This window comes from Paenibacillus sp. MCAF9, assembly GCF_052114265.1.
Classification (GTDB): domain Bacteria; phylum Bacillota; class Bacilli; order Paenibacillales; family Paenibacillaceae; genus Pristimantibacillus.
In genome coordinates, this window is the sequence record NZ_JBFREL010000003.1 from 288358 (window position 1) to 346028 (window position 57671).

The 57671-nt window shown below is 44.8% G+C and carries 47 protein-coding genes (1 of these 47 running past the window's edge); 12 read left to right on the plus strand and 35 right to left on the minus strand.

Features of this window, described 5'->3' with window-relative positions; translation table 11 throughout:
- On the plus strand, positions 1-466 hold the 3' end of the coding sequence (locus tag AB4Z45_RS06805; RefSeq protein ID WP_441908432.1) for an NAD-dependent malic enzyme. It extends 950 nt beyond the left edge of the window; the window shows 466 of its 1416 coding nt (coding positions 951-1416); its start codon lies off the left edge, out of view; it ends in the stop codon at positions 464-466.
- 398 nt (positions 467-864) lie between these two features.
- Positions 865-1509 carry a YqaA family protein gene (locus AB4Z45_RS06810; RefSeq protein WP_441908433.1) on the plus strand — a complete coding sequence of 215 codons (645 nt, stop codon included), beginning with the start codon at positions 865-867 and terminating at the stop codon, positions 1507-1509.
- Between the two features lie 61 nt (positions 1510-1570).
- Here AB4Z45_RS06810 and AB4Z45_RS06815 read toward each other — a convergent pair whose 3' ends face one another.
- The 3 genes from AB4Z45_RS06815 to AB4Z45_RS06825 form a co-directional block, all read right to left on the minus strand.
- A complete protein-coding gene (locus AB4Z45_RS06815; protein ID WP_441908434.1) occupies positions 1571-2599 on the minus strand; it encodes a C40 family peptidase in 1029 nt (342 codons plus the stop codon).
- Between the two features lie 337 nt (positions 2600-2936).
- Entirely contained in the window at positions 2937-3842 is a 906-nt protein-coding gene (locus AB4Z45_RS06820; RefSeq protein WP_441908608.1) for a cation diffusion facilitator family transporter, read from the minus strand.
- A gap of 239 nt (positions 3843-4081) precedes the next feature.
- Positions 4082-5080, minus strand: a complete 999-nt coding sequence (locus tag AB4Z45_RS06825; RefSeq protein WP_441908435.1) for an ABC transporter substrate-binding protein — start codon at positions 5078-5080, stop codon at positions 4082-4084.
- 197 nt (positions 5081-5277) lie between these two features.
- On the opposite strand from AB4Z45_RS06825, the gene AB4Z45_RS06830 reads away from it, so the two are divergent.
- Genes AB4Z45_RS06830 through AB4Z45_RS06840 form a run of 3 tightly spaced genes read left to right on the plus strand, consistent with a single transcriptional unit; the run spans position 5278 to position 8200 of the window.
- Positions 5278-6285, plus strand: a complete 1008-nt coding sequence (locus AB4Z45_RS06830) for a FecCD family ABC transporter permease (protein WP_441908436.1) — start codon at positions 5278-5280, stop codon at positions 6283-6285.
- 1 nt (position 6286) lies between these two features.
- On the plus strand, positions 6287-7333 hold the full coding sequence (locus AB4Z45_RS06835; RefSeq protein WP_441908437.1) for a FecCD family ABC transporter permease: 1047 nt from the start codon (positions 6287-6289) through the stop codon (positions 7331-7333).
- 51 nt (positions 7334-7384) lie between these two features.
- Positions 7385-8200, plus strand: coding sequence for an ABC transporter ATP-binding protein (locus AB4Z45_RS06840; protein WP_441908438.1), 816 nt, complete (start codon positions 7385-7387; stop codon positions 8198-8200).
- Between the two features lie 76 nt (positions 8201-8276).
- Here the strand turns inward: AB4Z45_RS06840 and AB4Z45_RS06845 are convergent, their stop codons facing one another.
- From AB4Z45_RS06845 to AB4Z45_RS06880, 8 genes are all read right to left on the minus strand, one after another.
- On the minus strand, positions 8277-9932 hold the full coding sequence (locus tag AB4Z45_RS06845) for a glycoside hydrolase family 13 protein (RefSeq protein WP_441908609.1): 1656 nt from the start codon (positions 9930-9932) through the stop codon (positions 8277-8279).
- Between the two features lie 90 nt (positions 9933-10022).
- A complete protein-coding gene (locus tag AB4Z45_RS06850) occupies positions 10023-11114 on the minus strand; it encodes a carbohydrate ABC transporter permease (protein WP_441908439.1) in 1092 nt (363 codons plus the stop codon).
- A 1-nt stretch (position 11115) separates the two neighbouring features.
- On the minus strand, positions 11116-12198 hold the full coding sequence (locus AB4Z45_RS06855) for a carbohydrate ABC transporter permease (protein WP_441908440.1): 1083 nt from the start codon (positions 12196-12198) through the stop codon (positions 11116-11118).
- A 164-nt stretch (positions 12199-12362) separates the two neighbouring features.
- Positions 12363-13754 carry an ABC transporter substrate-binding protein gene (locus tag AB4Z45_RS06860; RefSeq protein ID WP_441908441.1) on the minus strand — a complete coding sequence of 464 codons (1392 nt, stop codon included), beginning with the start codon at positions 13752-13754 and terminating at the stop codon, positions 12363-12365.
- Between the two features lie 294 nt (positions 13755-14048).
- Entirely contained in the window at positions 14049-15059 is a 1011-nt protein-coding gene (locus AB4Z45_RS06865) for a LacI family DNA-binding transcriptional regulator (protein WP_441908442.1), read from the minus strand.
- Positions 15060-15470: 411 nt separating this feature from the next.
- Positions 15471-17090: an ABC-F family ATP-binding cassette domain-containing protein gene (locus AB4Z45_RS06870; protein ID WP_441908443.1), complete on the minus strand. Its 1620-nt coding sequence runs from the start codon at positions 17088-17090 to the stop codon at positions 15471-15473.
- A 249-nt stretch (positions 17091-17339) separates the two neighbouring features.
- Positions 17340-18407, minus strand: a complete 1068-nt coding sequence (locus AB4Z45_RS06875; RefSeq protein WP_441908444.1) for a Gfo/Idh/MocA family protein — start codon at positions 18405-18407, stop codon at positions 17340-17342.
- A gap of 169 nt (positions 18408-18576) precedes the next feature.
- Positions 18577-19626, minus strand: coding sequence for an MBL fold metallo-hydrolase (locus tag AB4Z45_RS06880; protein WP_441908610.1), 1050 nt, complete (start codon positions 19624-19626; stop codon positions 18577-18579).
- A 339-nt stretch (positions 19627-19965) separates the two neighbouring features.
- Between AB4Z45_RS06880 and AB4Z45_RS06885 the strand changes: the two genes are divergently transcribed.
- Complete coding sequence (locus tag AB4Z45_RS06885; RefSeq protein ID WP_441908445.1) at positions 19966-21120, plus strand: virulence factor; 1155 nt, start codon at positions 19966-19968, stop codon at positions 21118-21120.
- 90 nt (positions 21121-21210) lie between these two features.
- Here AB4Z45_RS06885 and AB4Z45_RS06890 read toward each other — a convergent pair whose 3' ends face one another.
- The 5 genes from AB4Z45_RS06890 to AB4Z45_RS06910 form a co-directional block, all read right to left on the minus strand.
- On the minus strand, positions 21211-22395 hold the full coding sequence (locus tag AB4Z45_RS06890; protein WP_441908446.1) for a transglutaminase domain-containing protein: 1185 nt from the start codon (positions 22393-22395) through the stop codon (positions 21211-21213).
- 180 nt (positions 22396-22575) lie between these two features.
- Positions 22576-23553 carry an alpha/beta hydrolase gene (locus AB4Z45_RS06895; RefSeq protein ID WP_441908447.1) on the minus strand — a complete coding sequence of 326 codons (978 nt, stop codon included), beginning with the start codon at positions 23551-23553 and terminating at the stop codon, positions 22576-22578.
- 17 nt (positions 23554-23570) lie between these two features.
- The gene (locus AB4Z45_RS06900) at positions 23571-24203 is read right to left on the minus strand and encodes a bifunctional 4-hydroxy-2-oxoglutarate aldolase/2-dehydro-3-deoxy-phosphogluconate aldolase (protein WP_441908448.1); all 633 of its coding nucleotides are present in this window, start codon (positions 24201-24203) and stop codon (positions 23571-23573) included.
- Positions 24204-24230: 27 nt separating this feature from the next.
- Positions 24231-25472 carry an A/G-specific adenine glycosylase gene (gene mutY, locus AB4Z45_RS06905; protein ID WP_441908449.1) on the minus strand — a complete coding sequence of 414 codons (1242 nt, stop codon included), beginning with the start codon at positions 25470-25472 and terminating at the stop codon, positions 24231-24233.
- A complete protein-coding gene (locus tag AB4Z45_RS06910; protein ID WP_441908450.1) occupies positions 25472-26350 on the minus strand; it encodes an AraC family transcriptional regulator in 879 nt (292 codons plus the stop codon). Before AB4Z45_RS06910 ends, mutY begins: the two co-directional genes overlap by 1 nt.
- A 169-nt stretch (positions 26351-26519) precedes the next feature.
- On the opposite strand from AB4Z45_RS06910, the gene AB4Z45_RS06915 reads away from it, so the two are divergent.
- A complete protein-coding gene (locus AB4Z45_RS06915) occupies positions 26520-26867 on the plus strand; it encodes a c-type cytochrome (protein WP_441908451.1) in 348 nt (115 codons plus the stop codon).
- Positions 26868-26944: 77 nt separating this feature from the next.
- Here AB4Z45_RS06915 and AB4Z45_RS06920 read toward each other — a convergent pair whose 3' ends face one another.
- From AB4Z45_RS06920 to AB4Z45_RS06940, 5 genes are all read right to left on the minus strand, one after another.
- Entirely contained in the window at positions 26945-27172 is a 228-nt protein-coding gene (locus tag AB4Z45_RS06920; RefSeq protein ID WP_076268946.1) for a hypothetical protein, read from the minus strand.
- Between the two features lie 61 nt (positions 27173-27233).
- Positions 27234-27632 carry a holo-ACP synthase gene (acpS, locus tag AB4Z45_RS06925; RefSeq protein ID WP_441908452.1) on the minus strand — a complete coding sequence of 133 codons (399 nt, stop codon included), beginning with the start codon at positions 27630-27632 and terminating at the stop codon, positions 27234-27236.
- A gap of 95 nt (positions 27633-27727) precedes the next feature.
- On the minus strand, positions 27728-29800 hold the full coding sequence (locus tag AB4Z45_RS06930; RefSeq protein ID WP_441908453.1) for a CopD family protein: 2073 nt from the start codon (positions 29798-29800) through the stop codon (positions 27728-27730).
- A 9-nt stretch (positions 29801-29809) separates the two neighbouring features.
- Positions 29810-30871: a DUF4198 domain-containing protein gene (locus AB4Z45_RS06935; RefSeq protein ID WP_441908454.1), complete on the minus strand. Its 1062-nt coding sequence runs from the start codon at positions 30869-30871 to the stop codon at positions 29810-29812.
- A gap of 164 nt (positions 30872-31035) precedes the next feature.
- Complete coding sequence (locus AB4Z45_RS06940; RefSeq protein WP_441908455.1) at positions 31036-32667, minus strand: hypothetical protein; 1632 nt, start codon at positions 32665-32667, stop codon at positions 31036-31038.
- Between the two features lie 218 nt (positions 32668-32885).
- Between AB4Z45_RS06940 and AB4Z45_RS06945 the strand changes: the two genes are divergently transcribed.
- A complete protein-coding gene (locus tag AB4Z45_RS06945) occupies positions 32886-33794 on the plus strand; it encodes an amidoligase family protein (RefSeq protein ID WP_441908456.1) in 909 nt (302 codons plus the stop codon).
- A gap of 40 nt (positions 33795-33834) precedes the next feature.
- On the opposite strand, the gene AB4Z45_RS06950 is transcribed toward AB4Z45_RS06945, so the two are convergent.
- The 9 genes from AB4Z45_RS06950 to AB4Z45_RS06990 all read right to left on the minus strand — a co-directional run bounded on the left by AB4Z45_RS06950 (position 33835) and on the right by AB4Z45_RS06990 (position 40324).
- Positions 33835-34215, minus strand: a complete 381-nt coding sequence (locus tag AB4Z45_RS06950) for a DUF2809 domain-containing protein (protein ID WP_441908457.1) — start codon at positions 34213-34215, stop codon at positions 33835-33837.
- Positions 34216-34222: 7 nt separating this feature from the next.
- Complete coding sequence (locus AB4Z45_RS06955; RefSeq protein ID WP_441908458.1) at positions 34223-35062, minus strand: hypothetical protein; 840 nt, start codon at positions 35060-35062, stop codon at positions 34223-34225.
- Positions 35063-35237: 175 nt separating this feature from the next.
- Positions 35238-36047 carry an ammonia-dependent NAD(+) synthetase gene (gene nadE, locus AB4Z45_RS06960; RefSeq protein WP_441908459.1) on the minus strand — a complete coding sequence of 270 codons (810 nt, stop codon included), beginning with the start codon at positions 36045-36047 and terminating at the stop codon, positions 35238-35240.
- 14 nt (positions 36048-36061) lie between these two features.
- Positions 36062-36496 (minus strand): BrxA/BrxB family bacilliredoxin, encoded by a 435-nt coding sequence (locus tag AB4Z45_RS06965; RefSeq protein WP_441908460.1) that lies wholly within the window; start codon positions 36494-36496, stop codon positions 36062-36064.
- 102 nt (positions 36497-36598) lie between these two features.
- On the minus strand, positions 36599-36976 hold the full coding sequence (locus tag AB4Z45_RS06970) for a DUF3905 domain-containing protein (RefSeq protein WP_441908461.1): 378 nt from the start codon (positions 36974-36976) through the stop codon (positions 36599-36601).
- A 15-nt stretch (positions 36977-36991) separates the two neighbouring features.
- On the minus strand, positions 36992-37132 hold the full coding sequence (locus AB4Z45_RS06975; RefSeq protein ID WP_339204631.1) for a hypothetical protein: 141 nt from the start codon (positions 37130-37132) through the stop codon (positions 36992-36994).
- A gap of 81 nt (positions 37133-37213) precedes the next feature.
- Positions 37214-37666, minus strand: coding sequence for a GNAT family N-acetyltransferase (locus AB4Z45_RS06980; RefSeq protein WP_441908611.1), 453 nt, complete (start codon positions 37664-37666; stop codon positions 37214-37216).
- Between the two features lie 24 nt (positions 37667-37690).
- Positions 37691-39376, minus strand: a complete 1686-nt coding sequence (locus tag AB4Z45_RS06985) for an ATP-binding protein (protein ID WP_441908462.1) — start codon at positions 39374-39376, stop codon at positions 37691-37693.
- Between the two features lie 111 nt (positions 39377-39487).
- On the minus strand, positions 39488-40324 hold the full coding sequence (locus AB4Z45_RS06990; RefSeq protein WP_441908463.1) for an alpha/beta hydrolase: 837 nt from the start codon (positions 40322-40324) through the stop codon (positions 39488-39490).
- A gap of 62 nt (positions 40325-40386) precedes the next feature.
- Here AB4Z45_RS06990 and AB4Z45_RS06995 point away from each other — a divergent pair, with 62 nt between their 5' ends.
- Complete coding sequence (locus tag AB4Z45_RS06995) at positions 40387-41643, plus strand: NAD(P)/FAD-dependent oxidoreductase (protein ID WP_441908464.1); 1257 nt, start codon at positions 40387-40389, stop codon at positions 41641-41643.
- 77 nt (positions 41644-41720) lie between these two features.
- Here AB4Z45_RS06995 and AB4Z45_RS07000 read toward each other — a convergent pair whose 3' ends face one another.
- Positions 41721-42131 carry a hypothetical protein gene (locus AB4Z45_RS07000; protein ID WP_441908465.1) on the minus strand — a complete coding sequence of 137 codons (411 nt, stop codon included), beginning with the start codon at positions 42129-42131 and terminating at the stop codon, positions 41721-41723.
- Positions 42132-42312: 181 nt separating this feature from the next.
- On the opposite strand from AB4Z45_RS07000, the gene AB4Z45_RS07005 reads away from it, so the two are divergent.
- Positions 42313-43218, plus strand: a complete 906-nt coding sequence (locus AB4Z45_RS07005; RefSeq protein WP_339204636.1) for a helix-turn-helix domain-containing protein — start codon at positions 42313-42315, stop codon at positions 43216-43218.
- A gap of 281 nt (positions 43219-43499) precedes the next feature.
- Here AB4Z45_RS07005 and xylB read toward each other — a convergent pair whose 3' ends face one another.
- Both xylB and xylA read right to left on the minus strand, forming a co-directional pair.
- Entirely contained in the window at positions 43500-44996 is a 1497-nt protein-coding gene (gene xylB / locus AB4Z45_RS07010) for a xylulokinase (RefSeq protein WP_441908466.1), read from the minus strand.
- Positions 44997-45015: 19 nt separating this feature from the next.
- Positions 45016-46329, minus strand: coding sequence for a xylose isomerase (xylA, locus tag AB4Z45_RS07015; protein WP_076268964.1), 1314 nt, complete (start codon positions 46327-46329; stop codon positions 45016-45018).
- A gap of 231 nt (positions 46330-46560) precedes the next feature.
- Here xylA and AB4Z45_RS07020 point away from each other — a divergent pair, with 231 nt between their 5' ends.
- Both AB4Z45_RS07020 and AB4Z45_RS07025 read left to right on the plus strand, forming a co-directional pair.
- Positions 46561-47727, plus strand: coding sequence for an ROK family protein (locus AB4Z45_RS07020; RefSeq protein ID WP_441908467.1), 1167 nt, complete (start codon positions 46561-46563; stop codon positions 47725-47727).
- Positions 47728-48224: 497 nt separating this feature from the next.
- Positions 48225-49973: a glycoside hydrolase family 2 protein gene (locus AB4Z45_RS07025; protein WP_441908468.1), complete on the plus strand. Its 1749-nt coding sequence runs from the start codon at positions 48225-48227 to the stop codon at positions 49971-49973.
- A gap of 97 nt (positions 49974-50070) precedes the next feature.
- Here the strand turns inward: AB4Z45_RS07025 and AB4Z45_RS07030 are convergent, their stop codons facing one another.
- Both AB4Z45_RS07030 and AB4Z45_RS07035 read right to left on the minus strand, forming a co-directional pair.
- A complete protein-coding gene (locus AB4Z45_RS07030) occupies positions 50071-56625 on the minus strand; it encodes an Athe_2463 domain-containing protein (RefSeq protein ID WP_441908469.1) in 6555 nt (2184 codons plus the stop codon).
- 5 nt (positions 56626-56630) lie between these two features.
- The gene (locus tag AB4Z45_RS07035) at positions 56631-57617 is read right to left on the minus strand and encodes an S-layer homology domain-containing protein (protein WP_441908470.1); all 987 of its coding nucleotides are present in this window, start codon (positions 57615-57617) and stop codon (positions 56631-56633) included.
- Between the last annotated feature and the right edge of the window lie 54 nt (positions 57618-57671).

Sequence of the window (57671 nt, forward strand, 5' to 3'; positions counted from 1 at the left end):
TCAAGAGCGAATCACAGGCGGTTTAGCTGAAGCGCTAAACGGCGCTGATGTTTTTATAGGCGTTTCGGCCGGCGGCATATTGACGCGAGAGCATATTACGACGATGGCAAAAGATCCAATCGTTTTCGCAATGGCGAATCCAGAGCCCGAAATACGCCCTGAACTAGCTGAGGATATCGTCGCTGTTTTTGCTACGGGGAGATCGGATTATCCTAATCAGATTAACAATGTCCTCTGCTTTCCGGGAATTTTCCGTGGAGCGCTCGATAGCCGCGCTGCTACGATTAATGAAGAAATGAAGCTTGCGGCAGCGGAAGCCATTGCCTCCGTTATAAGCGATGAAGAACTGAGCCCTATGTATATCGTTCCTAGCGTATTCAACACGAGAGTCGTTGAGGAAGTACGGCGACGCGTCATACAGGCTGCACAGCAAAGCGGTGTCTCTCGCCGTCAAATTCGGGAGTAGCTGCAGCTCTATTTTTTGTAGTAATCTTCGCTCGTTTACGGCTCCCGTAACGGGCTTTTTTTTATTTCTAACAACGTAAATGTCTCTAAATCATCAATAATCATAAGAATTGTAAATGCTTGGGGGAATATTCTGAAAAAGACGTTGAAACCTGTAAGCAGGTTATCACGTATTCGTTCTTAAGCACTTGGTCTAGAGGAACTAGAGAAGCGGAGATGAAACACATGACAAGTATCATCTTCTTAAGCGAAAAAATTATGCTATAATTAAAATATCAAGCGCTAAAGCGCTTTTTCAACAAGCTGCAGCATATGTTAGCATAAGTGGAATTTACACACGGTATATTTCGTAAAAGCAGGCTTTATGTGCAGGTTAGTTGATGGAAAGGGAGCCTGGTAATGTTTCAAGCCGTAGTCGATTTTTTAAAGGATTTCGGTCCACTCGGATTGTTTATTCATTCGTTTCTAGACGCAGTTATATTTCCCATTCCTGCTTTTTTTCTTCAAGTCTCATTAAGCATACTCAATCCATCTACAGCATTATGGCTGGCCACTGTGGGCTATATCGCCTGCCTCCTAGGTACACCTGTCGGGTATTATTTGGGAAAGATTATGGGCAAATCCGTTCTATATAAATTTCTAAAAAAAGAATGGATCGATGCCGCTACGGATAAGTTTCAGAAAAATGGCGAAGCAGCCATTCTTATCGGCTCTTTCACACCTATTCCATTCAAAGTATTTACAATATTGTCTGGTTGCTTAAATTTCCCTCTTTGGAGATTAATCGGTTACGCAGCAATTGGCCGGGGCTTAAAGTTCTATATTGTTGGATCATTATTTTATTTCTACGGACGCGCTGCGGAAAGCATGGTTAAGGATGTTTCCTTGTATATTTTTTTAGGAGCCGTGCCTATTCTCATTGTTTATCTTTTACTTCGCAAGAGACGTAACAAGAAGAAAGCGCTCAAGGACAAAGAAGCTGAAGCAGTCCAGAACGAACAAATTAAACATAACGATAATGCGAAAATTCAAATAGATTCATAAGCAATTTCATACAGATGTAAAAAAGCCAGTTAGGATTAAATCCTAACTGGCTTTTTTGAGGTTACAACGCGCTTCCACCAAACAGAATACGATACTCCCAATGGGTACCTTCAATACTGCTGACGGTAACGCCGCCCCCCTCTTTCGAATACGTATGCAATACTTTGCCGTCTCCCAAATAAATACCGTCATGAGTAATCGTAGCTTTAGATTTATCAATGCCATTATAGGCTGATGCCTTCGTTCCTTTATAGGACATAAAGAATACGATATCACCGCGTTTCAACTGCTTCCAGTTGGTCGTAATAGAACCTTTATCCTTTACGTACTGACCTTGCTGACGAGAGTCAGCAGGGAGCTTCAGAGAGACGCCATCAAGAAAGGCTTGTCTCACAAAATCGGAGCAATCAAAAGTTGTCGTCGTGTTGCGATCAGAGCTGTATTCATAAGGGGTGCCTAAATACTTCATCCCTGCAGCTATGATTTTCTCAACCTGCTTATCTTTTGATACATCAGGATTCGTAACTGTTCCGCCCCCGTTGCCGCCCGTGTTCCCCCCAGTATTCCCACCAGGAATAGTCCCAGTTACTTTCAAGTAGGAAGAATCTGTGCTTACATAGCCGCGAACACCGTTGCCATCCTTCACTTCATACCAATAGCTGTTTGTCTTTTCTACGATAGTTACCTGCTCGCCTTTCTTCAAATAACGAATGCGTTCACCCGATGTCGATGCCGCCTTTCGGAAAGAAACAGACGATAGAGCGACTGCATTGCCGTCTTGTGCAGGAACCGAGGTTTGAAGCTCAATATACTGCGATGAGGTTGATATGTAACCTTGCTTACCTGAAGAATCTGCTACTTTATACCAATATGAATTAACTTTCTCCATCACAGTAATTTGTTCGCCTTTCTTTAAACTGCGAATAATGGATGCTGATGTGGAAGGTGATGTGCGCATATTTACGCTCGATTGTACCTCTGCTGCTTGTGTTGTCTGAGCTGCCAGCGCTGCTGGAACTGAAAGTGAACTAAACAATAAAGCTGCCGTTAACGTTGCTGTTGCCATCCTTTTTTTCATGCTGTGTTGCAATCCTTACGCCTCCTTGGTGTGTAAACAGTTTAAGTTTCACGGTTCTGCTTCATTGTAAATTCGATTAGATTAGACAAGTATCGACCAAAAAGCCTATTTAACCCCTCTTTGTAATAGGTTTTAAGAACCATAAAATCGTCGTATGTACACAAAAAAAAGACATCCTAATTAAAAGGATGCCTTAGTACCTAGTTAGGCTTGAAATTCACTCCATCACTGCAACTAAATTGTATGATTTTCATGTAAAGAGTAGGTCTTTTGGCAGAATCAGCCTTTCATGCCATTTGAACCATAAATTTTGGTTTTGAACTCATTTGGCAACAATTACCGATTGGATTTAATGATTTTCCGGCTTGTTTGACCCTGTATTCTCGATTAGCTCATCGGGCTCAACGTGAACATGTATGCTCATTATGTTATGCTTCCTGCTCATTCGACGCTCGATTTCGTCACTTATTTGATGGCTTTCGATCAATGTAAGCTCGGGATCAACCTGAACGATTACATCGACAAGTACATGACTGCCATGTACTCTAGCTTTAATATCCTTAATCGATTTAACACCTTTCGTTTTGGCAATTGTTGAACGTAGAGAGGACAGCTCATTCTCATCAAAGCCGTCCGTAAGCGCATGCGTAGAGCTATAAAAGATTTCCCAAGCCGTTTTACATATGATAATACCTACAGCTATTGCCGCTACAGGATCAAGCCATGGCAAGCCAAATTGTGATCCTATAATACCGATAGCTGCACCTATGCTCACAAGAGCATCTGACAAGTTATCCTTAGCCGCCGCTAATAAAGCCTGATTGTTAATTCGGAGGGCCAGCCTTCGATTATAAATATAAACCCCGCCCATACATGCCGCTGCAAAGAGCGCAATCCATGCTGTCATTAGATTAGGTATATGATGATTAGCAGCAAACAAGGATTTTACCGCACTGATTAATACTTGGATGCCCACCGTCGCCATAATGAACGAAGCGATAAGTGCTGCAATGGTCTCCGCTCGAAAATGTCCGTATGGATGATCCTTATCCGGCGGCTTCTGTGAAATTCGTAATCCAATCAGTACGGCTACTGACGCAACAATATCCGTAAGGTTATTATAGCCGTCTGCAACGAGTGCTCCAGATACGAACCAGTAGCCTGCTACGAGCTTGATGGCGGATAATCCCAAATAAGCGCCTATACTGACCCAAGCACCCTTCTCGCCCTGTTTAATCTCATCATACTGATTCAGCTTAAATACCCCCAAGCAATAAAAGTATGTATTTTAAAACCATCCAAATAACCTATCGGTATCATAACGGAACGCACCCGAGTGGGTCTAGAGAAACAGTGTTTACCGGCTGCGCACTTTTATGCACCCATGCAACAATCCAGTGTATCGATTCGAACGGTCATATCCTAATTAACTTACCCGTTATTATAAGAAAAAAACAGCCGGTATAAGAACCGGCTGCTTTAAAATTCGACTATTTAGTTAATTTCATAAATCTTATAAAGTTCATCAAGCATTAGATTAGCTGCAATGACGCCGCCGGCTGTATTCCAGATCGCATCGCTCACTCTAATCGCTTTATTATTTTTTACAACTTGAAGGCTTTGCCACAATGGATCCTTCAACATCTCTTCTTCCATCTTCGTTCCTTTGCCATCACCCGTTTCATAAGTGAAGTAGAACAACATGTCAGCATCTACTTCCGGCAAACGTTCTTTCGTAATTTCCTCAACGAATGTATCTTTATATTTTTGATTGTCTGGACGTGTAATTCCAAGCTTCGAGAATGCAATCCCTGTAAAAGTATCCTCTAAGTAAATACGCGTTTTGCCTGCCATAAACCGAACGACTGACACCTTCTGGTTGAGCTTGTCGCCAGCTTTACTTTTAAAGTCTGCTGCACGGTTGTCATATTCGGCAATGATTTTTTCGCCATCAGCTTTTTTGCCGATCGTATCAGCATATAGCATGAAATTAGACTGCCAAGCACCACGAAGCGTTTCAGAAAACACAGTAGGTGCAATAGCCTTAAGTTGATCATAAACTTTCTCTTGGCGCAGTTTATTGCCAATAATAAGATCCGGTTTTAGGCTTGCAATCAGCTCGATGTTAGGCTGACTCTCTTCACCTACAACGGTAACACCTTCCATATCCGCTTTTATGTGGTCATACCATGGGTCGCCTGTCCAAGATTTCACTGCGCCTACCGGTTTAATGCCAAGTGCCAGCAACGCTTCTGTTCCTTCGTTAGATAATACGACGATACGAGTTGGATTACCTTCTATTTTTGTCTCGCCCATTGCATGCGTAATTACTCTCGTGTTTTCTGTCTTCGACGCGTTCTTTCCTTCTGTCGCCGATGATTTGCCTTCGTTATTTTTTGAACCGGATTGGCCGCATCCCGAAACAATAACGGCTAGTGCAAGCAATAGGGCGGATGCTGTCCAAGTAAATTTCTTCGTTAATACATAAGACATTTTTTTCTCCCCTTCATGTTGAAAATCATTCTCAGTTTTATTACAAACGAAACTATACCAGCCATATAAAACAAAGTCAATAACCGTTGATAATGATTTTCAACTTCATTGACACTATGTACATGATCCCCTAAAATGTTTTAGTAGTCCTAAATCATGAATACCCTTCACAATTGACATCAAGGAAAGAGGAAATTATGAGTACATTATTACATACACGAGCCCAGAAAATAATAGGGCTGATCGCCGGCTTGCTCCTCTTTGCTGCTGGTATCGTTTGCAGCATCGCTTTTGGAGTAACGAATATTAGCTGGCGCACGATTTTAGCTTCATTTACCGCATTTGATGGCTCTCAGGAGCAGCTCATCATTCAAACGGCAAGAGTGCCGCGCGCGTTTATCGCAGCCGCAGTCGGAGCGAGTCTAGCTGTAGCAGGCTCACTCATGCAGGGAATTACCCGCAATCAGCTTGCTTCTCCGAGCATATTCGGCGTGAATTCAGGAGCCGCTTTCTTCATCGTCATCGGCTCTGCCTTTTTCGGAGCTAGCGGCATGACGACTTTTGCAACTCTGGCGTTTGTAGGAGCAGCCTTTACAGTGACTCTCGTTTACTCGCTTGGCTCGATTGGCAACGATGGTCTGACACCGCTCAAGGTTACGCTTGCCGGCGCTGCTATGACTGCTTTTTTCTCTTCACTCACGCTGGGTGTATTGCTTACAAGCGGTCAGACGTTTGATCAGGTGCTTTATTGGTTTGTCGGCTCCGTCTCAGGACGCGACATGAACATCTTTACAGCCGCTGCTCCATATATGGGTATTGCCTTGATAGCGGCCATCGTGCTTGCAAGACATATGAACGTGCTGGCGCTTGGAGAAGATGTTGCTGTTGGATTAGGTCAAAAAACCGTCTATATCAAATTAGCAGCTGGAATCATTATTGTCCTTCTAGCAGGCGGCTCGGTCTCTATGGCTGGTCCTATAGCTTTCGTTGGCATTATTATTCCTCATCTAATGCGTTATTTAGTTGGCATTGACTATCGTTGGGTTATTCCATACTGCGCGGTGTTTGGCGGCATATTGTTGATTGCTGCTGATATCGGATCAAGATATATTTCATTTCCGAAGGAAGTTCCCGTGGGAATCATGACAGCGATTATTGGTGTTCCTTTCTTCGTGTTTATCGCTAGAAGAGGAGGCCAATCCTAATATGAATAAATGGATCACACTCAGGGGCCGCAAGCACTCCTTTCAACTTGACCGCCGAACGTTAATGGTGATCGTTATGTTGCTAATTGCCAATTTAGCAGCAGTCGTCATTTGTGTTGGGCTTGGCAGCAAAACCATTAATCCTATCGATGTCTTACTTACTTTTGTGGGAGAAGGTGATTCGTCAGATGTGATGATTATTTTTTCACTTCGTCTGCCACGCGTGTTGATTGCTGTAATGGTAGGCTCAGCACTCGCTGTTTCAGGGGCGCTGCTGCAAGGTATTGTGCGCAATCCTTTGACATCTCCCGACATTATCGGCATCACGGGCGGAGCCTCTCTTGGAACCGTTATATTCATTTTATATTTTTCGCATATTAGCATCCGGTTCATGCCGATCAGTGCTGTTATTGGAGCTTTTGCCGCTGCGTTCCTTATTTATTTATTTGCTTACCGAAAAGGAATCACGCCGCTCAGGCTCGTCCTAATTGGGATCGGAATGGCTACCGCATTAACTGCGGTTACCTACATGCTTATCCTTACGTCATCCTTCACGCCTACTGCGGTAGCCGTCAAAGCCTTTACTTTTATGACTGGCAGCATCTACGGTGTTTCATGGGACAGAGACTTTTGGACTTTGCTTCCTTGGCTTGTCGTTTTGTTTCCAATTGCGCTTATCTACGCTCGGCATCTTAATGTCCAGGAGCTTGGCGATGAGGTTGCTATAAGCGTAGGCAGCTCCGTCCAAATCAAAAGAACGATACTGCTCATCATCAGCGTTGCGCTCGCAGGTGTTGCGGTTGCTATAGGTGGTGCCATTAATTTCATCGGGCTTATGGCGCCTCATATTGCTCGGAAGCTTGTTGGCCCGTCTTATGGAGGTGTAATACCTGTGTCCGCTTTAATAGGGTCGCTCGTATTGCTGCTCTCTGACCTTATCGCAAGAACTGCATTCCTTCCGCTAGATATTCCAGCCGGTGTCTTTACTGCAGCGATAGGTGCACCGTTCTTTATCTATTTATTGTATCGCCATCGCAACCGATCATAACGCACTGTGCGTTTTTAATTAAACAATAATAAGCAAAGGGGAGAGATTATCGTGTCCTCCATTCAAGCGAAAAATCTTACGTTATCCTACGGACAAAAAGCGATTTTCAATAATCTTGATTTGCTGATCCCTCCCGGCAAGATCACAGTATTCATTGGCAGCAACGGCTGCGGCAAGTCAACGCTGCTCCGTTCCCTTGCCCGCCTTTTAAAGCCGCAAGAAGGCTCTATTCTTATTGATGGCCATGAGATTGCCAAACTCTCGAGCAAGGAAATCGCAAGGCGCCTAGCGATCTTGCCTCAAGGTCCAATCGCACCGGAAGGCTTAACCGTCCATCAGCTCGTCAAGCAAGGCCGTTATCCTTATCAAAGCTGGCTGCAGCAATGGTCGCATGAAGACGAGAAGATGGTCAAAAAAGCGCTTGAAGTGACGCATATGGACGAGCTGTCCTCGCGCTCACTGGACTCGCTATCCGGTGGTCAACGTCAACGTGCTTGGATTGCAATGACGCTAGCCCAAAACACGCCGACTATATTGCTAGATGAGCCGACAACCTATTTGGATATGGCCCATCAGATCGAAATTCTTGATTTGCTTTTTGATTTAAACGAGCAGGAGAATCGTACGATTGTGATGGTGCTGCATGACATTAACCTAGCTTGCCGTTATGCTGACCATATTGTAGCTGTGAAAGACGGCCAAATACATGCGCAGGGCAAACCGGAAGCCATTATGAACGAACAGCTAATACGCACCGTGTTTGATATGGAATGCCAAATCACAGCAGATCCCATATTCGGCACACCCCTTTGCATCCCTTACGGGAAAGGCCGCAAGCTGCCATTAAAGCAAGAAAGCGTTCTTTAAGCGCATAACAAAAAAAATGGTGGGGCAGGGTTTCTTCTGCTCCACCATTTCTTTATAATCGCACGCTCACGCTGAGTTAGGTGATTACTTCATAGATTCGCGCTTCAAATGGCCTCAGCTCAATGCTTCGCCCTTCGTCATCCCAAGTGCTTAATGTATTCTCATACGTACCAAGCACCAGCTTCAGCTTCAAAGCTTCCTCTCCAAAAAAAGAATCCGAAAATGTAAAGGTTCGGGCTTCTTCTCCGTGATTCAAAAGCACAACCCATTCGGTTCCCTCCAGCTCTCGAACATAAACATATAGATTCGGATCATCTTCACTTATATCTGTAAAGTCGCCATAAACCATGACTGGATTGCTCTTTCTAAGCGCAATGAGCTTCCGATAAAAAGCTAATACCGAATTTGGATCTTTTTCCGCTTGTTCTACATTAATCTCTTCATAATTTGGATTAACCTTTATCCATGGCTCGGCGCTGCCAAAACCTGCATTAAGCTCCGTATTCCATTGCATTGGCGTTCTGGAGTTATCCCGGCTAAGCGGCTGCAAAGAACGAAACACTGCCGCAGGATCTTTGCCTTTGCCGACTTCCTCCACATATCTGTTAATCATAGCAATATCTTTATAATCGCCGATCGTTTCATACCTTACGCCTGTCATACCGATTTCTTCGCCTTGATAAATGTATGGAATGCCTGGAAGCGTATGGACCATCGTAGCAAGCAGCTTAGCTGATTCCTCGCGGAATTCCTCGTCATTCCCATAACGAGATACTTGCCGCGTATGATCATGGTTATTTAGAAACTGCGAGCCAAACCCTCGGCCAGCCAAAGCCTCCGCCCACTGCTTCTGGATGCGCTTGTAACGAACCATATCCCATTCCGGCATTTCATCCGCAACTTCAAAATGGAACAGCGTATTCAGCTCCATACGCTCCTCTTCAACGAACAAAGGACCTGTCTCCGGTGTTGCGAACGCAATTTCACCGACCGTCATCATATCGTAATGCCGGAAAACCTCACGGTTCATTTCCTGCAAATAATCATGCAGTCCCGGATTATGTGTTAAATATCTGATGTCATGTGGATCTTCTACATCGCTGAAGCTGTTTGGCTTAGAAAGCAACGCCAGAGCGTCGAGCCGCAGCCCGTCTACTCCTTTATCCAGCCAGAAACGCAGCATGTTGTAGATTTCCATTCTCATTTCTTTGTTTGCCCAGTTTAAATCCGGCTGCTCGATCGCAAAGGAATGCATATAATATTGCCCTGTCGTCTCATCGAGTTCCCAGCTGGAAGGGTTAAAATAAGAACGCCAATTCGTAGGCGGCTCGCCCTCTCTACCATCCTGCCAAATATACCAATCTCGCTTCGGATTATTGATCGAGGAACGAGATTCGATGAACCAAGGATGATGATTCGATGTATGATTAACGACGACGTCCATCATCAGCTTCATGCCTCTTGCATGCGTCTCCGCAACGAGCTGATCAAAGTCCTCCATCGTACCTGCCTTTTTCATTACCGTATAATAGTCGGACACATCGTAACCATTGTCCTTGTCTGGGGATTCATTAAATGGATTAATCCAGACCATTGTCACACCTAACGATTGAATATAATCCAGCTTTTCAATAACACCTCGAAGATCACCAATACCATCCCCGTTTGTATCTTTAAAGCTGCGCCAATAAACCTGATAAACAACGGATTCCTTCCACCAAGCCGGTTTTATCTGCATTCTAATCTCTCCTTCTCTCTATACAAAACAAATGGCGCGCGAGGGGACACCGTGTCCAGACGCTGCGCCATTCTTTTGCTGCTGTTACCCTTTGATGGAGCCGCCAAGCATCCCGCGTACAAAGTATTTTTGAAGTGCAAAAAATACGGTGAGCGGCATGAGCATCGAAACAAATGCTGCTGCCGTAAGCAAGTGCCAGTCATTGCCTCTGGAGCCTACCATGTTTGCAATATTCATTGACAATACTTGCACTTCAGGCTGGCTTCCGAGAAATATAAGGGATATCAAATAATCATTCCATACCCATAAAAATTGGAATATGCTGATCGATGCTAGTGCAGGGACGGATAGCGGCAGGATGAGCCTGCTGAAAATCGTAAAGTTCGTTGCCCCGTCCATAAATGCCGATTCGAACAAATCCTTGGGCAGCTGACTAATTGATGTGTACATGAAATATGTGATCAATGGCAAACCAAACGCCGTATGTGCAAGCCAAATTCCAAAGTATGTGCCGTTCAGTCCAAGCGATGTATAATCGCGCAAAATCGGAATGAGCGCTACCTGCAAAGGCACGACAAGCAAAGCGATAACAATGACAAACAATGTCTTTCTCCCTGGGAACTTAAGCCAAGCAAAAGCATAAGCTGCAAAGGATGCGATGAAAATCGGAATTACGGTAGCTGGTACTGTAACCGCAATCGTATTCCAGAAGGAACGCGACATACCGCTGCCCTTCTCTGTCTTGGTCGTACCATCTGGCATCGTGATGGAATACGTTTTTCCACCCAGCACCGTCTCATAGTTCTGTGTTGTAAAATTTGAAATAATCGTCCACTGCTTATCCTGTACATTCAGAAGTCTAGCTCTCCGGTTTTCCCAAATCAATCGTTCACCGTTAAGCTCCACACCCGCACGCAGCTGATCATCGGTAAACGTAGCTCCATTCACCTTAATTGGCTCACGAAGATCGGTGTCCTTGGGCAGCTGAATTTGCTCTGTTGTGCTCCAATCCCGATGAGGCAGTATATTCCACCAGCCTGTAGATAATATATCTGCTGCAGGCCGGAAAGAGGAAACGAGCAGACCGAGCGTCGGGATGGTCCAAATGAGACATATGACAGCTAGCACTGTATTCACGAGCCACTTGGACTTACGGGATTTTTTGTTCCTGCTCATATTAGAACCCTCCTTCTCTACGGAACTGCCGCAGATTGATTATGATGACTGGAATGACAGCAACGAGAAGCACAATGGCTAAGGTTGAACCATAACCAGCATTTTGGTACATAAACAGCTGGCGATAGAACTGTGTTGCCACAACGTCCGTCTCATATTGTCCGCCTGTCATGATCATTACAACGTCGAAGATTTTGAGTGTAAACACAATAATCGTTGTTGTAACGGACAACAAAGTTCCCGCAATGTAAGGAATCATGATTTTGAAAAAAATGCGAACCTCGCCTGCGCCATCCATCCGAGCGGCCTCCAGCATATCCTCTGGGATGCTCTTAATCGCAGCTGAGAAAATAACCATCGCAAAACCTGTTTGCATCCAAATGAGAATAACGATAAGGAACAGGTTATTCCACGGCTGAATCATACTGAGCCACGCCTGCGGTTCCCCGCCAAATTTCACGACGATCGCATTCAGCAGACCAATTTGCTCATTGCCTGGCTGATAGTAATAAATAAATTTCCAGATAACGCCTGCCGCTACGAACGAAATCGCCATCGGCATAAATATGAGACCCTTAGCCAGCTTCTCGAAGCTGCTTCGATCGGCAAGTATCGCAATTAAAAGACCTAAGCTAACACAAGCCAGTGTGCCAAAGAACACCCAAAGCAAGTTGTTGCGCAGCGCCATGATGAGAAGGCGGTCCGTAAATACAGCTACATAGTTGGCGAAACCGACAAAATTGACCGAGCCGGCATCAAAAAAGCTTAAGTATAGCGTCCGCAATGTCGGAAAGACAAGCAGCCAACCAAGCAGCAGCACCGCTGGGCCAACAAATACAAAAGGCAATATTCTCCGCTTCCATTGATCCGGATACTTCTCAACTACCCAGTTAAACGAATAGTAAATCGAATAAATACCAACTGCTCCCCATATGACTGCAAACACCGCATTGAGGATAGGCGGAAGGTTGGAGTCGCGAAAAAGTATAAATATGCCCCCGTGAATGACAATATTGATAACTGGCACGAGTATGGATAACAACAGTAGCCGCAGAGCATTGCCTTTCCTAGCCTGTAATTCCATATGAATCCTCCTCCAAGGTTTGTAAAACAAACCTTTCTTCGTAAGCATAAACTTAGGTTTGCGAAGCAAACCTTTCTTCGTAAAAGCCACCATTTACTGTACTGATTATAGAGGGGCTTTCACCTTGCGGCGAGAAGCCCCCAAATCACTCAAGCAGCAGTCAATTATTTTTTCCAGCCTGCTTGAATTTCTTTTAGTGCTGTATCCAAATCTACTGTCCCACTTACCCAGTCCGTCATGCCTTTCCAGAATGTACCTGCGCCAACTGCGCCTGGCATAAGGTCAGAACCATCAAAACGAATCGTTTCTGCTGTTTTCACGAATTCTGCCATTCTGCGTTCTTGATCGTTCGGGTACCATGATGGATCAGCATCATTCATAGGAGCTGTTACGCCGCCTGTTTGAATCCAAGCTTTGAGCGACTCGCCCGTTGTGAAGAATTCCATTACAGCGCGAACCTCTGGACGATCATTGAACATAGCATAAATATCTCCTGAGATTAGAGCTGGTTGACCATATTTCTCATCAATGGCTGGAAGTGGGAACCAATCGTAATCATCAGCTGTCAAGCCTTCTGGGAAGAAGCTTGTAATAAAGCCAGCTTGACGGTGAAGCCATGCTTTTGGCGGATTATCGAACAACGGCTTAACTGCATCACCAAACGATGTTGTAGCGATCGATTTTTTTCCACCGTATACATAGTCCTCGTTGAACCAGATTTCAGCCATTTTTTCTGCTGCATTTTTGACTACAGGATCTGTGAATGGAAGCTCACCCGATACCCATTTGTCATAATTTTCAGGCGTAGTTGTACGGAGCATAATATCCTCCATCCAGTCTGTAGCCGGCCAGCCAGTCGCTGTACCGCTCTCGATGCCGATGCTCCAAGCTGGATCGCCGTCTTTCGCGATTTGATCAGTCAGCGCCATAAGCTCTGTCCATGTTTTTGGAACGGTATAACCTGCTTCAGCAAAAGCTTTTTTGTTGTACCATACTAAGCTCTTTACGCTGCTGCGTGCCCAGACGCCAGACATTACGTCTCCGCTAGTACCTTTCATCGTAGCCATGTCGAGCCAGCTTTGGTTGTATTGTTTTTTCAAATACTCATCGCTAAGGAATGATTTTACGTCAATTACCTTACCAGAGTTCACAAAGCCCTTCAGCAAACCCGGTTGCGGGAAATCCGCAATATCAGGAGCGTTACCCCCGTTTACACGTACCGAAATGGTTGCTTCGAACTCTTTTGAGCCTTCATACGCGATGTCGATTCCAGTCTTATCTTCGAACGCTTTAATGCTTTCGTTAAATTTCACTTCATCCGCATCCGTAAACGGACCGAACATCGTAACCTTTTTACCTTTAAAATCGCCGTTTAATGCTTTAGCCAACGCGCTGTCGCCCGCCCCAGCTCCTGCATTCGTTCCGCCCTCTGCTGGCTTCTCTGTTGGCTGGTTCGTTGTATTATTATTTTTTCCTCCGCAAGCCGTAATCGTCATCACAAGCGCTAGCGTTAGAATAAAGACAGTCGATGCTTTTTTTGTTTTTCTCGTGTACATAGACCTCATCCTTTCATGTTTAAGTAATCAGTAATTAAATTACACTTACTCGGCCCTTTTGAAACGTTAAATTAACATCAGATAACAAGTTGTTGCCTCACCTCCTTTAAAGTGCCAATGTAGGTTGTTTTTATGCTCAATAGTTATCGAAAACAAAATCTTTTAAATAGATAACGCTTCCATTGATATGAAAAGCTTTTCAGAGATGAGTCAAAGCGAACGACAAAAGCCAAAATTTAAAGGCACAGCCGTTTCGCTATTCATATTCGCAAGCTAAGTATTGTCATATCCCGATTATGATAAATAGGACTTGGTTGACTCCCGCACAATTAAATGATGTGGAAGCTTCTCTCTGAGCACTTCAACTTTCCCAGTTGTAATCAGCTCATGCAGCTTCTCAACGGATCGATACCCAATATCATAGGTTGGCTGGTCTATCGTCGTTAGCTTAGGAATAAACATCTGAGCCATTCGGATATTGTCAAAACCTACGACGGATATTTGCTCAGGTACGGGTTTGCCATTGTCGCGCAAATATGAAATCGCACCCATCGCGAATTCATCCGAAGCTGCAAAAACAGCCGTTAAATCGGGACAACGAGTGAACAGTCGTTCAGCTGCATCATAAGCATGCTCAAATCGATGTATAGCAAATTCAATGCAATTCTCGTTCTCTGAGAGGTTATATTCCTGAAGCGCCTTCTTAAAGCCCGTATATCGCGGCTCACCGGAGATTGTGATTCCTAAAGGAAAACCAATCATACCTATGCGGCGATGCCCTGCTTCAATTAAATGTTTGACCGCATCATACGCACCCTGCTCATCATCAATATCAACAGACGGAATATCATACTCCGGAGCATTGGTAGAAGCTAGAACGAATGGCAGACGATAGCGCTGCATCTCCTCGTAATATTCTTCATGCAATGAATCACTCGTAAATATGATGCCATCTACCTGCTTCTCAAAAAAGCTTTGCACATAAGAGATCGTCCGCTGCTTGTCGCGGTCTGTATTACAGATCATCAGACTATGGTTGAGCATAACAGCCGCATCCTGCATTCCGCGTATTAAGCCGGCATAATACGGATTTTCTATATCCGGAATCATAACGCCAAGCGTGTCTGATTTTTTGTATATCAACCCTCTGGCAAATCCATTCGGCTGGTATTGAAGCGCCTCAATAGCTTCCAGCACCTTGATACGTTTCTCTTCCACTACGGTTTCCGGCGCATTCATGACCCGGGATACGGTGCTTATGGACACATTAGCGTATTTTGCTACATCGCGTATAGTCGATTTCATAATGGCACGCCTTTCTTGATGAGTAAGAATGATGTAACATGCGCTAGTTTGAATTTTATTATAATGAGTCATGTTTCACATTTATGAAAGTGCTTACTGAAAAGCTTTTCTGAAAACCTTTTCAAACGTAGTATAACTCCCTTTTACGCATAAATCAACCAAAAAATTTTCAAGTTTGTCCATCTTATTTTATGCCAATAGTTGCACAACTTTAGATAAGGCTGCTGCTCCCGAGCTTAACGGTATTTTCAACTAATGAAAATAATAACGTAGCCATTGAGGCTTCATATCTGTATATTGTGAGCAAATGAAATGACATCTAGACCTCTAGAATTTTATTTGGTTCTCCATATAGACAAAAAAAGCGTCAATCAGCGAGAATATCCTCACTGATTGACGCTTTATAGTAAATTAAACAGCGTACATACGTTCACGAAGCGCTTTAACCTCAGCACTTTCAAGGTATTCGTCATAAGTCATCATCCGGTCGATTACACCGTTCGGCGTAATTTCAACGATGCGGTTAGCGATCGTTTGTACGAACTGATGGTCATGCGAAGTGAACAAAATCGTACAATCCGTATCTGTCAGACCATTATTCAGAGCCGTAATGGATTCAAGATCCAAGTGATTCGTTGGCTCATCCAAAATAAATACGTTCGCGCCCTCAAGCATCATCTTGGAGAGCATGCAGCGAACTTTCTCGCCTCCAGACAACACGCTTGCTTTCTTCATTGCATCATCGCCCGAGAAGAGCATACGGCCAAGGAATCCGCGAATAAAGGTTTCATCCGGGTCTTTCGAATATTGACGAAGCCATTCCACAAGGTTCAAATCAACGCCATCAAAATATGGCGAGTTGTCTTTCGGGAAATAAGCCTGCGATGTTGTTACACCCCACGAGTAGCTGCCAGCATCCGCTTCAACTTCACCAACAAGCATTTGGAAAAGCAAAGTCTTAGGCAAGCTGTTCGGTCCAACAAATGCAACTTTATCGCCTTTATTAAGAGCGATCGTCAGATTGTCGATCACTTTCTCGCCGTCGATCGTTTTGGTCAAGCCATCAACAAGCAGGAGCTGCTTGCCTGCTTCACGCTCACCTTTGAAGAGGATAAACGGATATTTACGGTTAGATGGACGAATATCATCAAGCGAAATTTTCTCAAGAAGCTTCTGTCTCGAAGTTGCTTGTTTCGCTTTCGATTTGTTCGCACTAAAGCGTTGAATAAACGCCTGCAATTCCTTGATCTTGTCTTCCTTCTTCTTGTTCTCACCGCGCATCAACTGCAAAGCAAGTTGGCTGGATTCGTACCAGAAGTCATAGTTGCCGACATACATTTGGATTTTGCCAAAGTCGATATCCGCAATATGTGTACATACCGTATTCAGGAAGTGCCTGTCATGGCTGACTACGACAACAGTTCCTTGGTAATCGGCAAGGAAATCTTCCAACCAGCGAATGGACTCAATGTCCAAGTGGTTGGTAGGCTCATCGAGCAATAGAATGTTCGGTGTGCCAAACAATGCTTGAGCCAGCAATACGCGGACTTTCTCATTGCCGCTTAGCTCAGCCATTTTCTTATCATGCAGGTCAGGAGTAATGCCGAGTCCATTTAGCATCTCTGCTGCTTCAGACTCAGCTTCCCAGCCGTTCATGTCTGCGAAGTCAGCTTCAAGCTCACCTGCACGCATGCCGTCTTCATCAGTGAAGTCTGCTTTTGCATACAAAGCGTCCTTCTCCTTCATTACCTCATAAAGACGCTTGTGACCCATCATTACCGTCTCAAGTACTACGGACTCGTCGTATTCATAATGGTTCTGCTTTAGAACGGCTAGCCGTTCACCCGGCGTTATATGCACTTCTCCGTGCGATTGCTCAACTTCACCGGATAATATTTTCAAAAAGGTCGATTTGCCCGCGCCGTTAGCGCCGATCAAGCCATAACAGTTGCCTGGCGTGAACTTAATGCTAACATCTTCAAAAAGCGCCCGCTTCCCGTAACGGAGCGTTATGCCACTTGTACTAATCATTCGTTTAATCCCGTCCTTCACTACAAAATCACTTTATCTTGATCTATTATACCACAGTATGCAAGGAAACCGAACCTTCTTTTGCCTTTGCCTTAGCATTTGGATAGACAATCCAGCAACGAGGATTACTTTTAATTCATAGATCTCACGATAAAAAAACCTTCCTCCATGCGACTTTGATACAGTTGTCGCATTAGGGAAGGTTTTAAGTAATACGCTATGAGGTAGTGATGTCTTTTTTTAAAAAGATTAATCCCACTTCAGCTTAACTTCATTGCCCGTGCGGGAAGATTCATATATCGCGTCAAGAATACGGTTATTTGTGTAACCCGAAAGTGCAGACGTAATCGGCTGCCTGCCTTCGCGAATGCAATCGACAAAATGGCGGCTCATTAGAATCCGATCCTCTTCGCCCTCTAGCGGAGTGATGTCGCTTTCAACGACTTCATTGTTCTCATGCGTAACATACTTGCCGTTATTGCCAATAATCGCTACGCCGCCCTCTGTTCCCATCAAATGAATAAATGGATCTTCCGGCAGGAAGGCTGAATGTGCAGCCCAGCTAACCTCAAGCGACAAGGTCGCTCCATTATCAAGTTTTATAAGCGCCGAGGCTAGATCCTCAACGTCATAGTACCCATCCCAATTTGGCGTACCCCATGTCCCTGTACCAAGACGGTTAGGACCAAATTCTGCATAAGTCGAGCCGTATACGGAAACAGGCTTCGGATTGCCCATGAGATAAAGCGAAAGATCTAGCATATGAACTCCGATGTCAATTAGCGGGCCACCGCCTGCTTGGTCTTTGCGAGTGAACCATGAGCCCCAGCCGGGAATGCCCTTTTTGCGGAACCAGCCTGCCTTTGCATTATAGATATGGCCTACATCGCCGTTATCAATTCGCTGCTTAAGTGCGCGGCTTAGTCCAGTCCAGCGCATTTGATGCGACATCATTAATATTTTACCTGATTTCTCAGCTTCCTCTACGATTAACCGCGCTGCTTCGGAATCAATGGCCATCGGTTTCTCCAGCAGAACATGCTTGCCTTGCTTCAGTGCTTCAATAGCAAGCTCGGCATGAAATTGGTTAGGTACACCAATAACGACTGCATCGATCGATGAGTCTTCAAGCAGCGATTGCGGACTTGGATGAACCGTTTCAATACCGTACTCAGCAGCACGCTGCTCAGCAAGCGGAAGGTAAGCGTCCGTTACAGCAACAACATCGATGCCTTCGACTTTATTGAATGTCTGCATATGTATACTACCGATTGCACCTGCACCGATAACGCCTAGACGAATGTTTGCATGAATCATTTCTTGCTCCTCCTTATAGGTACCTTGCTTTGTAAGATGAGCTTAGATTTACGCATGCAAACCTAAGCTCCCTAAAATTATTCCACTATGCATACTTATACTTAGCAAGTATAACGGTTTCGTTTACCGTCGTCATTGCTCGAATTTGGCAAACCTTTGTCCTAGTTTGTTATTTCCCGGACATACGCCATGTCTCGCCATGCGGCAGAACTAGAATTCGCTCGTCAGAAATACATCGTTTTCTGCGTTCAGCCTCCAAGCGATCGAGCGCTTCACGAGGCGTATCATCCGCAAGCTTAAACGCACCATAGTGCATAGGAATAAACCACTTGGCATCCAAATCCTCGAAGGCTTGGAGCGCTTGCTCCGGCGTAATATGCTGCGGCGCCATGAACCATTCCGGCTCATAAGCTCCAATCGGCAATAGCGCTACATCAACCGGGAAGCGGCGGCCGATCTCCTTGAAGCCTTGAAAATAACCGCTGTCCCCCGCGAAATAAATAGTCGGAAAATCAGATATGACTGGCCGCTCGACGGAAGCTGCACCGCTAAAAAACGGACAACTCCGAGCAGCTGCCGGCTCGGACGCGCTTGCGATTTGCGCTCGCGACTCTGCAACTGATTCGTCACCGGCCTCAAAAGTATCACGAACATGGCTTACAAGCTTCTCGCTGCGTGATGCTGGACGCTCAATGACAAAGCCTCCCCAATGCGAGCTATTCGTATCCCATGGATTGCGTCGAGTCGAATGCTGTGAAGGCACAAATGTGAATTTTACGCCATTATACATAACGGATTCCCACCAGTGCAGCTCCTTAATTCTAAGAAAGCCCTTCTTGCGAAGCTTGGCACCAAGTCCTGCAGGCACAAGCAATTGTCTAGCGCCAACCAGCCTGCGCAGCGAATTTATATTTAAATGATCATAATGGGAATGCGATATAAGCACGATATCAATAGGCGGAACGTCCTCTACCTTGATACCTGGCGCTGAAAGTCTTTTTTGAAATGCCATTTGAGTCGACCACACAGGGTCTGTAATAATGTTCAATCCGCCGAACTGAATAAAAAAAGTAGAATGCCCTACCCAAGTAATAGAAGGCCATTTTCGGTTATTCTCCAAGTATGCGATGTCAGGTTCAACAGTCGGAACGGTGAATGAATAATCTTTCATTCTCAGCTTGCGAATGCGTTCCTGACGCCATCTTTTGAACTGCTTCATTGAAGTGTGCTGCTCGATAGGATCTATATTAGCAAATCGTTTTAACTTCAACCGTCCATCCCTCCTTCGCATTCATTTCTTGTTTTATTAAGATACCAAGCCAGCGGTACTCAATGCAAATATGTTATTTATGCGAAATCATCCACGCACTCGTATGACAGTCTATACAGAAATGTGAATTAGAGACAATCTCTCGTTTCATCGTTCGCATCCTAACATAAAATCAGTTACACTTGGTTATAAAGCATTTACACATAAGATTACGCTTTCGACGCAGCATTTGTTACATAAATGAAGCAGATGAGCGTCTAAATATCAATTAGCCCAGGAGGTTTCCTTATGAAACTAATTTCAATAGAACCAACGCCGAGTCCCAATTCCATGAAGCTGAACGTCGATGAGATGCTCCCTCGCGGACGCAGACTCACCTACAAAGCGAGTGAAGCAAGCGACGCTCCTGAGCTGCTTCAGCAGCTTTTGCAAATAAACGGAGTGAAAAGCTTATTCCGTACAGCTGACTTTATTGCGCTTGACCGCAAGCCTGGAGCAGATTGGGCAGCTATACTCGCTGAAGCAGGACAATTGCTGCAGAAGGTTGCTGATGGCGACAACGGCGAGGGCAGCGGGAGTGGGCCTTCAACTAGCTTTGGCGAAGCGCAGGTGCTCGTTCAAATGTATCGCGGCATTCCGATGCAGGTGCGCGTAAGAATGGGAGACATCGAGGCACGTTCAGCGCTTCCGCCACAGTTTGGCGAGGCGGTTAACCTTGCCGCTGGCTCAGGCATGATTCGCGAGCGCAAGCTGGAAGAGTTTGGCGTTCGATACGGAGAACCCGAGGAGATTGCAGCTGAAATTGTACGCGAGCTGGAAGCTTCCTATTCGAGTGAGAGATTGGATACTCTTGTGCAAGCAGCTATTGAGCAAGGGAATGCTGGTGCTGAAGGCGAAGCTCCAGCTGTCGTAAGGCCAGCTCCGCTAACTTTTGAACAAGCGCAAGAGCAGTTCGCCTCATCGGATTGGCAGGTTCGTTACGCAGCATTGGAGCGATATGTTTCCGCTATAGAAGGTTTGCCTTTGCTTGCACAAGCGATACAGGATGAGAACACATCCATTCGTCGTCTTGCCGTTATCTATCTTGGCGATCTGCGAGCGCCTGAAGCGCTGCCATATTTGTTTATGGCGCTGCGTGATTCCTCAACTTCCGTTAGAAGGACGGCTGGCGACACGCTGTCTGATCTTGGTGATCCCGCTGCGGTTGGACCGATGATTGAATCGCTCCGTGACAAAAACAAGCTTGTCCGCTGGCGCGCAGCACGCTTCCTCTATGAAGCAGGCGATGAATCTGCGATCGATGCGCTGCGTCAAGCTGCTAACGATAATGAATTTGAAATTCAGCTTCAAGCCAAAATGGCGCTTGAACGGATTGAACGCGGTGAAGAAGCAGCCGGCTCTGTATGGCAGCAAATGACCGCTGCGAGAAAAAATGAGCAATAATTGATTTACTCAAATAGGAAAGGGGGTGCAGAGATGCACCCCCTTTCCTATTTGAACAAAATGAGGTGCAGCCCTCTGCACCTCATCCTATTATTTCGTATATTCCAGCTGAAGATTAACAAGAAGTGATTGATCGCCAGCATAAGGCTCATAGCTTGCCCGATAACCAACTGCAACGTTTATACGTTTGAAGGCAGCCTTTAAAGCTGCTGGGAATTGATCGCCTTGCTCATATCGGAATGACAGGCTCCCTGCCTTGGAATCAAGCGCCGATTGTATAACTTGATTCAGCTGCGCTGAGCTTGATACCGTATATTCCGGTTCAAGCCAGTGCAAGCCAAGTGCGATCTTCAGCCTGCTGAAGCGGCTGCGCTCCGCCTGTCCCCCTTGCTTCTCCAGCTCACGAATCGTATCCGCATAGGAGACGTTTGCAGCAGGATAAGTTCTAGTCCACTGGTGATCAACGCGCAGTTCCTCATCCGTTCTCAAATAATAGTTATAACGAATCGTACTCTCGCTTGGCGAAACTTTTTGTGCCGTGATTTGGCTTCCTGCTGATGCTGCTGCGACCGGATCATCCCAGGTTAGATCCAAATGGTACCAAACACCGTCTACCTGCACCATATTCCATGCATGCTCGCCCGTATTCACAGTACCCTCTGCGATTAAAACCGTCAGTCCCGCTTGCTTCAGCATTTTATAGCCTAGCAATGAGTATCCTTGACACACGGTTTCTCCGAGTGTCACCGCATCATAAGCAGTGTAATGCTTCAATGTTTTATCATACTCCACATGGCTAACGACCCAGTCGTGAATAGCTTTTATTTTCTCATGCTCATTCATTGCCGGCTCTATTATAGATTGGAGCGCCTTTGCAACGGTGCGATCTACAACTGCCGTTTGTTCCAGTGTCTCGCGGTATCTGGCTTCCAGAGCAATCGTCGATTTATTTCCCCAGCTGCGAATGGTGTAGATGTAGGATTCAAGAATGTAGGCTGAATAATCATCATGCTTTAAAGCAGCACGAATGACCTCTGTCATTTTCTTCGATAGTTCCTGCTTGTCCCCCGTGTATGTCACTGAAAACCGCTCGGACCTGGCTTTGAAATGTTTAGCAAGCTCGAGCTCCATGCGCTCCATCTTATTCGTTTCATCCAAGGCGGCCACCTCCTCCGACTCTGCTGCCGCCGGAAATAAATCCAGCTTGAGGTCAAGACAAAATGCAGCTACTACGATAACGACAACCACCAACAATTTAGAAGCTACTCTACGCATTCGAACCTCCTTAACAATAAGTGAAAGAAAGCAACCATTTATCGGAAACTTCTTCACATTTATATTTTCAACTAGAAGGGATGCCCGTTTATAAGCTAGCAGCCTTGTAATCAAACTGTAATATTTCTCTCATCTTGGTTTCATCTTATGCTTATATAATAAATTCATGACCCCCCTTTATTATATATTCTCTCTTGAAGCCTGCAGCCTCGTGCCGCGGGCTTCCTTTTTGATAGAAGCATACTCCATGGATTCCAGCAAAAAAGGGATAACCTTCTCCCAGAAGCTAGAATCTTGCTCGGAAGTGCTATGTCCTTTGGTCGATACGAACAATGTTTGAATCAGATGATCTGGCAATTGCTCTTTCAGCTGCTTCAGATCCTCCGCACTAATAAACTCATCACCATTCGAATGAATCATCATAATCGGTGTTCGGCCAATGTCGGAGCTGCCGGCATGTTTTGCTATTACAGCAGGAATGCTGGCCTCTTTAAACTGCGACCACGATATGCGTGAACGAATAAGCCATATCATCGGAATCAGATAGGCTAGCGGGAATAGCGGCAGTTTTTTGCGTCGCAATTCCGATTTCATCATCGTATCGAAATGGACGGGCATTGAATCCGTTACGACCGCTCTCACCTTCATGCCTTGATCAAGGGCAAGTAGCGCTCCAAATCCGCCAAGGGAATGACCTAGTATGGCAATTCGATCTGGATCAATACCTGGCAAACTTTTGGCTGTTTCAAGAGCAGCGAGCACATCATCCCGAAACATGAGCGCGGAAGGCGCAGAAATCGAATCGCTGTTGCCGTGGCTGCGTGCATCATACATCAATATAGCGAACCCTGCTTCATAAATCGGACGCGTATACCTAAGCACTCTCGTCCGATTCGATCCCCAGCCATGCGCTAAAATAATAAGAGGCGCAAGTCCGTCCTTTAACAAGTCGTTGGAAGCAGGCTGAAGCAGCCAGCCTTCCAGCTTAGAGCCATGATTAGTGAACGTTAAGGATTGCCACTGCGTGTCGACAAGAGGAGTCTCCGCATTCATAATCTTTCGAGGCTTCTGGCTGCGCGCGCCCATTTGCCAGATTAGCGCAGCAAGCAGCAAAACAATAATAAAGAAGATGATAACGATCCATAAGACAACGTCCATGAGATAACCTCCTTGCTCTATAACTTGCTTACGATATCTACGAATTGCCGTGCTCGCTCCGTTACTTGAGCGAATTTCTCTTCGCGAACCCATTCCAAATTAACGAGCTTGCTGCCCATTCCGACAGCATTTGCTCCTGCTTTAAAATAATCTGCAATATTATGTAAATCAACTCCGCCAGTAGCAATCATTGGAATATCGTTTAATGGTCCGCGAATTTCCTGCAAGTAACCTATGCCGAGCGTGCCCATTGGAAAAATTTTCACAGCATCCGCTCCTGCCTTCCAAGCTTTCACAATTTCAGTCGGTGTCATAACACCGGGCCATACGGAGAGGCCGCGCTCGCGGCCATATGCTATAACTTCCTCATCTAGATTAGGCGATATGAGATATTGGGCGCCTGCCGCCACAGCCTCCTTAGCAAGGTCTACATCCGTTACTGTGCCGGCACCTACTGCAGCTTTTCCATCAAACTTCGAACGCCAACGCTCTATCATAGCCGCTGCTCCGTCCGTGTTCATCGTAATTTCCATCATATGAATGCCGCCATCTATTAAAGCCTGCGCTGTGTCATCTGCATGCCGATCTTCAATTCCTCTTAAAATGGCTACGATTTTGTGCTGCAAGAGCAGCTCCAGCATATTGCTCATTTGCTTCTCCTCCGACTCTATAATCATTTATTCCCAAAATTGCTTTAAAATGCGCAAAAATAAATTCGGAAACGGAAGCGTGTCCATATCTTCCTTTGAAATCCATCGGTAAGTGCCCGGCTGCTCATTATGTTCCTCAGTAGAAACATCTATAGCTGCTGCCTTTTTATTCACTTCATAAGAGGACGCTGCCTCCGCAGCAATAGCTGCGCTGCCCGATGCAGCTGCGATGTCTGCGTCTATAGCTGAATAAGACGTTTCACCCAAATCGGCTAAATAAAAACGCATTTTCCAATGAATATGACTAAAAATATGATCAGCATCTGTAAACCAGCTGCGCGGACGAATAAGAAGTCCTGTGTCCTCATCAAGCATGCGGCTGATCATCTCGGCGAGCTCGCCCTGCTCCTTCGGCGCTGCTTCATCCAGCCAGTTCACCTTATCCGGCGGCAGCAGCAAATGGGGAAGCTCCCACATTTGGGCTAGAAGGCCTGTAGCTGGACGCTGCCTTACGAGCACTTTGCCGGTATTTTCCCCGCTGCCAACAACGATTGCTGCCGCCCTAAACTCTGGACGAGGAGGCTTCGCCTTCGTCTTGATCGGCAATTCCATCTCTCTGCCTGCTAGTCTCGCCTCGCAATGCTCCATTACAGGGCAAGGCAAACAGCTTGGCGATTTCGGCGTACACACGAGAGCACCCAGCTCCATCAGCGCTTGATTGAAGTCACCAGCGGCGCCTTCTGGAATAAGCGAAGCAGCCAGCTTCTCAATGCCTACTCGCGTCGAAGCTTTTGCGATATCATCCTCCAAGCAAAAATATCGCGAGAGCACACGCATCACATTACCATCAACTGCCGGCTCTGGACGATTAAATGCGATGCTCATAATAGCTCCGCTAGTATAAGGGCCAACGCCCTTCAATCCAGCAACGGACGCTTTATCATCTGGGACGATTCCCCCATAACGCTGAGCGACCTCTTTGGCACCGGCTTGCAAATTGCGGGCACGCGAGTAGTAGCCCAGCCCCTCCCAGCTTTTGAGCACTTCCTCCTCAGGAGCTTCAGCAAGCGCTCGCACTGTGGGGAATTTACTCATAAATTGGTTGTAATATGGAATGACAGTGTCTACCCTCGTCTGCTGCAGCATAATTTCAGATACCCATACCCGGTAAGGATCTTTATTAATCCTCCATGGCAAATCGCGTTTGATAAGCCGATACCAATTTAGCAGCTCTGTGCTAAAATACGTCTTTACATCAATTTCTCCCATTAGCTTTTCTCCTCGTTCATTCTTGTTGTAAGCGTCTTTCGATTGTTTCCGGTATTTTTTCCAATCCGTCTATACTGAACCGGCGTGATGCCTGTATATCTTTTGAACAGCCGAGATAAATAATGATTTTGCATGCCAACCTGCTTCGCAACAACGGCTACAGGAAGCTCCGTTTCCATAAGCAGCTGCTTCGCGATCGCGATGCGGCGATTTGTCACATATTGGATCGGCGAACAGCCCATGATGTTTTTGAAGGAAGTAATGAAATAGTTTGGATGAAGAAAAGCAAACTTAGCTAGCTCCTCAATTTGTATATTCTGATGCAAATTCGCTTCAATATAGGCGAGCACTTCATTCCATTTTACCTCAAAATCCGATTGCTGGAATGTTGTTCTCTGCACATGGCTTTCTTCTAAATAATAAGCAAGCAGCTCCAGCAGCACCGACTTTAACCGCAGCTCACGTGTAATCGATTTACAATGCTGATAATCATTCATTTTTGTAAAAAGGCTACTCATCATTTCTTTGTCCTTCACATAAACAAATGGCGGAAGCTGCAGCGCATTAATAACTTGAAAATCGCTAAGCTCCAAACGGAAATGGCACCAATAAAGCCCCAGCTTCTCATTTCCCTCTGTACCAAAAGATTGCTTTGTACCCGCTGGCAAAAAATAAAGCGTACCCGGCTGTACGAAATAAGTGTCATTTTGTATGTTAAGCCGGGCTTCTCCCTTGACTGTATAACCGAAACGGAAAAAATCCGGCTCGGTTTTTTTCTCGAACCAGCCCGGTTCAAATTCGTTATAGGCAGTCATAATAACCTCGGCTTGAATGTTGTTCAACTGATTTTGCAAAATACTTTCTATTGTCGGTTTCATGAATTCTCCTATAAGTAAAACTGAGATATAATAGTTATATCTTCTCTCTAATGGTTAACATCTTCTCTATTATACGAACTAACGATTCAAATTCATATGGAAGTCTTATGAATATCCTAAACAAGACCGAATCTTCCATAATAAAGAATAAAAGAAAGGATTGCTATATATGAATCGGAACCGAGGTTTTTCTATTGCAATAACATTCTTTATAGCTGTGATACTGCTGGCAGGTTGTGGAAGCAAAGAGAACAGCCCGCCTGAGAAAACCAACGCACTTATTGGGCCGGAGGAAGTTATTTCGGTTTATAAGGCCAATTGCGTCAGCTGTCACGGAACCGGACTTCAAGGCAGAGTAGGCCCGGCAACAAATCTCCAAAAAGTTGGAGAGCGCATGAGTGCTGCTGATATTACGAAACAGATTGAAGAGGGAGAAGGCTCGATGCCTGCTTTTAAAGAGCGTCTGACTGCTGAAGAAATTGCAGGGCTCTCTAATTGGTTGGCAAGCAAAAAATAACAAAGGCTTAGCGAAAAAAAAGGATGCCTGAGCAGATTATGCTGCTCAAGCATCCTTTTTTTCTTGTTCATGTTCGATTAATAGCCGATATGATGGCCGTTTATTTTTGGAGAACTCATGAAATGAAGTGCCGCTTGGCCGGCGTAGGTCCAATGCGTTTCACCCATTTGGGGATGCATCGGAAATAGATCACCCTGCACAAGCACTAGATCTCCGCCCCAATCGTCTGAATACAACCCGTCGAATTCAACCCATTGCCCGGTTTTAAACCGACGCTTCGTTTTTTGCAGCCGCTGCTCCTTCATTGTCGGCATCCCCTCTCGACTAGCTAACTTGGTATATTACATTCCAAGTATAGGCAAAAGGTTACTCCGATATCCGTTCCGCAACAGCAAAAGCTGAAGCAAGCTTTCGTTCATGCGTAATCGTAACATGAATTCGAACAGCCTCTCTGCTTAAGCCTAGGCGATTCCAAGCTGCCACCGTTAAGTTGCACTCGGGTTTGCCGCAGCTTCCTCGCAAAATTTCGATGTCTGTGAATCCTAGTATATTCCCTATTCCACAGCCAAAAGCTTTCACAACCGCTTCCTTCGCAGCGAAACGTCCAGCCGTAAACTGATAAAGCCGCTCGCCTGTGTACTCCGTAGCCAGCTCTCGCTCGCCCGCAGACAGCACCCGCTCCAAAAACCTTCTGCCTGTGCGGCCATCCACTATTTTCGCGATTCTTGCAATATCTGATAAATCATGTCCGATGCCGATGATCATGCTAACACCCGCCTTTTCCCTGATGGTGAGATTAGCAGAAGCATGAAGCGAAGTCAAGCATGGACATGTCTTTCCCTCTTATTTTGCCGTAACAACTATTCCGTTAGCGAGTCGCCTATCGCTCGCTCATAATGGAAGTTGTTTCCTTTCTCGTCTTTTACATCAACCGTAATTAACCCTTTTTTCTGATCATCGATAAACTCACCTGATGAACGATACGTATATTTCGTAAAGCCTGGAAATTCAAACATCTCTTCCCCCATCGGCTGCAATTCCAGCGGAATCACAATTTTGTTTCCTTGCTCGGTTTCCTTTTCCGCTTCCGCTTGATTCGAGTCTATCTTAACAGCTACTTCCGCGGATAAAGGCGTTCCCTGATCTTCAGGAAGCCACAAATCAAGGCGTACAGCCTGATCCCCAGTCTGATCATTCTCCGAAATACGCAAACTCATATGCGCCTGCTCACCCATCACATGCCAATAAATCGGTTCAGCCAGCTTTGACTCCACGCGTGCTTCCGCCGGAGAAGTTGTCGACAACCAGCCTGCCAGCACGAATAGGGCAACAGCAAGCAGCATCTCAATTCGGATGCCATACAGCAACCCTCTTGCGGCGCTCGCTTTCGCGATTTGCGGCATGAATACGAGCTTATGAAGTGCTGCAATGACGACGACAAGCAGCATGAGAATGGTTTTGGCGAGGATTAGCTTGCCATACGCTGTAGTGAACAATTGTCCCCATTCTGAGAGCCTAGCAGCCGAAAGCCATATTCCGCTAATCAAAATAACGATCATGCTTGGCAGCGCCCACTTTGCGAAACGCACAGCCGCTTGGTTCAAGCGCTCCACGGCATTTCTATGGAAAGTTATTGACAGCAAACCCGCAAGGCCACCAAACCATATAGCGGCAGCAGACATATGAACTGTATGGGTCACTATTCCAAATACGACATCGGTTAAAGCAGCATTCGCATGGCCTGTGAGCGGGAAGCTCACTATCAATGCCGCTGCAGCTATCCATTTAATCATATTCGCCCATCGTCTCTCCCGAATAGGGGCAAATGCAAGAAGAAGTGCGATTAAAGCAAGCCCAACTCTTAACGTCGCTATCTTTCCAATCATTGTTCCATTAGCTAGTGCATAGATGGATACACCGCCGAATTGGTCTGCAAGCATCGACAAGCGAAGCAATCCGGAAACCAGCCAAATAAGCGCCGCGGCTCCCATCACTAGTCTCTCGGCTCGGACGGAGAAACCAAAGGGTGCCTTTGATTCATCATCTCTCCAGATGACATATCGGAAAAACAGTATTCCAGCGAGAATAACAGCCGTCAAAATATCGAGTATGCGCATCAGCACCATGAAGCCTTGGCCACCCGTATGATCGTGCTCGGCCTCTCCAGCGCCACTGTCGCCGCTGTGATTGCTATGGCTGCTGTGATCATTAGCGGTATCTTGTTCGATCTGCGGAGCAGCATTATCGTCTTCCACAGCATCCGCATCAACATCTTTTGTATTTGTATTTGTATCCGGCTCTGCTGCCTCCACCTCTTCACTGCTTGAAATCGTGGGAGACGGGGTAGCGGCCGTCCCTTCACTGGCTTCTATAGACTCAGCAGTCGGAGTGGGTGATTCAGATGGCGTAGGCGTTATATCCGGCTTTTTTGTAGGCTTAGGTTTAATTGTGGGCTCTGGACTCTTTGTAATTACGGGTTTGTCAGTCACTTTTGCTTCATTTCCAGAGCTGCTCCCTGTATTACCAGCAGAAGTACCGTCCAGTGAAACCGTATCATCCGGTTTCACAGCCTCAAGCTTCACGCCTACCGCAAATTTAAAGGAACCGTCTGTTATATGAGAATCAAGCGACAACACCTGCCAGCTTACTTCATAAATGCCCTTATCCAGCTTAGGAATGGTATAAACTAGCGTAAGCTCATCATCACTGCTTAACTTGCCAGTAATGTCAGTGCCGCTACTACTTTTTAGTGAAATATTACTTAGCTTCGTATCGATTTTCTCTGTAAATTTTATTCGAATGGCGGGCGGAGCTTCCGCCAGCTCCGCATCCCCATAAGGTGTCGATTGCGCAATATAGGCATGCGCCGAGACGAAGCTCGGCAGGCATGCCCAAATTATTACTATTGCAAATATCAATCTTATTTTTTTCATCTGCAATCCTTATTTTGTGTAAATGGCGACAGCTGCTTGATTACCGCCTACGGCAGGGAAGTATTCAACAAAAGCACCAGCTGCCTCAGCTGCGGAACGAAGGGTTACTGCACCTGTGCCTTTATATGCTGCGTCTACGTATTGCTTAATGAACGCTGCATCTACTTTCGTCGTACCATTTGAAACAGTCAAGCTGCTTACAGCTACTACGTTTCCGTTTACGTAAATATGTGGTTTAGCAGACACGGCGCTGCCTGGGAGCTTCACTGATTTATTTTGAACCGTGAAAGTCATTGTAGCTTCGTAATTTGTTGCGCTGTATTCGCCTTCCTTAGCTTCCGTAGTGCTTGGCTTCGCACGTACTAAGTAATAATCGGCAGCACCCGTCGTAAATGAAACCACGCCCTTATCATCGGTCTTCAGCTCCACTGCTTCAGAATTGCTGCGACGAATAATATCAACGGCTGTATTAGTAAGCGGTTTGCCCTTTAGAAGCAGCTCAATCGACACTTTTTCACCCGGTGTAACTGCAGCAGGATTGAACAAAGGGATGAGCTCCGCTCTATCCGGGCTTACTTCCTTAGAGAAACCTGTAAGTGCCTTGACCCGATCAATGACAGGAATATCGCTAATCGCTACAAATGATTTGGCACTGCGCAGCGTGCGAGTTGCAGCCTCTGCACCCTTGTACACGCTGTCTGCTTCGGTTGATATAATATACGCGCCTGGAACATTTGATTTAAATGACGCAACAAAGTAATTATTTAGCGCTGGCGTTGTTTCCGTAGCCGGCTCTCCAGTGTAGAAACGAGTGCCTGTAATATCTGACTTCTGCCCTGCCGGCGTAGTCACATATACTTTTGAAGTGCTGCCCCACTGCCCTTCCAACCGATAGCTCTTGTGCTCGTTGGAGTGGTTTCCATACATAAGCTCAACATAGGAAACTTGACCCGGCGCTACGATTGGTGCACTCGTCTGAGACCAACCGTCATGAGCGAATACTGGAGCCGCCGCTCCTAGTGTCAACATAGCTGCCAGTGCGACACCTGCGATTTTTTTCCTAAGCTTCATAAAAATACCCCCATCGATTTGGATTCACTGTCCAAATTGTATCAATGGGGGAGCTGCATCACATGACTCGTTAGAGCTATATAGTGGTGAACGATATGTGAATCATGACTATGCAATTATGGAAAGTGTAGCTTTCCTTCCGTCTGGAACGATACGCATCTCGTTTAAATTCTATATTCACTAAAATCAACTGAAAGGCCATTGATTAATTTCTCACTGCTGCCTTCTCCATCTACATTTAGCTCAAGTACGCTCTTATCATGGCTCACATACTTCACACTAAGCATTTCCTCAGCAGACCAAGCTGGCCTATTGTTTTTTGCCTGTTCCACAAATTCTTCATAGCTGCTTATGCCATTCTTCAACGCATCGTTATGGCTGATTACTTCGACAATTACGCCGTTTTCTGAGCCTTTGCTTGTAACGATAGAGCGATCCGAACGAAGTTCCAGATCATAAGGCTGCATGACATAAACCGCCAAAAACACATTCTCAGTCTGACCAACAAGCATGCCCGGCTCTTGCAGCCAATCCATACATGGCAATAACCCGATAATCGTATTGTCTTTGTCAGAAGGAATCGGATATAGAGCCATTATTGTGTTTTTGTAATAGAGAACTTCCGTAAACTCGGTTTGATGCCGTAAATCTTCAACCGCATTCGCCTCTGCCGGATGGAAGAAGTAAAGTTGATTCACGCCGTTTTGCAGTCCCAATGGCAAAGAAATATCCCAGCGATGCTGCTCATTGTCAAACTCCGAGAAGCGCTCCCACATTCCGCCCGCTGCAAAATCCGATGTAATGTAGGCATAGCTGTGAAGCATGCTTGTTCCTTCATCCGTTAGCTTCGTAATCGCCTTTTTCACCTCAGTTGGCTCACTGCGATTAAGCGCCGTACGACGAGCTGTTTCAGGAGCCTCGTAAAATAAAAATCCTGCATACTCCGTCCGCGGCATTTGCTCTGGAAGCTCGAAATCACCGAATTGCACATAATCATGCAGAACGTTGCTATCAAGCGGAATGTCATGCTTCTGACCGCGGCAATGAGCGCCGACAAAGGCGCCTTTCAAATAGAATGCAGCTCGCTCATTCCAGAGAAAATCAAGCATATCGGCGAGCTCTTGTTTAATGGCTGAGTCCTCTATTTCGTACCAAGCACAAGTGAATGCCTGCACCCAATGCCAGAACCAAGGCAAGCTGTTGTATTCGGACATGCCATACTTGCGAATATGGGCTAATGTAAGCTGAAGATTGCTGCGACCATCCTCCAGCAAATCAGCATCGGCAAACATTTGTCCAAAAATCAGCTTTGCAGCTGTATACTTTGCATCGTGATGACCAAATACATTTTTTTGATAGTAGAAGCCGCTTCGATAAATATGGATAAGGGCTGTATCAAATTCTTGGATTAGCTGTTCGTCAAAAAACGTCCTATAGCGTCTCGCAAAAAATGCCATCAAGCTCCCCATCAGCTCCACGGGCAACGTATTTGGCTTGGAGTCCTTCGGAACATCCTCTAGTCTAAGCGGCCAATGCCCATAAGTATCGCTTTCTACATCCTGATCTTGCAGCGCGAGCACCTCTAGGAGCACAGATCCCGCAGTTCGTTTAGCAGCCTCTCTCTCAAACGGCAGCTGCTTTGATTCATCAACTGCAGCTGCAAACAAATAGGACGCATAATAAAAGTTATCGCGTAAATCGTGGTGGAACCATAAACCGCTGCTTAATAACGGCTGGTTATGGGCTGCAATTGCTATTTTATGAATAATTTCTTTTTGCTTAGCTGTAAAGCTCATTATACGAATCTCCTCAATTTACCTTTTTTCTTCTAATCATATATAATTTGAATAATAAGAGATACCTCTTCATTATTTTTTAGTTCAAAACTACAATCATTATTTCGAATAAGGAGGACATTTTATGTTCAGAAAAAAAATCCCTCGTTAATCTCGTGGTCCGCCTCGACTCCTCTCTTTACATGATGAAGCTTATATAAATGGAGAGGATGATGGTAATGTGGCCAAAAATCGTTGATTGGAAAGAGCTGCGCTTCGGCGTGGAAATTGAGTTTGTAGGCGGAAATCCAGAAAGCTTGGAGCTGCTGCCTGGTTGGGTTATTTCTTTGGATGAGCGGCAAATTGATGCAGAAGGTAAGGAATCAGGCAGTGAGCTTAAGCCGCCCCCGATTTCGTGGGAAGACCGTGAGCAAATTCAGGTCATGTTACGCAGGCTGAGGGAACAAGGAGCAACAGCCAATTGGAGCTGCGGACTCCATGTTCATATCGGTCTCGAACCGTGGGGAGAAGATGCTGTCCTCCCGCTTATAGACGCCGCACTGGAATATCAACAAACGATTCAAGCGTTATTGAATACGAGCAAGCACCGACTGCTGTTCTGCCCGCCCGTTACTACGGACATGCGAGAGAGCTATATTGCTAATCCAAGCGATGAAGCCGTTCTCCATAAAGGACGTCCGCAATCTCATCGATGTGGAATAAACACCGCGGCTTGGTTTGATATAGGCACGGTGGAAATTCGTTATGCAAATGGCTCAGTGAATGATGAAGAGATTCTCCGTACCATTGAGCTGTGCTTGCGATTCGTAGCAGCGATAGGTGCTGGCTGTAAGCTTTCAACCGATCCCTTAAAAATGGCTCTTGAGCTTGAAGCACCACTTGATGGTTATCCTTCTGATTTACCACCGCCACAATGGTATCAAGAAAGGTGCTGGCTGGAGGAAGCTCTCATTCCCATCTTGACGCCGCTGGCAGCCGAACTTGTACCGGGTGGAGAAATTCATCATATCGTACCTGTTCTAGATGGTATTATGGTTGCTATTGAGAAATCTGGAGAACATCTATTTAAATTTGTGCTAAAGCCTGCTGCCCAGAGCTGGACAGTTGTACGTCAAGTTGAATCATAAATCAAAAACCCTTCCGCCGCGTTTCGGTGGAAGGGTCTTCTTATTTTTTAAAAATAATATACCTATCAACAAGTATGGCAAATATAATCCCTACGCTGTACCTGATCAAATCCACGGTCAAAAAACCGCTCCCGAGCACTAAAGAGCCAATAAACGTCCTGCGAATCTCATTGATCCAATCTGCCTGGTAGAGCTGACTAAACTCGATGCCAAAACAAAAGATGAGGCTAGCGCCAGCAGCCCAAAACAAGTTTTTGTGCACCCCTATAGTGCGGAAGCCATAATAAATCATGCATGCCCAAAGCGCATCGCCAAAATGCTCTGCAACAAACCCAGGCAGCGAATCTGCAAAGCTCCTTGAGCTGTAGCCAAGCACCATCGTTATAACAACCGCAATCGCGTATCGTATTCTCGGTTTCATTTGATCATTACCTGCTTAAACGATTTTGCAGATTGATTTGGATTTGGCTGTGAATCTTGTCCCAGTCCAAGCTGCTTTTATTAAACAGCATTTTATCGATCGGCAATTCGTTTAATATCGCTAATTCATAAGTCTTTCGCAGCTCAAGCACCTCGAGAAGACCTTGAGTTCCCTTGAGCTCTTTACTTTTGCCGTAGCCCTGCTCCGTGTAATACCAAGTAATAAAGTTTAGCCATTCTGTTGGCCGTTCAGCAATTATAGCAGGGAATGCATGTCTAAAGTCATCCTGATACAAATAGAGCAACACCGGATTTAGCTGCTTAATCAAGCGGTTCAGTTCATGAATGCAGGTCGTTATTTCAACCTCGGAACAATTGTCTCGTACAAGCATGACGGTTAACGGATTTTGCAAAAAACAGCATTCCAATATGTACACTTCATCCCCGTTAATAGCCTGTCTCGAAAAATCGCTCCACTTTTCAAAAATGAGCTGCTGATGCCTCTCCAAAGGGAGGTTATATACATCATAATCCCCGAAATATTCACTATTAATCGAATCTGTTTCCTTTAGCAGCTTCCCGTAATATACGATATATCCGTCCGCCTTAGCTTCGGAATGCTTAATGATTAACTGCTGTTGCTCCGTATATTTTTGCAGTATTTGCTTATATTGTTCTTGTGTAAAATAAGCCGCGGAATCATAATCGGCTGGGTGCTCCAAATCCCCCTCCAAAAACAAGCGATTGGTAATATTCTGTTCATCTAATAGCTGTTTCACAAAACGTGCCGTACTCGTTTTCCCAGATCCGGGCAATCCTTCAACAAGGATTAACTTCGTATTATTCATGGCATTCAGCTCCTTTCACAACTACTATATTCTATCTCCCATCCGTTTCTCCTCCATCATTGGCGTCCGCTTAGCTATTCAAATGCTAGTCCACTGCAATAAAAAAAGACTGTCCCCTGCCGATTTCTCGGTTCAAGGGACAGTCTTTGTATTGCTCGAAGCTTCAGGCAGCTCACTAAATACCCGGAATCGGTGAGCGCTTATGCTCGGTTTTCAAATATTGCTTTTCAAGCTTCTCGCGAGCCTCGTCACTAATGGACTTTCCTTCGAGATAGTCGCTATTATCACCGTAAGTGATGCCTAGCTCGCCCTCGTCGGTTTGTCCGTCCCATAGGCCTGCCGTTGGCGCTTTGTCGAGCACGCTTTGCGGTACGCCGATATGGGAGGCCAGCTCACGAACCTGCCGTTTGTTAAGCGTACTAAGCGGAGTAACATCAACCGCTCCGTCGCCCCATTTCGTGTAAAAGCCTGTAATCGCTTCAGATGCATGATCTGTACCAACGACTAACAGATTAAGGTCGAATGCAAGCGCGTATTGCATAACCATCCGCGTTCTTGCTTTCACGTTGCCTTTGCCGCCGCGGCTCAAATGACGCGGAATGCCTAATGACTTAAAGCTATGCTCCACTTCAATCGCGATTTCATCCACAGCTTCTTCAATATTCGTCTCAACGCGGTGCTTAAGCTGGAACGCTTCCGCTACTGCATAACTATCCGCAATATCGGATTGCTCGCCATAAGGCTGAAATACGCCAAGCGTCATATACTCGCGTCCTGTTTCAGCGCTAAGCTCATCTGTTGCCCGCTTGCAAAGACCCGCTGCGACCGCGCTGTCAATTCCTCCGCTAATCGCAATAAGCAAACCTGTTGTTCCCGAGTTCGTTACGTATTCCTTCAAGAAATCAACCCGTTTGCGAATTTCCTGCTCCGGATCGATTTGCGGCTTAACGCCAAGTCTTTGAATAATTGATTGTTGTAAGCTCATAGTTACCTTCCTAATTAGCGGCAAAACCGATCGAATGCGTCTGTCAGATCGGCTGCAATATCCGCTGCGGAACGATTTTCGATCTGGTGGCGCTCGATAAAGTGTACTAGCTCTCCATCCTTCAACAAAGCGATTGAAGGGGAAGATGGCGGATATGGAGCGAAAAACTCACGAGCTTTTGCTGTTGCTTCTTTATCTTGTCCTGCAAATACGGTATATAAATGATCAGGAGTAATATCGTGTTGAAGCGCATCAGCCACCCCTGGACGACATTGGCCTGCTGCACATCCGCAAACGGAATTGACAACAACAAGCGCCGTTCCTTTTGCATTTGGCAATTTTTCTTCTACTTCTTCAGGTGTGCGAAGCTCCTGAATACCAATGCGAGTAAGATCGTCTCTCATAGGCTGCACCATATCTAACATGTATCGTTCGAATGACATCGACATCGAAACACACTCCTTTAATTACTTTATTTTAGCTACTATTATACCTTCCGTAGTCAAAATAAAGCAACCGGAGCGCTCGCACTCCGGCTGTTCTTTTTTTGCTTAAACTGGAGCGTCTTTCGGCTTGTCCAAACCAAATGCCGCATTTTTGTCAGGATGAGTAAATATGCCTCCTTGCGGCTGAAGGCCCTCCTCAAAAATATCCCGATTTTCAGCGGTTAAAAAACCTACATCCTTAAACGGATGCACCCATTCATCGCCAGCCATCACAGCTGGATTTGTTTCCTCGCTCCACTGCGACAATGGTGAATCCGGAGACTCATATTCATGATCGCCTATAACGATGCCGTGTGAGTTCACAAACGGCGCACGGCTTCCTCGCCCTTCGCGAAACTGAGGTAGAAATTCGATTTCAAAAGGATCTAAAGCGGGATCATCTTTAAGCATTTCATCTTCATTCTTGTGCTCATGATCTGGCATATGAACACCTCCGCGCTAAATTGAAGGACGATTAGGTCCATCAAGCTTTTTGTCAAAACCAGCTGATTCGGGTGATTTGCTGTCAGCAGCCGTATTATTTTTTGCCTGCTTCGCTTGCTCAGCCGAACGATCTTTTTCCTCATTATGCTGCGTCATTGTGAGCGCTCCTCTCGTCATAAAATGTAACCGCAAATGCCGGTTATCTTTCAGAGGTAGTATGCTCAGCTGGCGCTTTCCTTATAAATCCTGAGATAGACGAACCATATCAACAACCTGTATTCCGTTCTCATAGATCGCTTCGGGATAATGTCTAACAAAGAAGTCTCGGTCAATACTCGTCATTCGAAAGCCGCATTTCTGATACAATGCAAGCTGGCTGACTCCTGAATTGCCCGTTCCAATTTCAATCGTTTTGTAGCCTAAATACTTTGCATATGAGATCGCATAAAGTACCATTTGCTTTCCAAGCCCTTGACCTTGCTTTGGCTCAGCCACTGCTACATTTACGATCTCGACAGTCTCAGGCCTTGTTGGCAGCATTACAAATACGGCAATGATTTGATTGCTTATCACACCTACAAAACATTCCCCGCGTTTTATGTATTCTTCTACGAGCTTAATCGAAGGATCTGCTAACAAGAGCAGTTCCATTGGTGGCTGTTCGTTTGCTAACAACTTACGTATTTCCATTTCCACTCTAATATCCTCCTTCAATTAACTCGCGCGTTCCTCCGGCACTGTGAAAGTAACGATAAACGCTGTACCTTCACCTTCCTTCGACTCTACGTCAATTCGGCCATTATGGCGCTCAGCGATGCTTAAGCATAACGGCAGGCCAAGCCCCGTTCCTTGCGTCTTCGTCGAGAAAAAAGGCTCGAACAAATGCTGCATTTGCTCTGGAGGTATACCGATACCCTGATCGGCAATCCGCAGCTCAATTTTATTCCCATTATTACGAGTACTAATATGTAATGAGCCCTTATTGTCCATAGCTTCCATTCCGTTACGGGCAATATTAAGAAAAAGCTGCTTAATTTCTCTGTCGTTCATCATAATTAAAGGTAAATCTTCGCAAAGGCTCACTTCAATAGATTGGCCTCGCAAATTCGCATCTGCACTAAGCAGCGGTATAAGTTCATTTACAACATCATGCAGGGAAGTCAGCTCCATGGCTAGTTCCCTATTTTGAGCAAGCGATAGGAAATCACTAATAATCATATTCGCACGATCCAGCTCATCGATCACAATCTGAAAGTATTCCTCTTGATTTTTTGGACTGCGCTCCTGAATCAATTGGACAAAGCCGCGAATAACCGCCATCGGATTGCGTATTTCATGAGTGATGCTTGCAGCCATTTGACCTATCAGGCTTAATCGTTCCATTCGCCCAACCTCACTCTGAAGTTGACGAAGCTCCGTTACATCCTGAACGATAAGTGAAGCGCCTGCATTTTCAGCATTAACCGATGTACGCATCGAAATCGTTGACAAGAGCAGCATTTTATCGCCGCTAACATACGGAACGAGAGTATTCTTCCTGCCGTTTAACGCCTGGGAAAGCAGCTTTATGCAAACATCGCCATGTCCGTCCTGAAAAATAAGCGGGAAGGAGGCGCCAAGCAAGTCCTTCACTTCCGAATCCTTTGAAGGCAGGCTGAGCACTGTTTTGGCTATATCATTAAAATGTGTGATTTTGCCTTCACGATCAACAATGACTACCCCAAATGAAGTCTCATCTATAAATTGCTGAAGCTTCTCCACTTCATTGCTATAATTAACCGACATTCGTTTCACTTCATCATAGAGCTGCTGCTTCTCTTTAACATTTTCGATCATAAAAATAGAGAGCCAGGTTGCCATTAACGATGCACAAACAGAAATCAACTGGACGTAAATCATCATATTCGTCCACCAAATACCATTAAATAACATAATTCCAGTAACGGAAATAATGTAATATAGGATCAAAATGGACATGATCATTAAGCCCCTGCGTTTTTTCTGTTCTTTGCCTAAAACAGAGGTCCGCTGGAAAGATGGAATCGCATACAACATCAGCGGAACAAAACCAATGACAAAAATGATAAAGTTAATGACTTCCCAGCTGCCTTCGAGCATAGGAACTCTTACTGCAATGTAGATGACGGTTAAGACGGCTAATGTTGGCACGCCTCCATAGAGAGAACCTATTACATAAGGAATGAGACGAAAATCGACTTCATAACCTAATAAATCAGGAGCAGTCACCATACACAATACCATCGATCCACCGCAAAATAGGCTCATAAAAATAGGTATTCCCTTCCATCTTTGGTCTTTGTCATACCAAAGCTGAAAGGCGAAAACAGGCAATAAGGACACAATGAATTGTAAGAGCAATTCCTTTAACACAGACGTCACGTCCGATCCCCCTACTACGCTCTGAATCTATTCCATATTATGTTTTTTACGTGAAATAGCTTACTATTTGAAACAATCTATTAATCCGATTAAAACATAAAATACATCTATTTACAATTGTTCTTCCAGCCAAGAAACTAGCTCTTGAACAGCCTCTTTCCCCTCTACGTCATTGTGCAGCTCATGATACCCGCCTTCCCAGCTTCTAAAATAACACTGGTCTCCCAGTCGCTCAGCAACAAGCGCGCTTGCTTCAAAGGATGTTACGCGATCAGAAGTGCCGTGCATAAGCAGCAGCGGAACCTGCAGGCTGGATGCATGAGCGATCGCCCACTCGCCAGCAGCGGTAATCTCCATATAGGTTTGGAGTGTAATTTTGGTATGACATAACGGATCTTCCACGATTGGCGCAGCAAGGTCATAGCCAGGACGAAATAAATCGGCAGGATTTAAGCCTGTAGATTGGTGCATCGTCGGGACAACCGCTGCCAATTTGCGTCCAAACCACTCCACAGCTGGATGCGGTTTGAATGCAAGCCTAAGCCAAGGGCTTGTCAATATGAGTCCACGAATTGGAGGCTGAAGTCGCAGCGCACAATTAAGCGCCACATTGCCGCCCATACTGTGGCCGTATAAGAAGATCGGCATTCCCGGGTGCCGTTTACCAGCCTCTTCAAGCATAAGCGCTGCATCGCTTACAGCTGCGCCAAGTGAATGAAGATGCCCCCGTTTGCCTGAAGAGCGGCCATGGCCTTGCTGATCCAGCGCTATTAGCACAAAGCCAGCAGCAGTAAGCTGAGCAGCTACATGTCCATAACGATCGCCATGCTCCCCCATCCCGTGTACGAGACAGACGACAGCTTTTGTCTCTATCGTTTCTGACGTCCATTCCCGCAAAAATATTTGCGACCCCTTAGCGCCAGTTATGACCCATTCATCTCGCAGCATTCAAACGCCGCCTTTCTTTTGTGGTATTATAATACTACTAATAATATAGCAGGTGGAAAGCGATGCAATATGATGCAATTGTAATTGGTGGAGGCTCCGCAGGACTAATGGCGGGTATTGCTGCAAGCAAGGAAGGCGCTAAAGTGCTTCTCCTGGACAAAGGCGATAAATTAGGACGCAAACTCGGCATATCCGGCGGCGGCCGCTGCAATGTAACGAATAATAAAGAACTGGATGAGCTGATCAAGCATATTCCCGGCAATGGGCGTTTTCTTCACAGTACATTCTCCAATTTCAACAATAAGGATATTATCGCCTTTTTTGAGAACCTTGGCATTGCTTTAAAGGAAGAGGATAACGGGCGCATGTTCCCCGTATCAGATAGAGCTAAAACGGTGGTAGATACGCTTGTTAAGCAGGTACGCAAACAAGGTGTCAAAATCATACTGAACGCTCCTGTCGATCATATCATGTATGACAATGGAAGGGTCACAGGCGTGCGTACAAAAGCTGGTGAAACATTCCGTGCCCGCAGTGTCATCGTAGCTTCCGGCGGCAAGTCCGTGCCCCAGACCGGCTCAACCGGCGACGGTTATGCATGGGCAGAAAAAGCTGGACATACGATAACTGAGCTTTTTCCTACTGAGGTTCCGCTTACGTCAAATGAGCCATTCATTGTAAGCAAGGAGCTGCAAGGACTATCTCTGAGGGACGTTGCGCTGTCGGTTTGGAACCCAAAAGGGAAGCAGATTATTGAGCATCAAGGCGATATGCTATTTACACATTTCGGTATTTCCGGACCTATTGTGCTAAGATGCAGTCAATTTGTTGTGAAAGCTCTTAAGCAATTTAAGACGGGCAATATTGAGGTTGCGATTGACTTAGTGCCTGATAAAAGCAAAGACGAGGTCTATAAGGAAACATTGAAACTCTCCGAGCTTGAACCGAAAAAAACGATTAAAAATGTCCTTAAAGGTTATTTGCCGGAAAAAATGATACCCATCTTGCTTCAAAAGGCCGGATTGCCGGATAGCCTTACTTATGACAATATTCCAAAACAGGACTGGATAGCCCTTTCGCTGCTGATCAAACATTTTCCGATTAGAGTGTACGGCTCCTTATCTATTGAAGATGCTTTTGTAACCGGCGGAGGCATTCAGTTAAAGGAAATCGATCCAAAGACGATGCAATCCAAGCTCATGAGCGGTTTGTTTTTTTGCGGAGAAATACTAGATATTCATGGCTACACCGGAGGCTACAACATTACTGCGGCTTTCTCCACAGGTTATACGGCAGGACTTAATGCTGTCATTCAGTAAGGATATAAAAAGGCTGTCAAACGTCGTTAAACGTTGAGACAGCCATTTTTTATTGCAATTATGTACGTGAAGTACGGCTAAATTCGAACATCCCCTGAAAAATGATCATACGTCCCGGGGTCAGGAAGAAATTCCTCGGAATAATCCGCAGCTTCATCCCGATTGTGCAGCTCCTCAGCATCATTGTCTTGTCCACCCTCTGCAGCCCAGTCCTCATTCACAAGATGTGCCGGAATTGCAATCGCATCAAGCGAGTATGCAGTGCCGGTAACTGCGTTCGCATCGATATTCGCTTGCTCGACGAGCTGACCGCCATGTGACTGTGCAATTTCGAGTGCTGAAGTGAGATCGCTTCCTTCTAAATGAACATGCATGCTGCTTCCTTCATGAAGAACCGTCTCATATCCGAGCTCCCTCAGCGTCTCGCAAGCAAGAGCTGCACTTTGAGCGTCGTTAAAATCAAATAATAAGGCTGAGTTCGTAGACAATAGCGATCATCCTTTCTAACGTTTTGTTTAACATACCCTATTCATACAAAATCATGTAAAAAAAGAATATGGAAAGGCGTCATGATATATAATTACAAATAACTATTTTATTATGTTATGTTTTATGACATAATCATTACATTAGTGTGCAGCTAGGCTATTGATAAGGAGGATGTCATCGATGAACCATTTATTTTATTTACTTTCAGATCCTATGCTTATCGTCGAGTGGGACGAATCCCGTTGGTCTATTGTAGACGTCAATCAAGCTTTTGCAGCTTTTTCCGGTTTTAAGAAATCAGATCTTATGCTCCTCGATCCATCTACTATTATATCGACAGATGAGACAACTCTCTCCTTTGATGAAGCCGTACATCAACTTGCTGATGAGCAAGCCCTATCACCGCTTCTTGAATGCAAGCTTGTCACGAAGTCATCGACTCCTGCAGATATACGTTTGTCCTGCCGCAAGCTCCAGCTCGAAGACCGCATTGTTTATGTCATCATTTGCAAGGATTTACGGGAAGCAAAATGGATTGACGAATATATTTTGCATCATAAAATAATGGTATCTGCCGTTGTGAATGAGCGCTATAACATTATGAGCTTTAAGCATTATTATGCACCAGTACAGCAGCCCTCCTCTTCCTATTTGAACAAATCCATATTTGAGCTTGTTCCAGACCATGAACGAAGCAAGCTTAAGCGAGTATTAGAATATGCGAAAAACAACCGAACAGCTGAATCCGTGGACTTTCATCTTAAGCTTGGGGATCGTTGCTATAATGCTGATGCAGTTGTTCAACCGTTTTACAATGGCAATCGGACCTTAAAAAACTTTGTTGTCATATTAACCAGCCTTCATATGAATAATCAGGATGAGGACCCTTCCTACAAGCTTCGTATGCTTATGCTCAGTAAAAATATATCCGTCACTTCACTCGCTCAGTCAACGCTTATCTCTCTTACGACCATTTCCAAAATTCGCAATGGGAAAATAAAAAAGCCCCAGCGTCTAACGGCAGAATTGATCGCCGGAGAGCTGGGTGTTAGACCCGAAATGATCTGGAGCAGCTATAAACGATAATAGCTGCTCCACGTTTTATTTAAAGCTTGAACTTTTGAGCCACTTCGTTCATTTCCATTGCAATTATACTCAAGCCGTTAGCTGATAATGATATTTCCTCTGCTGACGCATACTGCACTTCCGGGGATGCAGAAACTTCGCCGGCAATAGCGGAGGCTCCTTCACGATAGAATGTTAGTTTAAATGTTTTAATAAAAGGCACTTTTCTGAATCATTGGTCCAAAAAAAAGAAAGGACCGTCACCCTCAAATTGAGGATAAAGTCCCTTCTATTGTGTACGACTAGCCGCGATAAAGCGCTAGCGCCTCATTCAAACCTTTTGTTTGCTCATAAACCTGCTGGTACACTTTGAAAATGCCTGCATAAGCAGCAACCGCTTCAGGCTGCGGCGAATACGAATCTGCATGCTTAACGAATTTATTTGCACAGGACTCCAAGCTATCGAACCAGCCTGCACCATATGCAGCTAGCATCGCAGCGCCTAAACCAGGTCCTTGCTCATTCTCTAATGCGACAACCTTTGCATCGAAAATATCAGCCTGCATTTGCAGCCATACTGGGTTCTGCGCGCCGCCGCCGATCGAAATGATCGTATCAACCGTCTTGCCGGCGCGTCTAAACATATCGACTGACTCATTAAGCGAGAAAGTAATGCCTTCCATCACCGCACGAGCAAAATGAATGCGTTCATGTGATCCGTCAACGCCGATAAAGCTTGCACGAATGAGTGGATCCGCATGTGGGGTGCGTTCGCCAACGAGATATGGCGTGAACACCAGTCCGCCAGCTCCCGGCTTCACTGCACCTACACCTTCGAGCAATTGATCAAAGGATTCATTCGGAGCGAATGTTTTCTTAAACCAGCTTAAGCTGTAGCCGGCAGCAAGCGTAACACCCATTGCATAAAATGAGTCTTCTTTGCCGTGATTAAAGAAATGCACCTTGCCTGCAAAATCCTTCGTCTTGTCATTCTCGTAAGACAGAATAACACCGGAAGTACCAATGCTGCAAAGCGTTAACCCTTCGGATAAAATGCCGGAGCCAATCGCCCCGCATGCATTATCCGCTCCACCCGCGAACACCTTTGTCGTGATTGGCAGCCCTGTGCTGTCAGCATACTGCGGCAGCAGCGTACCTACGAGTCCATGCGACTCAACAAGCGGTGGACAAAATTGTGCCGGAATTCCAAACGCTTCAAGCACTTCTTCGCTCCATGCTTTTCCAGCCACATCAAGAAGAAGCGTTCCCGCCGCATCGGAGTAATCCATATGAAGCTCGCCTGTTAAGCGGTAGCGAAGATAATCCTTCGGCAGAAGGAACAGCTTTGCCTTTGCGAAGGCATCCGGCTCGTTCTCACGAACCCATAAAATTTTTGGAAGCGTAAAGCCCTCCAAAGCTGGATTGCGAGTAATGCTAAGCAGCTTGTCTCCAAGCGTGCGTTCGATTTCACGGCATTGCCCCGTTGTACGCGTATCATTCCATAAGATAGCGTTGCGAACAGGATTTCCTTCACCGTCCAGCAGTACAAGTCCGTGCATTTGGCCGGAGAAGCTAATCCCTTCAATTGACTGGGCATCGATGCCTGCTGTTGATGTCAATTCACGCAAAGCCTCAACTGTACCTTCTACCCAATCATCTGCCCGCTGCTCGCTCCAACCGGAGTAAGCATGAAACAGCGGGTAGCTGCGGGAGACTTCCCCAGCTACCGTGCCATCACGGTCAACAAGCAGCACTTTAACGGCGCTTGTTCCTAAATCTATACCGATTACATAGCTCATTTGTCAGAGTCCTCCCGACTTAAACGCTGAAAATAACTTCGCTCAAGATAAGGCGGATTCGTTCTTGACGTCCGGACTCATTTTTAATTGGATTGTTTTGAAGCGCATATTGCTCAAGTGAAGCAAGCGTTGCTTTGCCGGATACGATATCCGCGCCGATGCCTTCTTTAAAGCTGCGGTAACGGTTGTCAACGATGTTGTCGAGAATTTTCTCTTCCGTCAATTTGGCAGCTGCTTTCAAGCCCCAAGCGAAGCTGTCCATACCAGCAATGTGAGCAAGGAACAGATCATCCGTTTCGAATGATGCACGGCGAACCTTCGCATCGAAGTTAACGCCGCCGCGGCCAATGCCGCCAGCTTTCAATACTTCAAACATCGTTAGTGTAGTTGAATATAGATCGGTTGGAAATTCATCTGTATCCCAGCCAAGAAGCAGGTCGCCTTGGTTCGCATCAAGCGATCCAAGCATGCCGTTAATTGCAGCAGTACGAATCTCGTGCTCGAACGTATGACCAGCAAGCGTAGCATGGTTCGCTTCAAGGTTAAGTTTGAAATGATCCTTCAATCCGTATTTTTGCAGGAATGAAATCGTTGTTGCTGCGTCATAGTCGTACTGATGTTTAGTTGGCTCTTTTGGTTTTGGCTCGATCAGGAATTGCGCGTCGAAGCCAATTTCCTTCGCGTAAGCGATTGCCATATGATACAAGCGTGCTAGGTTATCAAGCTCAAAGCCCATGTCCGTGTTAAGAAGTGTTTCGTAACCTTCGCGGCCGCCCCAGAAAACATAGTTTTCCGCTCCAAGCTCTTTACCCACTTCAAGACCTTTTTTCAGCTGCGCACCAGCATAAGCATAAACGTCAGCATTGCAAGTTGTGCCAGCGCCATGAACAAAACGCGGATTTGTGAACATATTAACAGTGTTCCAAAGCAGCTTTTTACCGGAGGATTTCATGTTGTCCTTCAATAAAGCTACGATAACATCAAGATTTTTGTTCGTTTCTTGCAGCGTTTCGCCTTCAGGTGCAATGTCCACATCGTGGAAAGCAAAGAAAGGAATATTTAATTTAGTCATGAATTCAAAGTTAGCTTCAACACGCGCTTTCGAGCGGTCAAGGCCTGTATATTGATCCCAGCCGCGAACCATAGTAGCTGATCCGAATGGGTCCGAACCATTCGCATTAAATGTATGCCAGTAAGCAACTGCGAAGCGAAGATGCTCTTCCATCGTTTTGCCCATAATAACTTGGTTTGGATCGTAATGTTTGAATGCAAGCGGATTGTCTGAGCCCTTACCTTCAAATTGGATTGTGTTAATATTTTTAAAATAAGTCATCGTAATCAAAATCCTCCTTCATGGATTAGAAGTTTATGATAGTGCTTACATAAAGAATAACATGCCTTTACTTAGTTTGTCTATTAAACAAACTAAGTTTTTGTGTTAAAATAAATTGAGTACTTATTTGACTTAGATGACTCAAAATCCGCATCCCCATCTAGTAGGCTCTAGATTAGGCTTTTCATGATACAATAATAAATATTTTTATTTGGACGGAGGCATTCTTTTTTGAAAAGGAAACCAACAGGCGACTTAGCGCTCATCAAAAAAATAAATACAGCCATCGTGCTTGAAGCGGTGCTTGGTAATGCCCCGCTCTCTCGAGCTCAAATATCGGAGTTCACGGGATTAAATAAGGCGACTGTTTCCAGCCTCGTTCAGGATTTGATCGACACCCATCTCGTCGTTGAGAATGGTCCCGGGTTATCCAGCGGCGGGCGCAAACCTGTCATGCTGCTCTTTAATGGTACGGCTGGTTATGCTGTCGGCATCGATCTCGGTGTCAATTATATTCGCGGCCTGCTCGTAGACCTCGAAGGCAATGTGATTGCCGAGCAGCAGCGCAGTCTGAAGCAGCAGGATGCTTATCATGTTATTGGACAGTTAATTTCATGTATTGAGCTGCTTATTAATGATGCGCCAGAGAGCTCATACGGGATTGTCGGAATCGGCGTCGGCGTACCAGGTATCGTGGACGACAATGGCACGATCCTTTTTGCACCAAACTTAAAATGGCGACAAGTTGAGCTGCAGCAGCAGCTTGAAGAGCGCTTCAATCTTCCCGTTACGATAGACAATGAAGCGAATGCGGGCGCGCAAGGAGAGCAGAAATATGGGGCAGGACGAGGCATCGCCAACCAAATTTATGTCAGCGTCGGGATCGGTATTGGAACAGGCATTATTTTGAACAAGGAATTATATAAGGGTGCGTCAGGATTCTCGGGTGAGCTCGGCCATCTCTCGATTGAGTATGACGGCAAACCTTGCAGCTGCGGCAATCGGGGCTGTTGGGAGCTATATGCTTCGGAGAATGCTTTGCTTGAGAGTACAGCATCGTTAGGCTTTGAGAACTTGGAAGATCTGCTGCTTGCTGCAACAGCTGGAGATGAACGAGTTATCGCGCATATACGCTCGATTGGCGATTATTTGGGCGCGGGCATTGCTAATATCGTCAACGTATTTAATCCTGACGTTGTCATTATTGGCAACCGTATGAGCCGTGCTGCTCAATGGCTGGAGCCGGCCGTACAAGCTGCCGTCGATCAGCGCACACTTTCGTATCATCGCGAACGTATGCGAATCTTGTTTGCAGAGCTTCAAGAGCAGTCAGCTGTACGCGGCGCGGCATATTACGCAATTAGCACGTTTTTCACGAAAATTAAGAGTGGGCAGTAGCATCATTATGCATTGCTGAATATTGTTTTTTCTCATGGCTTGCAGCAGATCAACTCTGATGCAGGCTTTTTTTAACAGGACAGCATTAAATTAATATTCACCCGGCTTGATCAGCTCCTTTTCACCCCCTCTTTATTTCTCATTGTACGATACCTCTTGGAAAATATGAAGTGCTCACAATTAGGTTTAGTACGGCTACTTAGGTTATTTTACGGCTGTAACTTTGATTAGTATTTTTAATCAGTAATGGTACTCAGTAATGTTACTCATTAGTATTGATCAGTATTTTTATTCAGTATTGTTAATCAGTTAATAGTATCGATTTAATACCATCTTCTTTTAGATTGGTGTTTTAAATATTCATTTAATTAATTTATAAGTTAATTACAAAAGATTAAAATTAATTATTCATTGACAATTCGGTCTAATATTCATTAAAATCAATAATATAAGAACTTATTATTAACTTTAAAATTAATATAATGGAGGAATGAAAAATGGAACAGCAGCAAATCCCTCGCCCTGAATACCCAAGACCCCAGTTCACTCGAAATTCATGGCTCAATTTAAATGGTGAATGGCAATTTGAAATGGATCCTGGAAAAAGCGGTATCTCGCGCGGATTAAACCGAGACGAGCAAAAGCTATCTCAACGCATCATCGTCCCCTTTTGTCCAGAGAGCCGGCTGTCAGGCATTGGGCATACTGATTTCATTCCAGCCGTTTGGTACAAACGAAGCTTCAAGCTTCCTGACAACTGGAGCGGTGGACATACATTATTGCATTTTGGAGCGGTAGACTACGAGGCTCAGGTGTGGGTTAATGGCAAGCATGTAGGCAAGCATCGAGGCGGTTACAGTTCTTTCTCATTCAATATTACAGATGCCCTGCAGCAAGGTGAAAATGTGGTTACCGTATATGCCGAGGACGATACTCGCTCTGGCTTACAACCGCGCGGCAAGCAGAGCGGTACCTACCATTCACAAGGCTGCGACTATACCCGCACGACTGGCATATGGCAAACAGTTTGGCTTGAGCATGTGTCTGAAACATATATAGAATCTTGCCGTTTCGTTCCAGACCCGGAGAACAGCTGCCTGCACGTAACTGCCAAGCTGTCTGGAAACACAAAAGATGTACAGTTCCGCTGTAATGCGCTGCTCGATGGCCTGTCGGTAGGAAAACAAACGGCAAACGCCGGCTCGATGTCCGTTTCATTAACGCTGCCCCTCTCCAAAATCAAATTATGGAACACCGATTCACCTGTTCTTTATGATCTGGAGCTTGAGCTCATACGAGATGGCGAAGTATTGGACTCAGCTTCTTCATATTTCGGTTTGCGTTCCATTCAATTGGATGGCAAGGCGTTCCGTATTAATGGCAAATCCGTATTCCAACGGCTCGTTCTTGATCAAGGCTTTTATCCTGAAGGCATTTATACAGCACCCACTGACGATGATTTAAAACAAGATATTGAAATGTCGCTCGCACTTGGTTTCAACGGTGCAAGATTGCATGAGAAAATGTTCGAGCCTAGATTCCTATATTGGGCAGATAAGCTTGGATATTTGGTATGGGGAGAGCATGCTAACTGGGGTCTCGATATATCAACAGCAGCCAGCCTTGCTCAATTTCTACCGGAATGGATTGAAGGAGTGGAACGAGACTTCAACCATCCAAGCTTGATCGGATGGTGCCCATTTAATGAAACTTGGGACTCATCGCGCGGCACTCGCCAAGATAATGACGTACTTCGCGTCGTTTATGAGACGACTAAAGCTATTGATCCAACACGTCCTGTCATCGATACAAGCGGCAACTTCCATGTTGTTACGGACATTTTTGACGTTCACGATTATGATCAGAATCCTGTTACATTCAGGGAACGTTATCAGCCGTTTGCCGAGAAAGGCGAGGCGTGGGTTTCCTTCCCCGATAGACAAAGCTATAACGGCCAACCTTATTTCGTCAGTGAGTATGGCGGAATTTGGTGGAATCCAAATCAGTCCGACGAGAAAAGCTGGGGCTACGGGGATCGCCCACAAAGCGTCGAGCAATTTATTGAAAGATATGACGGCTTGACCAGCACTCTTCTTGAGAATCCTAATATGTTCGGGTTCTGTTATACACAGCTTTATGACGTGGAACAAGAAGTGAATGGGCTTTATACTTACGATCGTCAACCGAAGTTTGATGTTGAACGAATTAAAGCGATCAACAGCAAAAAAGCCGCTATCGAGGATTAGTGCTCATTAGTCTCAAACAAAAAAACAGGCATGCTGCGATGGCAGCATGCCTGTTTTTTTGATTTTGCACTTACAATTGACCTAATAACCCGCTCCATTATTGAACGCGATGTACGCCAACATTATCTAATGTTTGTCCATCGATTGTTATGTCTACTGATTTCGTTTTCACTGTGCCATTATTATAGTAAGCAGAGAATATGAAGGTTATGGTGCCTTTAGCAAGCTTTGTGAATGATGCATCCCAAAGCTCACCCTTCCAGTTGGTTTGCCCTGCGTTTAATGCGGTTAGAGACGTTTCGTAAGTACGCATATGCACCTCTACCCGATCCGCTTTTGTAGCCGTACCTGTAATGGTCGTTTCTGCCTCCAGTATAAATTTCTCTCCCGCCCAAAATACCGAATAACCGCGCGGCGAATTCTCATCTCCTGATTGTTTTAAATTAAAAGCCTTACGATGCTGATCCCATAGCTCCGTATGCCGTACATAAGCATTGACATGTAGCGGCAGGACCTGCAACGTTTTGGTTACGCTAACCGGATCAGCTATACCGTCGCTAACCGTAAGCTTCATACTCCAAAGCCCTACCGTTGTTAACCTCAGTGAAGGCCCTTTTACCGGATAGTTTGGACCATTAACGGTATAGAAATAGCTGTTCTTCACGCCGAGCGGACTTGTCAGCTCATAAGCAATCGTAAGTGTATTGCCATCAGCATCTGTCACATTCGATAGAAAAGTTGTCATATCTCCTTCATATACAGGTTTGGGCGTCCAATCAAAGTCAGCCGTCGGAGGTCGATTGGTAATGAAATAAATATATTCATAATGCCCTTCATTGCCGGCAACGTCATAATCGATTACGGTAAGACGATATGCTTGTCCAGAAATCAACCCAGCAACTTTATATGATTGCTTAGAAAGCGCTAAAGGAATGCTGTATTCCGTTTTACCGTCACCATTTAAATCAATATTCGTCATACTGCCGTCCGCGTTCACTTTTTGCAAATAGAAGGTGCGAGCAGCATGTCCCGAGGAAGGTTCGGCATCATAGAAGGTATTGAACTGAACCGTTACTGCCGTAGGTTCAACTGTAAGCTGTTCATTCACATCTGCAGGTTTAACCGTATCGACAAAGAAAAACCCGTTGCTTGAATACGGTCCCCATATATAGCTGTCGTTCGCTCTCGCTCTCCAGTAATGCAGCCCCTCAGCTAACGCAGGTGTTGTGTAATTAGCAGCAGCCAAAGCAGAATTCGTGTCCACTACCATAACACCGCTTGATGCTTTGAACACCTCATAGTCTATCGCTTTAATGGGGTGGTTCTCTGGATCAATCGTAAACGCGTGCAGCTGTGGACGATTTGAGTTTGTATAAATAGGATTATTAGCATCAAGCCCGTTAAATGAAAGTAAATAGGTTTGCGGCGGGAGATCCAGCACAAAATATTTAACATTACTTAAATTTGACCATACCCCTGCTGAGTAAACCTGCCCTTGCACCTTAACGACGCGACCTGGAACGATGCTTTCCGCAAGCATAGGATACGTAAGTGCATTTCCTTCATGCTCAATATACAAGGCCATTTCATTGTTATCGACATAGGTTAGCATTAGTCGATATCGCTCTTGTGGATCGTTTTGAGCATCATAATATGTCCATCGAATCGTCGGTTCTTTTATCAGCACTGTTGGTGTTGTTGGAGTTGTTCCAGCTGGAACCGTTATGGTCATAACAGGCTTCGTTTGGTTAACTGGCGGTATTCCTTCTTTATAGACAATCGTTTGCCCCCAATATGACCAAGCGCCATGAATATCTCGTACTTGCTCCTGTATGATCAACTCCACACCAGGGCGATTATAGTACTCTCGTTTCCCAACTGTCCATGCGGTTTGATCAGCCCACCGTGTACGGAATAACTTGTCTGATAAAATATGAGCAATATCAGGATCATAAGAGGTATCAAATGTTTCATAATCTAGTGCTTCACCTTCTGCAAAAACCTTGCCTGTAAACCTAACATCCGGCTGTGCGATCGGTCGTCGATGTACATAAAGCAGCTTTTTCACTGGCTCTGACCATTTGCTATAAGCAGAAAGACCAGGATTGTCTTTAGCACGGAAGGTGATTTCATATACCCCAGGTTTCTCTAGCGCGTTTATGGTTGATCCATACGTTTTTCCGCTATAAATGCTCAACCCTTCTGGATTTTCAAAGAAGTTTGGATTATGGCTGTAGCTCCACTCTTCTGCTCCCATTGGATCTTTTTCAACGTCATTGAATAGTTTCTCATAAGAGATCGGATCATTGACGAGAACGGAATCATAGGTTTGTTCCGTGTAGGTGTCACCATAGTTCGTTTTCTTTACATTAGAGAATACAGCGTTGGATTGCCCAAGTGACATTAATCCCGCGTAGCCTCTTGTATACGTACCATCGGCAACCTCTAGTACTTTCGCATAATTCACATATACACGCTGGATGCCATTAACCGATTCTACTTTAATCGGATACGTGTTAAATGCTGTTCGTGTCATAGGTGCAGATTGCAATAACCTTTTCGCACCATTGACTACACGGAATAGCGACAAGGTGTTCTTGCTCCACTCCATTGCATACATATTCTTCTCATTCTGAATCTGGAAAGCAGCTCCGATAACCTTGTCGTTTCTTATATCACTTACATTCGCATTAAATTCTAAAGCGTAGTTTTTCATAGAGCTTCCTGCATCATAGAGCAGTCCGCCCCAATCGTCGCTCGTAATTTCAACGGTATTTGCATCTATTTCCTTTAATGTTCCATTAGCGTTAGCTGAAACAAACGGCATGACATTTCTTTCGTAAAAAACATAAATGGAGCCATCGGGTAAAATAGGGGTTGATGTTCCTGATTGCTTTTGATTATTTCCTGGTTCTGGTCCGGAATATGGCGTCTGGGCAATGACACTATTGGTTGTTGCGTTATACAACGTGGCCCATATTTTTTTAGGTGCATCGGGATCACCCCAAGAGGTTCCCACACCCATAAACACAGGATAAATAATCTGATCGTATTGATTGATAAATATTTTACCAAGGTTTGCACCATAATCTACACCTTGAAAACCGCCGTGTTGGTCTCCATAGTAATTAAAAAATGCATTATACGATTCGTGCGTTCTACCTTGGGAATACGTCAATAAATTGGAAAATACGATTGGATTTGCATTGGGTGCTACATCTGAATAACCTAATGGATGTGAACTTTCGTAACTGACAATCCTTCTTCCAAAAGCGCTCCTAAATATTTCTTCACCGTAATAGTTAGTACCGCTCTCAATTGCCTCAAACATAGTAGTACCTGTTTTACTGCTGCCCATGGACACATAATTTACATATACAAATCTTTTTGAATCAGATATGGAAGCCGCAGATAGTCCAATTGCACCCCCTACATTAACGGTACGAGTTACACCATTTTTTTTCACTTGTACAACGAGACCTCTCACTCCTCCTAATCCAGAAGAATAGCGATCTTCAAAGTTATACGTAACGTACGTATCTCCGTTATCATCTTCGGTCAAGTTGATGTTTGAAATAAATCCACGATCCAAGTTCTCCCCTGGTGCTTCCCATACTAAGCTTTTCGTTTTTAAGGAGTATTTGAAAATTCGCAATTGATTATTGTAACCATAATTATATTCATCCGGCACATCATACGAGAATTTACTAGCCACATACATATATTCGCCATCAGATGATATTTGGACAAGAGCCGGCCCAATTCCGCTGCCTAGTCCGCTAGGTGATGTTAAACTAGATTGCAAATGAATCGAATCAAGATATACACCATTTTTATCGTACCTCGCAATGACCGCTAAATACGGGTTGGCTGCATTTTGTCTTCTATCTGCAAAGTAAAATGTTTCATCTCCACCAATTTCCATAAGTGTGAAATTGCTAGGTGTATCAAAATTAACCGTCCTCAAAAGCTCACCTGTAATTGAATTTCGCTCATAAAATGTGTAGGGATAGTTAGGCAAACTATAATTTTGATTATAAGAATATAGCCGGTTCCCACCAAAAACCTTGTTGAATAATATTTCTGTAATTGGCACACTCCAAGTGGGTTTAGCAACAATATCAGCAGCAAGCTGATATTTTGTTCGTGAGTTCGCTCCATTTCCTGAGTTTGGGTATCCCACAGAAAAGTTTGCGTACACTCCATTTTTTGTCGATAGTGTAGTAGCATCCGCTTTCCATGCCGCTTTTTGGGCATTTCCGCCTTTGTATGGCGTCTTAACCGTCCACGAACGGAAAATCGATTGTGTTGAGTAGTTCGTAACTGGTGGGCCGCTGTCTTCTCCCTGTCCTGGCTGCTGTGTAATTCCAAACACGTTAAAGTTTGCAGACGGCGCGTAGTTCAGAATATCAGTAGTGGCAATTCCCGAATTACCTTTTAACCCATAGTCTTCTGTCACGGTAGCACGATACTGCCTCTTCCCTACTTTGGAGTAATTGAGCGAATGCGTTGTTTTAAAAACTCCATCATATAAGGGTTTCCACGCTTCTTCCTCAAAGTTTCCATCACCATCTTGGTCATATCGCTCTTCGAGAAAAAGATGATTTAGAATATCTCCATCAGGACTCTCTGCATCGATATAAAGCATAAAGCCATTGCCCCGATAAGACTCTTCAGGTGCTATCACTTCCACTGTAGGCGGTGCATCAGGTATAACCTCTATAATCAAATCATCCCAATCACTAACTCTTCCAGTCGTGTCATAAACCTTTCCTTCGATACTATATTCTCCTAAATTAGCAGGCGTTACGGTGAACCAACCATTTGTATAGGCTGCATCCCCTACTTTTTTATAGCGCATCTCCGACTTGCTAAAATCTATTTTTTCGCCTCTATCCTCTAATGGTGTATACGAGTTTAAAAGATTGTAAGGCCGCTCTAACGGTCTTCCTTGTATTACACGCGTTATTCCCGATACGATGGCTACTGGTTTGGGATCGACAACCCGAAGCAATGCAGTATCCTTTTGCGATCCGCCAAATTCATCGGTTACGGTAATTTCAGCCGTATAAAACCCATGATTTGAATACGTTTTGTACAAAAACTCAAAGTCTGTATTATTTGGTAGTACTGCGCTCAAGTTGTTCGTGAATGTCCATGTGTAGCCGTTCAATCCTTTTGACCGATTTATAAGCGAGGACTTTTCCCCTGCAATGATGCTAGGGGGATCAAATTCTATATCCGCTTTCAAATCAGGCTTAGGTGTAGGCGTTGGTTCAGGTGTTGGCGTAGGACTATCGCTTGGATTTGGCGTTGCTTTATTGGCCACATTTATTATCAGCTGCGCCCATTCCGAAACTTTTTTTGCGCTATTGGTGACACGCAGTTCAATTATGTATTTCCCTTCAGCAGCAAAATCTTTTGCTGTTGGTTTTGTTGCAATCGTTTTACCTGTTGGGTTTTTATATTTCCATTCTCGAATGGTGATTGATTCCTTGCCTGGCGAATAGGAGAGTTTGTCATCAAGCATCGGCTCTGTTGCCGGCTTCATGGTTATTTCGGGGGTTGTTCGATGGTCTCCCTCTTTATGAGAGATGATGGCTATTGGAGTTGTGGGTTCGTTCTTTTTGTTGAATGCAATTTTAAAATCTTTGGTGTTGTTATTTTCGTTTGATTCGATGACGGCTTCACCAAAATCAGTCTTCGCTGTGAAGGTCTTAATTCCGCTTGATGCTGAGGATACATTGACGGTAACTGTTTTGATTTGTCCGGGTGGTATGTTTGAAATGAGTTCTGATTTAATATTTATGCCAACAATACCGACTGTAAATGCGCCACTAGTTTCTTTACCTTGATTTTTTGTTGTTATCTTTATTGGTACCGAGTCTCCGACCCACGCGTCAGCTGGACTAATTAACTCACTAATAATGAGGTCAGGCTGTTTCTTAACCTCTAACTTGTTTAATGGTGGTATATAAAACATCTCGTACCACCAAGATCCGTCAGGTTGCCAAATATTCCACATTTGAACAATACCAGGAGTGTAGTCTGTTGGTACTTGCTGGATAATCACATAGTCTTTAAGCGTATCTCCCGTCCATCCTTTATTTGTTCGTTTATTATAACTCTGAACAAATGTCGGAGATTCTTTATATGGGTCTACAATAACCTCCAACCATTTTTCCGCATCAGGATGTGACGTTATATACTCTGTATCGGTAATACCTTTTTGATCTCCAACAGATRTATTCCATGGAGTCCTCACCCAATTTTTCGCAACATTTAATGTTGCTCTTGAATCACTTCTAAATAACCAGTTACGATAGACAACTCCGTTAATATCGTATCCAAGATATCGCCATTGCCCTTGGTCAAACTCATTTCCAGTGACACTTGCAGGTGAACCATATACAACAGCTTTCGACCCAAGCCCGCATTTATTCGATAAATAATTACCATTTAATTTGTGCTTTCCGACAGCAGTCGGAATATTATTTTGCTCAATTAAAATTTTAGATTCAGCATCGTAATCCGAAGGTAAAGGACAATCTTGAACTCCGGCAGCTTGAATGGGTGATTGACAAGTAATGGAAGCCATTAATAAGGTTGTGGTTACAACCCATATTAATTTGTTTTTATATGAACTCAACATTCACCTTATTCTCCGATCCGAATCGTTACTGTTTCATTGTTACTACCTTTAATAACTTCAAAGGATCGATTATCATATTTTGTTTTAAATATATTTTTTCCTTCTACAAATTTTGTATCATTGATTTTAATATAACTTGCATAAGCTTTTTCAAAAGTTTTTGGGTAGTAATTTTGTAATAAGTGCTTTACTATTGCTTTGTTTTCTTCAATTGGTTTATATACTGAGATACGCGTAAACTTTAAACTACTGTCATAAACCACCCCTAAAGTATTATCAAGAAAATCATCAGATCCTTTACTATTAATTAATAAAATGTCATTGTGCCCATACGAGGTTGTCCCTTTAAAGTTAGGAAAAGACTGAACTAAAGTATTAAGTTGTTCTTTTGTCTTGGGATATGACGTATCCGGTGCTAGAGGATTCTTCACCGTCAACGTATTCAGAATCATCACCACTGCCTCAGCACGAGTTGCATTCTTCTCCCCGCCCATCGAACCATCGGGATAACCCTTCATAATTTCCAGCTTCTTTGCCACAGCCAAATAACCCGACTTTACGCCTTCGGCATCTTTGCCTAGCGCACGAATCGTCATACGCGCGATCTCTTCTCGCGTAATCATGCGATTTGGTTCAAATGTATTTTCTGGATAGTCGCCAACCTTAATAATTGATTGTTTTAAACCCGTAGCAATATAAGTTCGGAACCAACCCGTGTCATCAACAAAAGGCGTATCTGTATCTTCCACTTTCACCTTCATCGCCATCACAATCGACTTCAAAAACTCTGCGTGCGTCATGTTCGCATTTGGCTTAAATGTTTTTGCATCATAACCATTAATCCATCCTTGGTTAACAGCCGTCGCAATTTCATCCTTTGCCCAATGCGTTTTTGTATCTGTAAAAGCAACTGCTGCCGCAGCTATCTCCGTATTTATTAGAATCGTCACCAATAACGTAATTGCGAGCATGATTTGTCCTATTTTCCGCATATTTAACCACTCCCATTTTTGTAATAATGATTATTCAATAGCGAACTAAAAAAC

Coding starts and splice junctions, on each gene's coding strand:
- AB4Z45_RS06935 (WP_441908454.1), bottom strand. CDS start 30,871: ATGAAGCTTAGGAAAAAAATCGCAGGTGTCGCACTGGCAGCTATGTTG.
- AB4Z45_RS06870 (WP_441908443.1), bottom strand. CDS start 17,090: ATGATTAGTACAAGTGGCATAACGCTCCGTTACGGGAAGCGGGCGCTT.
- AB4Z45_RS06970 (WP_441908461.1), bottom strand. CDS start 36,976: ATGCCAGATCATGAGCACAAGAATGAAGATGAAATGCTTAAAGATGAT.
- AB4Z45_RS06995 (WP_441908464.1), top strand. CDS start 40,387: ATGCAATATGATGCAATTGTAATTGGTGGAGGCTCCGCAGGACTAATG.
- AB4Z45_RS06860 (WP_441908441.1), bottom strand. CDS start 13,754: ATGTACACGAGAAAAACAAAAAAAGCATCGACTGTCTTTATTCTAACG.
- acpS (WP_441908452.1), bottom strand. CDS start 27,632: ATGATCATCGGCATCGGACATGATTTATCAGATATTGCAAGAATCGCG.
- AB4Z45_RS06950 (WP_441908457.1), bottom strand. CDS start 34,215: ATGAAACCGAGAATACGATACGCGATTGCGGTTGTTATAACGATGGTG.
- AB4Z45_RS06830 (WP_441908436.1), top strand. CDS start 5,278: ATGAGTACATTATTACATACACGAGCCCAGAAAATAATAGGGCTGATC.
- AB4Z45_RS06965 (WP_441908460.1), bottom strand. CDS start 36,496: ATGTCGATGTCATTCGAACGATACATGTTAGATATGGTGCAGCCTATG.
- AB4Z45_RS06875 (WP_441908444.1), bottom strand. CDS start 18,407: ATGATTCATGCAAACATTCGTCTAGGCGTTATCGGTGCAGGTGCAATC.
- AB4Z45_RS06955 (WP_441908458.1), bottom strand. CDS start 35,062: ATGAATAATACGAAGTTAATCCTTGTTGAAGGATTGCCCGGATCTGGG.
- AB4Z45_RS06810 (WP_441908433.1), top strand. CDS start 865: ATGTTTCAAGCCGTAGTCGATTTTTTAAAGGATTTCGGTCCACTCGGA.
- AB4Z45_RS07025 (WP_441908468.1), top strand. CDS start 48,225: ATGGAACAGCAGCAAATCCCTCGCCCTGAATACCCAAGACCCCAGTTC.
- AB4Z45_RS06980 (WP_441908611.1), bottom strand. CDS start 37,666: ATGGAAATACGTAAGTTGTTAGCAAACGAACAGCCACCAATGGAACTG.
- AB4Z45_RS06910 (WP_441908450.1), bottom strand. CDS start 26,350: ATGAAACCGACAATAGAAAGTATTTTGCAAAATCAGTTGAACAACATT.
- AB4Z45_RS06865 (WP_441908442.1), bottom strand. CDS start 15,059: ATGAAATCGACTATACGCGATGTAGCAAAATACGCTAATGTGTCCATA.
- AB4Z45_RS06915 (WP_441908451.1), top strand. CDS start 26,520: ATGAATCGGAACCGAGGTTTTTCTATTGCAATAACATTCTTTATAGCT.
- xylA (WP_076268964.1), bottom strand. CDS start 46,329: ATGACTTATTTTAAAAATATTAACACAATCCAATTTGAAGGTAAGGGC.
- AB4Z45_RS07035 (WP_441908470.1), bottom strand. CDS start 57,617: ATGCGGAAAATAGGACAAATCATGCTCGCAATTACGTTATTGGTGACG.
- nadE (WP_441908459.1), bottom strand. CDS start 36,047: ATGAGCTTACAACAATCAATTATTCAAAGACTTGGCGTTAAGCCGCAA.
- AB4Z45_RS06940 (WP_441908455.1), bottom strand. CDS start 32,667: ATGAGCTTTACAGCTAAGCAAAAAGAAATTATTCATAAAATAGCAATT.
- AB4Z45_RS06890 (WP_441908446.1), bottom strand. CDS start 22,395: ATGCGTAGAGTAGCTTCTAAATTGTTGGTGGTTGTCGTTATCGTAGTA.
- AB4Z45_RS06855 (WP_441908440.1), bottom strand. CDS start 12,198: ATGGAATTACAGGCTAGGAAAGGCAATGCTCTGCGGCTACTGTTGTTA.
- AB4Z45_RS06880 (WP_441908610.1), bottom strand. CDS start 19,626: ATGAAGCAGTTCAAAAGATGGCGTCAGGAACGCATTCGCAAGCTGAGA.
- AB4Z45_RS06920 (WP_076268946.1), bottom strand. CDS start 27,172: ATGAAGGAGCAGCGGCTGCAAAAAACGAAGCGTCGGTTTAAAACCGGG.
- mutY (WP_441908449.1), bottom strand. CDS start 25,472: ATGGGAGAAATTGATGTAAAGACGTATTTTAGCACAGAGCTGCTAAAT.
- AB4Z45_RS06990 (WP_441908463.1), bottom strand. CDS start 40,324: ATGCTGCGAGATGAATGGGTCATAACTGGCGCTAAGGGGTCGCAAATA.
- AB4Z45_RS06975 (WP_339204631.1), bottom strand. CDS start 37,132: ATGACGCAGCATAATGAGGAAAAAGATCGTTCGGCTGAGCAAGCGAAG.
- AB4Z45_RS07005 (WP_339204636.1), top strand. CDS start 42,313: ATGAACCATTTATTTTATTTACTTTCAGATCCTATGCTTATCGTCGAG.
- AB4Z45_RS06825 (WP_441908435.1), bottom strand. CDS start 5,080: ATGTCTTATGTATTAACGAAGAAATTTACTTGGACAGCATCCGCCCTA.
- AB4Z45_RS06895 (WP_441908447.1), bottom strand. CDS start 23,553: ATGGACGTTGTCTTATGGATCGTTATCATCTTCTTTATTATTGTTTTG.
- AB4Z45_RS06835 (WP_441908437.1), top strand. CDS start 6,287: ATGAATAAATGGATCACACTCAGGGGCCGCAAGCACTCCTTTCAACTT.
- AB4Z45_RS06930 (WP_441908453.1), bottom strand. CDS start 29,800: ATGAAAAAAATAAGATTGATATTTGCAATAGTAATAATTTGGGCATGC.
- AB4Z45_RS06900 (WP_441908448.1), bottom strand. CDS start 24,203: ATGAGCAATATGCTGGAGCTGCTCTTGCAGCACAAAATCGTAGCCATT.
- AB4Z45_RS06850 (WP_441908439.1), bottom strand. CDS start 11,114: ATGAGCAGGAACAAAAAATCCCGTAAGTCCAAGTGGCTCGTGAATACA.
- xylB (WP_441908466.1), bottom strand. CDS start 44,996: ATGAGCTATGTAATCGGTATAGATTTAGGAACAAGCGCCGTTAAAGTG.
- AB4Z45_RS06885 (WP_441908445.1), top strand. CDS start 19,966: ATGAAACTAATTTCAATAGAACCAACGCCGAGTCCCAATTCCATGAAG.
- AB4Z45_RS06945 (WP_441908456.1), top strand. CDS start 32,886: ATGTGGCCAAAAATCGTTGATTGGAAAGAGCTGCGCTTCGGCGTGGAA.